Source organism: Sporosarcina sp. 6E9 (assembly GCF_017921835.1).
Classification (GTDB): Bacteria; Bacillota; Bacilli; order Bacillales_A; family Planococcaceae; genus Sporosarcina.
In genome coordinates this window covers 170,698-228,368 of record NZ_JAGEMN010000001.1, presented here as the reverse complement: position 1 = coordinate 228,368, position 57,671 = coordinate 170,698, and the positions used below count along the sequence as shown (strand labels likewise).

Sequence of the window (57,671 nt, the reverse complement as noted above, 5' to 3'; positions counted from 1 at the left end):
TCCTGTTGCCATTTTTGAGATAGCTGAACTTAAAATATCTGCTACTTGAGGCCATTCCTTTATTTTTGGTAGCGTTTTTGCACTCTCAAAACCTTCTGCACCAACAGAATAAAAATTATTTGATAAATTATTCAGTTCTTCATTTTGTAGGTTGTCTATTTGTGTAATTACAGTAGATGCTTCTTTGGAAGGAATTTCGTCTTTCCATGTTTTTGTTACAATATCAAGTTCTTCTTCTGGTTCTGAAATCCATTTTAATACTTCCCATGCAGCGTCTTTGTTTTTAGAACCTTTCATCATTGCAATTGGGAATGTACTAACATTAGACGAAGCTTCTTTTCCTTCCCAACCGGGAACTGGGGCATAATTAACATTTCCTGCAACTTCAGGTGCGGCCGACTCTTGATTATTAAACTCAGAATATACCCACCACCAACCAAGCCACATTGCGGCCTTACCTTGTTTGAAATAGGTTCTTGAGTCTTGTTCTCCAAATGTGACGGATCCACCAGGCGCAACTTTGTCCTTTATAAGAAGATCTAAATAACGCTGGGTAGCCTCTAATCCTTCCACACTATTAAATATTGGTTTCATGTCCTCATTAAAAATTTCACCGCCGTTGCTCCAAAGATATGATGTCCACATAAATAAGTTCTGTCCGTTATTTCCAGCACCGTAATAAGGGACAACTCCCGCCATATCTGTTTGTTCAGTAATTATCTTGCTGGCATTTTCAAATTCTTTCCAAGTCGTTGGCGCAGTTAAGTTAAGCTTGTCAAATATGTCCTGTCGGTAAAATAGCATTTGAACATGCGCTCGAACTGGAAGACTATATAATTTATCATCGAACGTTGAAAGTTCCAGTATAGATGATGGCCATCGGTCTATATTGAATTCATCCTTAGCTGCATAATCGTCAAGAGGCTCTAGAAATTGTGTTACAGATGAACCCATTGAATCTAGAAAGACTACTAAATCATAGGCTCCGCCATTCGCAATTCCATCAGAAGTAATATTTTCAAGTAAATTTTCATATGGCGTCTCAATAAACTCAACTTTAATTCCTGTTTCCTCTGAAAAAACGCTACTTCTGGCTTTCCAAGAATTAAACTGACCTACATCACCTGCAGATAACAGTACTTTAACTGTTTTTCCTTTTACATCCGCTTCTTCTTTTCCTACATTGCTACATCCAGCGATTATCAGAGATAAACTCAAGACCATTACTGTGAATAGACGAAAAATTTTGTTGTATTTCATCATTCAACAACCCCTTTTCAATTTTTGGATAGCCATTACATGATTGAGATTGAATATTTTTGTGAGAATATATTTCCTTATATAGATAGAAGGGAGAAATTATTTACGCTTCTTCCTTTATACTCAAAACAAAAATTGTCTATCAGCATACAAAGAATTTAAAGCATACTGTTCATAAGCATATCCAACATTAAGTAATTGATCTTCTCGATGATAATCTGCGATAATCTGTAAACCAAACGGTGTTCCCTCAATTTTGTCGGAAGTTGGTAATGATAATGCGGGATGTCCTGTAATATTAAAAATATTTGTAAAACGGACCATACAATCCCCTATTGATTCGTTTTCAAATACCTCTTCTTTTGCATCAGAATCTGGTGTGACAATAGGCATTGTCGGTGTAACTATTACATCTACTAGCGAAAATAATTCAGATACTTTATACGACCATTCAGATTTTCTCTGCAAAGCATTTAAATAATCAAATGACGAAATAGCGTGCCCCTTCTTGAAAGTCTTTATCATTTCCTCACTATATAGATGACTATTAGTAGAATAACTTTCTTGATGAACAATCCCCATTTCAGAAGTTCCAATTGTCCTAGAGACGCTAACTACATCCTCTAAAAAAGAAGTGTTAACTTCTACCAATGTAGCTCCTAGTTCAACCATTTGCTGGATTGCTTTTTCATACATTGTTTTTACTTTATTATCGATATTTTCATTAAAATAATCTGACGGTATACCTATTCGAACACCTACTAATTCAGGTGAAAAATCTTTAGAGTAATGTATTCCATAAAGCGTTTGAAGAATAATCGCTGTGTCTTCAATATTACTTGTGATTATTCCAGCATGATCCAGCGTCCACGACAAGGGCATCATCCCCTTCATACTCATGAGCTTTTTTGTTGGTTTTATTCCTATTACACCACAACAAGATGCTGGTACTCGAATTGATCCAGATGTATCAGTCCCGATAGATGCTAAACTTAAATTCGTAGCTATTGCCACCGCTGAACCACTACTTGAGCCACCGGCTGTCTTTTTGGGATTCCATGGGTTGACTATGTCACCAAAGTACGGATTTTTAGAATCAATTCCTGCTCCATACTCATACATATTATTTTTCCCTAGTAAAATGGTACCTTCTTGTTCTAGCACTGAAACAATATCAGCATTTTTATTTGGGACTCGTTTTGCATCAACTCTTGATCCGTTTGTAGTTAATATACCTTTTGTATCGATTGAATCTTTATATGAAATTGGAACCCCTAACAACCTTCCGACAATCCCGGCATTCATTTTAGCTTCTGCTTTTTTTGCCTGTTGAAGAGCTGTTTCTTCCGTTATTGTGATGTATGAGTGAATCTCCGAATCCAAATTTCTAATTCTCTTTAGATACCATTCTGTGATTTCAGTTGGAGAAAACAGTTTTTTTTCATACCCAAGCACCAAATTCTTGATCGAAGTGATCATTTGCCAATCCTCCTCAAATATATCTATTCTTTAGACGCATCTACCGATTTGATAAAAGTTGAAAAAGTATTGGCAATCATCGTTGTCCCAACCGCGACTACATATACTGAACCTGACTCAAACGCTTGTCGTGCCATGCTTTCATTTCCTGCAACTGTTCCTATGGGAACTTCTAGTTCTCTTGCTTTTTCATAAACAAGTGCAATGGCTTCTTGTACATCTTGATGTTGAGGACCATCTGGATAGCCCATGTTAACGGATAGATCTGTTGTACCTAAAAATGCGATATCAATACCTTCTACATTCATAATCTCTTCAAAGTTTTCAACTGCTTCTCTCGTTTCAACGTGCACAGCAACTAATACTTCATCATTTGATTGCTCTATAAATTTTTGTCCCGTATCTTTTCCATACCTCGCGGCGCGATGTGAATACGCAACCCCTCTATTTCCTAGAGGAGGAAATTTCGCCTTATTAACAACCTGGATTGCTTCTTCTTTTGTACTGACCATGGGAACTTGGATGCCTACAGCACCTCGATCTAAAGCTTTCTGTATACTCGCATCATCATAAGATACACGTACAACCGGTGCTAAATTTACTAATTCAGCAGTTCGGATCATATTTTCAAGTTCACTATAACTGAAAGCACCATGCTCATCGTCAATGACGATAAAATCAAAACCTGCATATCCGCACATTTCAACAATCGCAGGCGAATAGATTCCTATGAAAATCCCCGTAACTTTTTGACCATTTTGTATTTTTTCTTTTATTGTATTACACATATTAAATACCCCTTTTATAAAATGGTTTCTGATAGGAACCGAAGCAGTTTACTTGCAACATTTATGTGTAAATAATTATCAGCAGCGAGCTACTATGTCAGAAGCCACTCTCTTAAATATTTATTCACAATTTCAGGTTGCTCAAGCGTAATCAAATGACCTGCATTTTCAATAATTTTTATATTCGAACCTGGAATTGTGGTAGCCATATATACCGACATGTGTACCGGGCATATCTGATCTTCTTTTCCAACAATAATCGTTGTAGGACAAGAAATAGTAGGTAAAATAGAAGTTTGATCATTTCTATTCATCACGGCTTTTAACTGGTTGATGTAAGCCTCTTCTCCAACTGTTTCTGCCATTCGTAAAATGACGGAAACTAATTCCTTGTCGTTTTGTTGATCCGGATGGATTAAAACTGGTAACAGATGTTTTTTAGTAATATCCATAAATTGATTATTAGTGATCATTTCAAAATATCTATCCCATATCCTCCTTTGTTCAATCTTCGGAGGATATGGGTTTGTATCAAGAAGTGCCAACTTCGTAACTCTTTCGGGAGCTATTCGCATTATTTCTAGGGCAACTATTCCTCCTAGGGACAAACCTGCAAGTGCAAATTCCTGAGGTGCTTCTGACAAAACATCCATTGCTAAAGCTTTGATTGAATCTTTCCGAGAAATATTCCCTACAGTAATATCAGCAATACCTTCCAATGATTCCATCTGATACTGCCATAGCCTTGCATCACATAATGTCCCTGGCAAGAATATTAGTGGTATTCTTTTCGACATTTATTTCTCTCCCATTTTCAACTTATCAGCTATTTCCTTTTCTAAATCTTTAAAGTTATCAGGTTTGATCATTTTCCCAAATTCATCTGCCTTGAAGCCATGTTTTGCCGCTTCTTTGATTACTTTAGGTGACCAATAAGGATCTTTCCCTTCAAATACTTCATGCTGTTCCAATACAGCAAATATCCAAGAATCTTCATCACTAATATTTTCAAATCCTCTCCATAAACCAGGTGGTAATGATATCAAATCCCAAGCTTCAATTATTGTTTCCCCTTCGATCTCATCTGGACTATTTCCCCAGTAGAAGCGCCATCTTCCTGATAGTGGAAGAAATGATTCAATATAATCATGCGTATGATAAGCTGGACCATTTCCTTTTGGCGCTTTAACCATCCCTAATTGAAAACCGTGTGGCTCCGTTATTTCGGGTGTAAAATCATCATTTTCACTTGCCGTATCTCCAATTAATGTATAATTAATCCGTTGATGACCTGGTATAATACTATCTATAAATGTCAAAGGAATTCCTTTAGACTTTAATTTGTCAAAACGCACAATCCAATTATTTTCCATCTCTTCATTTGTTACTAATTTTTTTTCTTTCTGCTCATTCGTCATTTTATATTCTCCTTTTAAATTTCGTGTTTTTTGTTGTTATAGTGTGAATATAGCTAGTTTTAAGTCAGACATTTCTTCAATCGAATACTTAATACCCTCTCGACCTGTGCCACTGTTTTTTATACCACCATAAGGCATTTGATCAACTCTAAAGGTTGGAATATCATTGATAATAACACCACCGACTTCTAATTTTTCGACAGCATCAAAGGCTTTATCAACATTTGTCGTATAGACACCAGCTTGAAGTCCATATTGAGAATCATTTACCTGATTTATTGCTTCATCCCAATCTGAGTAGGGGTTCACTGTAACAATCGGAGCAAATGCCTCATGACATGAAATTGAGAGACTTGAATCTACATCGGTGATAACAGTTGGTTCTAAAACTGCACCTTGTCGTTTACCTCCACAGATAATGTTTGCGCCGAACCTTCTTGCATCCTCTAACCATTCCTCTACTCGTATAGCCTCTTTCTCGTGAATCAATGCGGAAAGATCCGTTTCAATTTCTTTGGGATCACCAATTTTCAATTCACCCGTCAGTTCTATGAAACTTTTCATAAAGTCATCTAGCAAAGTTTCATGGATAAAAATACGTTGTATTGAAATACAAACCTGTCCTGAATACGAGAAAGCTCCTTCAACACAGCGTTTCGCAACATCCACAATGTTATCTGCGCTATCTATAACAACCGCTGAGTTAGAACCGAGTTCAAGAATAACTTTTTTCAATCCAGCTAACTGTTTTATTTTTAAACCTACCTCGAAACTACCAGTAAAAGTAACCAATTTCACATCAGGGTGAGTAACTAGCAGATCACCAATCTCGCCTCCTTTTCCAATGACTAGATTTAATGCTCCTGGTGGAAGTCCCGCCTTTTCAAATATTTCTGCAGTCAATATAGCGCTAAGTGGCGTCTGCGAAGCAGGTTTAAGTACAACTGTATTTCCAGCGGCAAATGCAGGTCCCAACTTATGAGCAACTAGGTTAAATGGAAAATTAAATGGAGTGATAGCAGCTATGACACCTACGGGTTCTCTTTTAGTAAAACCAAAACGACCCTTACCACCCTTTGCCGCATCCAATGGTACGGTCTCTCCTCCAATTCGTTTCGCTTCTTCAGCAGCAAATTTATACGTTTCGATTGTTCTTTGGACTTCTGCTCTTGCATATTTTATCGGCTTAGCATTTTCTTTCACCAAAACTTGTGCACATTCTTCGAACCTTTTTTCAAATTCCAGTGCCACTCCTTCTAAAATTTCCGAACGTTCTAAAGCTGACAATCGTCTCATTTGTAGTTTCGCCGCATTAGCACTGTCAATCGCTTTATAAACATCGTTTTTATCCGCCATTGGGATTCGTCCCAGTACTTCCCCATTAAATGGAGATTTTAAATCATAAAAATTCTTGCCGCTTTGCCAAACACCATTGATAAATAATTTTTTTTCAAAAGTCATGATTCAAATTCACCTACGTTCCCGTTATAAGCATTTTTATAGATTGCCAAGATTTTTTCTTGTGACAGCCGATATGGCGTATTTGCAAGAAGTCGATTCACTTTTGACGCTTGTTCTGCTAATAATGGCAGCGATTCTTCGGTAACATCCAATTCTTTAAGAGATGTAGGTAAATTGAGTTCTTCAAGTAAGCCAAATAGGTAATCAACAACGGTATCTAATGCTTGATATCGATTACTACTAAAATCTCCTAACTGTAAAAATGATGCAACGTTTACCATTTCATTTACACATGTCTTTCCAATAACCTTAAATACAAATGGCATTAACAACGCATTTGCTACTCCGTGTTCAATGCTATATGTTCCTCCCAATGGATACGCGAGTGCATGAACCGCTCCAACTCCTGCGTTCGCAAGTGTTACTCCCGCAAGGACACTGACCCAACTCATACCACTTCGTGCCTCAATATCTACTCCATTATGAACCGCTTTTGTAATATAAATTGGAAATAGTTTCATAGCCTTTTCAGCGTAAATCTTTGTCAACGGAGTCGCATTTACTGATATATACGATTCAAGCGCGTGTGTAAAAGCATCTATACCGGATGCAGCTGTGACTGTTGGCGGGCAGGAAATTGTTAATTCCGGATCAATAATTGCTATATCAGGTAACAGAGCAGGACTGACAATACCTCTCTTCACCCCTTGTTCTTTATCGCCAAAAATAGCATTCATTGTTACCTCCGAGCCCGTGCCAGATGTTGTCGGTAATAAGATACAATGTATATTACGACCCTCTATCGTTTGAGCTCCGCTTAAATAAGGTATTAATTCCTCTTTATCCCCTAATGCAGCAGCTACTTTGGCAACATCTAAAGCGCTCCCACCACCAATTCCTATAACTAAATCGCATTGTTTTTCTTTTACCATCTTGGATGCTTGCTCAACCAGCTGAAAAGAAGGCTCGCCTTCTAATTCAGTAAATGTAGTAATAGTAATTCCAATCGGATCTAGAAGATTAATAACTTTTTGGACTAGCCCTACTCTTTCAAGTCCTTTGTCACTAATAATACAAACTTTTTTCACCTTTAACTTTTCAATTTCTTCTTTAATAGATGATATTGCTCCATTTCCAAAGCGAAGCACACCTGGACTTCTAAAATCTTGAAAGTTATATTCCTTATCGTTTCCTAGCTTTACATCAGTATGTATCTTAACCATTTCATTTCCCCCCTTTTTTTGAATGCGCATTCAAAATGCGTTAAAATTAATCACCAAACAGTCCAACCTCCATCAACAATTAAAGTTTGACCAGTAACCATATCTGATGCATTTGAAGCCAAATAAATAATGGCTCCGAAAAGATCTTCTGTTTTAGCTAGTCTTCCAAGAGGAATTCTATTTAACACTTCATCTTTAAACGCTTGATCTTCAAACATTGCTTTTGTCATTGGTGTTTCAATAAAAGTCGGTGCTAATGCATTCACATTGATATTGTTGGGAGCCCACTCGATTGCAAGCGCTTTCGTTAGTTGGGTAATTCCACCTTTACTTGTTGAATAGGCACTTCTATTGTAATAACCGACAAACGCCATCTGAGAAGACATATTAATTATTTTTCCTCTGTCGCGCTCTTTCATATACTTACCTACGGCTTTAGTAGTAAAGAAAACGCTTTTTAAATTGATATTCATAATTAAATCCCAGTTTTCAATAGTAACTTCTTCAGCCGGCTCGGGAATATTTATTCCTGCATTGTTAATTAATATATCAATTCTCCCAAAATGTTTGTAAATACGATTTATCACTTCTTCGATTTCATTCGTATTTGTTAAATCAAGTGTTATTGGCAAAGACTTTCTTCCTAACTTTTCAATCTCGCGAGAAACATCTTCTAATTCTTCTTTATTCCTTGCTATTAAAGCAATGTTTGCACCGCAATCTGCCAATAATAGGGCGATTTCTCTTCCAATTCCTTTGCTTGCACCTGTTACAATCGCTGTCTGATCAGTTAAATCGAAGTAGGATTGTATATTAAATCTACCCATGGTTAAACTTCCTCCTTACTCACCTTTACTAACTGAACCTAGTAAAAACATTTCATTATCTATTATTCCTAATTTGAGTATTCATTCCTGTTGATTTTCGAATTAGTAGTTCTGGCTCTAAGGTAATTTGTATTAATTGATCACTCTTCTTATCAATTATCGCTATTAGTTCTTTTAATACTAATGACGCCATCTTTTTCTTTTGTTGAGAAATTGTACTTAGACCAATATAGGGACTACTTGCTATATCTATGTTGTCGAATCCGATAATCGATATGTCGTACGGTATATGAAGGCCATTCTGTGCAGCGGCATCCATTACTGCTAGTGCGATATGGTCCGTAGAAGCAAAAAAACTTGTAGGTCGATTTTGATTCCGCATTAAATCCAGTGAAAACTGAAATACCTTATCAAAAGAAAGTTCGTTTTGATAGACCAAGCGTTTATCATAATCGATTCCATTTTCTTTTAGAGCAGACTGGTAACCAAGAAACCGATCATTAAAAGTAGAATATGTACAAGGGCCCGAAATGTAAGCAATTCTTTGATGATTTAGCTGGATTAAATGATTCACAGCCATTTTAGCTCCCTGTTTATTGTCTACTACAACAAAGTTTGTATTCCTATCGTCATCAACTTTTCGATTGTAACAAATTATCGGGAAATTCAACTTAAATAACTCACTAATCTTTTTATTATCTTTTCTCACAGATGCAACAATAATTCCATCAACACGTTTTCCAATTAATGTTTGGATTGATCGGTCAAAACTACTTTCATCTGAATCAGTATCCACAATGATTACATCATAATCATAATCTCTTGCTTCTCTTAAGATAATATGCGCAGTTTCAGCGTAAAAGGGGTTTGAAATATTTCCTACGATTAAACCTATTGTCCGCGTTTTATTATTCGCTAAACTTCTTGCAATTTCGTCCGGTGTGAAACCTAGTTCATCTACCGCAGCAAGAACCCTTTCTCTCGTTGACTTTTTCACATGCGAATAATTATTCAATACTCTGGAAACAGTTGATTGGGAAACCCCTGCCCGTTTTGCCACATCATATGCATTTACTCTTTCTTTCATTTTGTATGACCCCATCTTAATATTTAATTTTTGAATGCGGATTCAAAAACGATATTGTTAATTAATTTAACACACCGCACAATGTGTTACAAGTCAGAATTTATTATTTACTCTAATATATCTAAAAATAGGGCTTTCGTATGGGTGCATTTCAATAATTCCCACTACTCTTATTACGGCGTCTCCAATTAATAATTAAACTTTTCTCAAATACACCTCGACCTCTATTCATTGTTTTATCATTTTATAAAAACACCTAAATTAAACCCCCATAAACGTTAGACTCCTACTAACATTTACGGGTTTGTTTTGTCGAAATATACAATTGACTCATCTATTTCTGTGCGTTACAAATGGCTGCTCCGTTTAATCTAGAGAATTGCTGATAAAGTAAATTAAATAGTTCCCTAGCTATTGGAAAATCAGGATCATCAAATTGTATGACCTATTGAAAATAATTGATAGCCATAATCCGATAAACGAATAGCAATAATTCATTTCTATGTTAAAAAACCTTCATTTTTCGATAATATATCGAATCTGTAGATGTTTAGCTAACCATTAAATCGCAGCGTGACCACCAAATACACTCGTTTTTAAGATACGTCTTCTTTCAGTAACTACTGCAGTTAAACGGTCAATTTCTGCTTGCAACGATTCAATTTCCGCCAACTCTTCCTGTATTTCTGCCCTAGAGATACTGTCACCAAGTTCGTAATAAGCGATTTCTTTCTCTACTTGTGAAATCTTTTGATGCCTTAACATCGCACCCGCAACTCCAGTTGCCTCTCGACCTTTTAATCGTTCACGTTCCGCATATAACTGTTGTAATTTTTTCATTAAAAACCCTCCAGAAATTTTTTCTAAATAAAAAACTCTTCCCAGTAGAGAGAAGAGTTTGCATACAAAAATTTCTCCTCATCATTCAGGTTCCCCTGTTGGATTTAGCACCTTACCACCTGGCAGGTTGCTGAGACTTCGTCGGGCCAATTCCCTCCATCTCTCTCAATAAGTTAAGAGTTTATTATTTAGTTCCTTGGAGTATACCACAACCGGAGTTTTCTGTCAATTGGGATTTAACGTTTCCCCGCGTAAAACTGACGGTGGAGTTCGCGAACTTCCTCCGCGAGTTCAGGAACCGGCCCATCTACTCTAGTATCACGAATAACATCTTCAATCGCCAGATTACGAACGCGCGATTGCGCTACGTCAACCCCCATTTCGCTCAACCACTGGACCAGTTGTTTGGACGAGCTGACATATACAATTCGACCTAAACCGACCCAACCGTGGGCCGCAGCACACATTGGGCAATGTTCACCCGAAGTGTACACTGTCGCCTGCTCTCGATCTTCCATCGTCATATTCTCGGCTGCCCAGCGTGCCAAAGCAAATTCTGGGTGTTGTGTGTGATCACCACTTCCAACGTGGTTATGATCTTCTGCAAGCACATCCCCGTTAGCTGACACCAGTACCGAACCAAATGGCTCGTCACCTTTTTCTAGCGCTACGTTCGCTAGTTCGATGCAACGTCGTAGATGCTTCAAGTCTGTATCATTTATCATAAATAATCCTCCTAGTAGTGTTTTTTTGATTGCCACAAATTAGCAGGAGCGAATCACCATGTAAATTCAAGTATAACATTAGATATTTTTGAAGTGCCAAGTATAACGTATTGAAAATTGCAACTCTATTTCACTTGCAAATTCACAAGATTACATGTAGAGTCGTAGTAATTAAACATACTCTTATTTCAAACTTGAAATAAGGATAGAGGCGCAAAAACCATTAGTACACAACTTGAGGATAATAGGATCCAGTGAAGGTTGTGAAAAGGGGAATTTGCCGAAGTGGAGAGAACCTTATTGTCTCGAAGCTGGTTCTGGGTTGAATAAGTCCAGGATTGTCATATAGGAAACTATATGGAGGGCTATCTCATGCAATGAAATAAATGATTATTTCAGAGCAACAACGAGCCCTCGTTGTTGCTTTTTTGCATTCATTTGCAAAATGCCCTTCTCCCTCTGTTTGATCAACAAAATAATTGATAGGATGTGGAGAAAGAATGAATTTCGGACAAATTGCAACAGCTATGGTGACGCCTTTTGACAGGCAAGGAGAAATCGATTTAGAAGCCACAAGAAACTTAATAGAACATTTAATTGAGAATGGAACGGATAGTTTAGTCGTGTCAGGTACGACTGGAGAATCTCCAACTTTAACGACCGAGGAAAAAGTAAAATTATTCAAATTCACAGTAGAAACAGTGAATGGCAGAGTGCCGGTTATTGCCGGAACCGGTTCGAATGACACAAGAGCATCCGTACAATTAACAAGATTAGCGGATGAAACGGGTGTCGATGCGGTAATGCTTGTGACGCCTTACTATAACAAGCCATGTCAAGAAGGACTTTTCCAACATTTTAAAACAATTGCATCAACCACTACTTTACCAATTATGCTTTATAACGTACCTGGGCGATCGGCTGCCAGCATCGATGTCGATACAGTCGTTCGTCTATCGGAAATTCCAAATATTGTAGCTATCAAAGATGCAAGCGGCGATTTAGATGCGATGTCTGAAATAATTGAGCGGACACCGAGAACTTTTTCTTTATACAGCGGTGACGACAGCTTAACAATTCCAGTACTAGCCATCGGCGGAGCAGGCGTAGTATCGGTCGCATCTCATATATTAGGAAATGAAATGCAAACAATGATTCAGCATTTTAATAGAGGCTATATTGAACAAGCAGCTAGGGATCATAGAAAACTCGTGCCGGCAATGAACGCACTCTTTGCTGCCCCAAGCCCATCACCTGTAAAAGCAGCTCTAAATTTAAAAGGGATCCCAGTTGGCAGTACGCGCTTACCAATGATTCCGTTGAATGAAGAACAATTGCTTTCACTGAAACACGCTATAAACTGCTTTGAAGAAGCGACAATCTGATAAAACTCAAAGTATTTTTATTATAAATAAAATGCCAGTCACACAGCATTTCATGTTTGAGTGACTGGTACTACTGAACTGTATAAGAGGAAAAACCTCAGAATGCCAAATGAGGTATGAATCTAAATTACATATATTCTACGGAACCCAAAAACTTAAATTTACTGTTATTAATTATGGTTTCTTTATTATTTCCTTCATATTTAAAGTCATATAATAGAATAACCACATTGTATTTTTCTTGTAATCTGTCATTACAGACTATCAAAAACTTAGGTATTATAACTTCATCATAAGAAAACCCCTCTAAAAGCCGACTAAGTAGGTTATCTCCCACATCGTGAAATTCAGCTTCTCTAATAGCATCGTCATACCTCTTAATACCAAAACTTTGTGCAAACTTTGATGGAATAAAATCGCCTTTCTCTGTATAAAATATTTCTAGTAATTTTTCCAATTCCACTGAAGAATTGGCTTTCCCTCCCCATAATGAGACAAACCCTTCCTTTTGCATAAGCTACCTCCACCCTCTAGTGCTACATCAGAACCGCAGGATTCCCCCACACCTATTTACCAATACCCTTACAACTACTTTTTGCACTTGCTTTAGTCGTTCATTGCCATAACTATCTTGGGGATCTCACTTAACCAAGGTACAAAACCGAGAATTAGTGAATAAATATAATGTATCTAGTTCTTTTTTGCTCCCTACTACATTCCAATTATAGCTCTTTAATGTTTGGAGTAAAAAACATGACACGATTGGTCATTTCCTCGGATCATACAAATTAAAAAGGAGATATATTTATGAAGATTACTGAAGTCAATGTGTACAAAATGACAATGAACATGCGACATCCATTTACCACAAGCTTTGGTACGCAGCAACTGAGAGAGTTTGCATTAGTTGAAGTGAAAAGCGACAATGGGATTACCGGCTGGGGCGAATGCGTGACAATGAAAGAACCCCTATACATTGAAGAATTCACAGATGCTAGTCTACTCATGTTGGAAAAATTTCTTATCCCAATCGTTCTTAATAACGACATTGAACATCCGGACGACTTAGAAAAACTCTTTAAACCATTTAAACGCAATCATCTAGCCAAATCATCCATAGAAGGCGCGATATGGGACTTATACGCGAAAGAAAATAATCTGTCACTCGCCCAAGTATTGGGTGGCAAAAAATCTTCAATTGAAGTTGGGATAAGTCTAGGGATTGAAAAGAATATAAATGATTTACTCACGAATATTCAAGAAAGAGTCGATGAAAATTATCGACGAATTAAAGTGAAAATAGCCCCCGGCAAAGACATTCAAATTGTAGATAGCATTAGGCAAAAGTTTCCCGATATCTCTTTAATGGTAGATGCGAATTCTGCCTATACATTAAAAGACGTGGAAACATTAAAAAAACTTGATCAATTCAACTTGATGATGATTGAGCAGCCATTAACAGCTGGGGATTTAATCGATCATGCAAAATTACAAAAAGAAATCGATACCCCCTTCTGTCTTGACGAAAGTATCTATTCTTATGATGACGCTAGACAAGCGATCGAACTGGGAAGCTGTAAAATAATAAATATAAAGATTGGAAGAGTCGGAGGCTTAACGCAAGCGAAGAAAATTCATGATTTATGCCAGGAAAATAATATCCCATTATGGTGCGGCGGAATGCTTGAGTCAGGCGTTGGACGTGCACATAATATTGCGATTACATCTTTAGATAATTTCATATTACCAGGAGACACGGCAGCTTCCTCAAGGTATTGGCATAAAGACATTATAAAACCTGAGGTAGTTGTTGAAAACGGCAGACTTAAAGTACCAGAAGGCTTAGGAATTGGTTATGAAGTAGATATGGAAGAGGTGTTAAAACATACAACTGAAAAACTCACCTTTAAATACAATGCTTAATTTTGAAGTGTGGCGCTAATCTCCCCTACTCGAAATGGGCGCAGATCTTTACAAAGGAATCGCGCCCGATTGCGACACAGTGAAACTTGGTCTTTGAGTCATTAAGAATGCATTATTAACAAATCTTCTGGCAAGTTGCCCTTCATCTGAATTAATTTCAACTCTGTTGGCATATCTCTTCCGTACTCCTTGCACAATTCTTCAATTTTTTCGATATCATCATTTATGATATTTAATACCGTAAACTGTCGTTCTGTAGACACATCAAGTCGTTCGTTTCCATTCCCCACCGCATCATTCACTTTATGAGACTCTACACATTTATTATTTATTAAATAAAAGAAACTGCTCGATATCATACCTTCTTCACATGATCCATATAGATATACTTTATATCTGCTTGCAACCCACTAAATATGCAAGGGTAAACACATTCCCTATCTCACCCTCTGGTTCTATATCATGAATCCAAAAATATATCTTATCCTCTTAAAAGACAAATTGCCAATCAAGGTTTCAAGATCTAGTAATTCAGTTAGAAGTATGACTAAAAATCAAAAATTTGGTAAGTAACTGACCCTTTATTGCCGTCTACTAATGCACCACCAGGTTCGTATTCACCGATTGATATCATGACTAAGTAATCGCCATAACTAATTTGACCAAATGCAGAATAAAGGCCGGTATCCTCATCCACTTCTTCCGCTAAAATCCCATCAGGATCAATAGCTGCGATTTCTTTATTAAAGCGGGCAACCATTGCCGGAATATCAGCCTCCGACGCCTCCAAAACGACAGACCGCATTGCTCCTCCGTCCATATCCAGAATCACTATAAATTCGCTTGGTCGCGGCAACCATTCAGGAAAATCTTGAACTTCTGTTTCTCGCTCCACAAGTCCCTCAAAATCCACTTCATCACTTTTTTCTTGAGTATCTACAGGTACTTTCTTGTCAGGTTCATGAACTTTTTCTACTATTTCTTGCGGAACAAACGTTTTCATGCAACCTGACAGAAGCAACCAGACCATCGATAATGCTCCAAACATGTAAAATGTTCGTTTCAACATAATTTGACCTCCTACCCATTTTCTATTAGTTTATGAGCCGAAGGTTAAGATAGGGTTAAATCGCTGACGCAAGAATTACTAAACCATCATACCTTGCTCGCTTTCCTTGATTAAAAAACAAAAAACAGACGATCGCTAAAAGTTAGCGAACACCTGTTTAATCGAAAACGCTCCTAATCGTGTTCAAAGTTGCTCAGATTGCGAGTGAACATATTCAAATAGTAAAGGCACATTGCTATATTGTTCTAAGGAAGCCACACTTTGTGAAATCATCCCCCAACTTTCAAAATATGGATCGCCTCCAGTTACTGGCGGCATCAATTCGCGTAAAAATTCTTCAATCGGCATTTGTAACTGTTCAGCAAACTGTTCTACTTCGGGATACTTCGCGCCTTTTTCTGGATTCGCGTCGTTAAATAAAACATGTTCTAAATTTCTTGAAAAATAGAACATCCGGTAATTGATTTCATCAGAAAGGATTGTGTCTAATGCTTTCATCGCATTGATATTCTTGCCCCTTTCAAGATTTCTGGCCGCAATCTGCTTTTTTTGTTTGTCATGCGGAACTGTAATTTTATCCTGATGGTAAACCGTTAATTCTTTCTGGGTTTCATCAATGACAATTGCCTCTTCTGGAATAAAACATCCATCCATATCAATAATATGTAGCACACAAAATACATCTTCCGGACGAAATTTACTTTTCATCATAAATTCTTTTATCGTTTTCCCAATGACAGACTTGATGGGTTCGTCTGGTTTACTCAAATCGTATAAAATGTCCCCATGATGTATATGAAAACGAATATGATACTGATTAAATTGGTCACGTAACCGATTGTTTAACAAGACCTCCTCGCAGCTGCCTTCGACAATTAACAACACGACTTTCTTTCTATTCATTGTCATGTGCAATCCCCGCTTTTCTGAACGCTGTTTTAATATCATACAAGTTTGTCTCCGCATAGATTGCTTCTTCTTGACCGCCTAATTGCACGGCGCGTAAATAAACGTCGCGTGCATTGCTTAACCTCTCAACGCCTTTTAATTGGTGATATCTATCGTTTTCGTTAAGCGTCGTAAACCATAAGTTTTGAATTGGCAGCACCTCTACGATACGTAAATTATGTGAAGTGAAAAATAGCTGCCCCATCGCATTTTCATTTAAAACTTCCAGTATTTCGCCGAGTAAATACTCAAAAATACCCGCGTCAAGCTCATCAATGACAACACATGCATTCGGATTGTTGTAGACAGCAATGAGCGTGCTTAAAATAGAAATAATCTTCAACGTACCTTCCGATTCACTCCGTAGCGGCAGTTCGATTTCTCCTTTTCTTGAAAGAAACTCGAAACGAACGCCTTCATTTCCATCACTTAACGTTTGCTTATTGATCTGCCTAATCTTTATTTGAAGACCTGGAATAATGGTCTGCAACACAATATTCGTTTGACTTACCACTTGGTCAAGCGTTTCAAACAAATCCAACGGTAGCACCATCATGTCTTGCATCTCATAGGGGATAGATCCGCGCTTCTTTTCCAAATGAACGCTGAAAGGCATCACTAGATTCGCAATGAGCAAACCATATTGAACTGTGTCAATGACGTGTAAATCTCTATTAAAATCAATCGAAAGATTTTTCACCAGCTCAATTTCATACGCTTCCAATAAACCTTCAAATACTTCCCTTAATTCTTCCCGGAACACAAATGAGGTGGCGTTACTAACAGCCATTCGTTTCGCGACCATCACTGAGATTCGTTCTGCTTCATTCATTTCCTCAACTTTTTTATTTCGAATCAAAATCCCATTTTCATTCTTTGAAATTAGAGATTTAAAAGACGTATCTTCCTTATTTTCTCGGTATGCGACTTCTTCTTCTATGACTTGGTATTTTGTTCTCCCAGGCGATAAAGTAACGCGATAGTCAACAAAGAATTCACCAAATCGATTTTCTACAATGAATCGGAACACCAACCCAATGGCTTTTTCATTAAAATAAAGTAAGTTAGATCTAAGTTTTGGAAGTGAGGCATCATGACGAGCTGACAATAAAACCTGTAACAAATTAAACGCTTCCACAGCCGCTGTTTTTCCAGAACCGTTTTGTCCATAAAACCCAATGACGTCTGCTTTCTCCAACAGACCGAAATGTGAATTTGTATGAAACACACCTTTTCTTACATTTTTCAGATTCGTAATTTCTACATGGATGACTCTGATGATACTTGTCATGCCGAACACTCCTCTAATAGGTAGGGAATTTGAACTTTTACTAGTTAATATGGCTCGAAGGCGATAAGTTATTCATATCCCCTTCTCATTTTATGCCATGTTAGTAAATAGACTGAATAACTTCTCCCGCGGGTAACTAACACTTAGAATTCAACTTTTTATTGTCACATTAATCTGTTCCAATGGCTTCCGTTCCATCCCGGAATATGATTAAATGAGAGTATACTAAGTCTTCAATTTTTTCACCATTGTATCGACCTTACTCGAAGCAGAAATGATGCTCAATTATCTTTCAATCGGGATTGAAAAGGAGATAGGGAAAATGAATGATTATAAAAACATTCTAGTCGCCGTAGATGGTTCAAAAGAAGCTGAAAATGCTTTTAGAAAATCAATCGAGATTGCAAAACTTAACCACGGGTCAATGTTACATATCGCCTATGTCATCAATTCATATTTGATTCTAGAAAATGATTTCCCAGCTTTTGAACGAGAAAAGCAACTGTCAGAAAACCTACTAAATCGTTATCAATCAATTGCTTTGGATGAAGGTATTACAAACATTGAAGTGCTAATCAAACACGGTTCTCCTAAAAAGTTGATCGCCGAAGAGCTTGCTTCCTTAGTAAATGCTGATTTAATCGTGTGCGGTGTAACTAGCATAAAAGATGCCGAACATTTCTTCCTCGGCTCTGTATCGCAGTATGTCGTTCAAACAGCTGCATGTGATGTTATGATTGCCCGTACTGATTGATCTATGTAAAGTGCTGTGTGCTTTTTATATCTCCAGTTAAAAAGGGTATCGACAAAGTGTTATACAGTCGATATCCCTTTTGCGCTTTATGCAAGTAAAGCCATCTCTAAACATTGGTGGTTGGATGGCTGCTATTAGACATAAGATTCTTCAACCGCCCTCCCTAATTGGCTTTTCTTATAAACCCGATTCCATTTACCTTCTTAGTCACCGTTTCTGGATTTCCACTGTAATTTATCCCCCCTATTCCTTCTACCGTTGCATCTAAACTATTGGAAGCATATACACTACTAATCCCAGCTCCTTCTAGTTTAATTGTCATATCCTTTACCTCCATTTCCTTTCCATGAAGTATAGAAGAGCCTTTTACAAGGATATTAGCGAATTCTGCATTTCCCGATAATGTTATATTGCCCGCACCTAAAAGATCTAAATTGAATTCCCCTACACCTTCACTTCTAATTTCACCACTGATTGCCGATTCAAATACCCCCTTAAACTTCTCGATAGAATCAACAACAATTTCCAAATTAAAATTACCTTGATCGACATAAATTGAATCTATTGGAACCCCCAATTTAATAACCAGATTGCCGCCTGTATTTAGATTCCTTTTATCACTGGTTATCTTAATCGTTTTTTCACCTTCATCTACTGAGACTGAAATAAATTTAGCATCAGTTCCAGTTACTTTGTACATTTCACCAAGATCTTTATCAAATACGATATCTCCTACTGGTTTGGACTTCTTATTTTTCACCTTGTTTATTGAAACAGAGTAACTCCCCATACCTACCTTAGGATTAGCATCAGCCTTAGAACATGCTGTTAACAAAACAGTAATAATAACCATCATAATTAAGAGTCTGTTTTTATATTTTTTCATGGTTTTACACCTTAGCAAGTTCATCACTTAATTTACATAGTGACAAAACTCTCCCTTTCGTCGTAATAATTCATCTATACTCCCCTTTTACAAACCTTTCCGTCTTTCCCACTTTCAATACGACTAATCTTTTCATACATCCCCCTCACTCCCATAACTTTCAGAATTGCTAGACACGTCATCACTCTTAATACGCTTTAACAAACGATTAGTTTCATTAATTAGAAATAAAAAGCACCTGACCTTTTTTATGAATAATTACCTAAACAATTTCGAATCTATTTAGTTTTACTTCATAAACTCTTCAAATATTTTACGAAATGACATTCTATCCGTTATAGTAGACTTATGATCATTGATTCAGGGAAGGTGATATTCTATGGGGAAAATTTCATTAGCGGAAGCTGTAAAATTAAAGAGTGTTTTAACCAAACGAATTCATGAACTTGAAGAAGAAGTTAGACGGGTTGCTTTTACAACGATTGAAAAAGGGGCATCTCCTGAATTAGGACCACGGACACTTTCTATTGTAGAGACTGAGCTAGAAACAGTACGTTTGGATGCAAGAATATTGGATCGTCTGATGTACCGCGCTAATATTGACCATACAATAGAATTTAAAGGTGAGGAAATTGCGATTGTAGAAGCGATTGAACTTGCAACTCAACTTCGTGCAAAGGCACGTTTATACAAAGAGTTATCATTTTCACCTAAAGAGGAAATCCAGTTCAGTTATGCAGAAACAACGCCTGTTTATCGGGTGGCCTTGTTTAACCCTGAAGATTATCGTTTAAAAGCATTACAAGCTGAAAAAGACGCACATAAATTATCAAATTTAATCAATGCCAAAAACTATGCGATTCAAGTAAACTTTAATGATGAAAATTATTTCTAACCTTGAATGAGTGAGACTCTTATTCAAGGTACAGAAGGAAACTTTACAATTTAAATGCAGGCCAAACCCATCACCTTTAACCATTTACCTTGTAACCAATGACCCATCACTAACTAAGGCAATGGCAATTCCACCGTTAGTATTATGTTTCATCTGGTTTCCTTCTGTAGAAGCGGTGTTGCCCAGAGAGTCATCTTATCGACTTTCGGGCAACACTTTTTTAATCGGACCATATTTCCTTGACATAAATTTCTAAAGACTATACATTGAATACAAATCTAATATATTCACTAGGGGTGTTTTTTTAACTGAGATGAGTATTAACTCAAACCCTTTGAACCTGAACTAGTTCATACTAGCGTAGGAAAGTGTAAACTCTAATACATAATTAAAGGGTGATTATGCCTAATTTTCATGTATAGTCATTTGTTTTTACGCAACTTTCCTATGGGAAGGTTGCGTATTTTTTATTTTAAACTAAAAACATAGGAGTGGTTAGAATGACTAGAACAGTTTTAGTAACAGGGAGCAGTAGAGGTTTAGGCGCATCGATTGTAAAGACATTGGCAAAACAAGGCTTTCAAGTGGTTATCAATTACTATCAAAGTGAAGATGCCGCTGAGAAGCTCGTTTCTGAGATTGGTGAAGCGCATGCGATTGCAATTCGAGCTGATGTAACAAATCGTAGTGAAGTAGATGAAATGATAAATAAAGCAACGGAATATTTTGGTCAAATAGATGTTGTCGTCAACAATGCATTAGTAGACTTCAAATTTGATCCAAACAAACAGAAACCGTTCACCGAACTCACTTGGGATGATTATCAAAAACAACTGGATGGTACTTTGAAAGCAGCATTTAATATAGTTCAAAGCGTCATACCTCAATTTATCGAACGACAAAATGGAAGCATTATAAGCATAGGGACTAATTTATATCAAAATCCGGTCGTCCCCTACCACGAATATACAACGGCTAAAGCTGGATTAATAGGTTTTACACGTAATATCGCTTCCGAGTTAGGAACACATGGGATAAAAGCAAATGTAGTTTCAGGCGGATTATTAAAAACGACCAACGCAAGTGCTGTTACAACACCAGAAGTATTCGATTTAATTGCCCAATCAACGCCATTGAAGAAGGTGACGACACCTCAAGATGTAGCCAATATGGTCGCCTATTTATCTTCGGAATATGCGGACGGTATTACAGGTCAAAATTTCACAGTAGATGGTGGTTTGACAATGAACTAGTCGCATAAATTGATAGTCTTTCAAAAACGGAGTATGCAAGACGCTTAAAAATGATGATTTTGGGGTGCAACTAATGACGAAAACTAAAGATAAACAACTACACTTAGGTGTTTTGCTGTATGGATGTGGACATCATCAAGCTGCTTGGTTAATGCCTGACTCTAGCGTTGAACGTATTGGAGACATTTCTTATTATCAATCTTTAGCACAGTTAGCGGAAAAGGGTTATTTTGACGCAGTCTTCTTTGCTGACAATCAATCTTTTCCAGCTAAAGATGCTAGTGATATGCCCGCATTTTGGTTTGATCCAATCGTCAATTTAACAGCTATTTCTCAAGTGACAAATCATGTGGGATTGGTTTCAACAATTTCAAGTACTTTTTCTAATCCTTTCACAGCTTCACGACAACTATTAAGTTTAGACCATATTACAAAAGGACGTGTTGGTTGGAATCTTGTTACGTCAATGACTGATTTAGAGGCGTTAAATCATAGTATGGAAGAACTGCCTGCTCATGACAAACGCTATGAGAAGGCAGATGAATTCGCTGCTTTAATGAATAAATTATTTCTTTCATGGGACAGCCATGAGTTTCTGCATCATCGAGAAGACAAAAAATTGATAAATCCATCAAACATTCAACCTGTTCATCACGATGGACCCTATTTTAAAGTAAATGGCCCCTCCACCACGCCAAAAAGTCCGCAAGGCAAACCAGTAGCCATGCAAGCAGGGGCTTCTAAACAAGGCATTGCATTAGCCGCAAAATATGCCGATGCAGTCTATTCCGTGTCATGGAACTTGAAGCAAGCAAAAAAGTTTCGTGAAAAGTTAGATGAACAAATTAAACAAAGCGAAGACAGCAATAGACATATTAAAGTTTTTCCAGGTTTAGTCACATATGTAGGTCATACTCATGAAGAAGCATTAGCCAAAAAAGCAGCATTAGATGAGCTATTGCCTCTTGAAACAGCTTTAAAACAGTTGAGTTTCTTTATCCAACAAGACAGTTCTCATTGGGAAATTGATAAAGAAGTACCTCAATTACCCCCAGTAGAAGAATTTACTGGTCCAGTTGGACGTTACGAAACGATACTAGAAATTATTCATGATACACAACCTACAGTAAGAGAATTATTAGGCTATTTGAATGCAGGCGGTGGACACCTCACACTGATAGGAACGCCCGCCGAAATTGTGGATCAGATGGAAATTTGGTTTGAAGCTGGTGTGGCTGACGGATTTAATCTTATGCCACCTACATTACCAGGTAGTTTAGAAGACTTTGTTGAACTAATCGTTCCTGAAATGCAAAAAAGAGGTATTTTCAGAAAGGCATACGACGGTCATACCTTCCGTGAACATTTAGGATTAACATAATAAATTATTATAAAATAATTGTCGATTGCCTGCTCAGTTATATGATCCTGATACGCATTTTTCGAATAAACAGCATAATGAAATCCCGCCAAATTTCATAAAGTTAGTTATGTAAGTGTTTTCAAATGACTTTTTTCTGTGACTAATCTCCCAAATCCCAAATATAAGGTTGACAATTTCCTCTTTTCTGTCTATGCTAATTCTCAATCAATTGAATTTACAAATTACTTTTACAACTGAATATACTCTTATTACGAGCGGCGGAGGGAATAGGCCCGATGAAGCCCGGCAACCAGCAGATGAATTTATCTGAAAAGGTGCTACATCCTACAGGTTTTCTAAACCTGGAAAATAAGAGGAGGAATTTTTCGGCCCTCTTCTTATGAAGGGGGCTTTTCTTTATCTTATGAATGCGTGGACCCTCATGTTGCAGAAGGATACGGAGACAAAGTTGCGCTGTTTGAATCATAAAGGAGTTGATTTGACTTTCAAGTTTATGTATTTAAGAATTTGATTTGCATAGGTGTCACACTAAAAAACTAGGAGGAATTATCATGAGTAAAGAAGTATTAGTTGCAAACAAAGAAGCATTGTATCAAAAATCATATTTTAATCGCATCGGTGAATTAAGCGAATTGGCGCCAGATGCTTTCAAAGCATTTGTACAGTTTGACAAGGCTGCGTTAGCTGAAGGAAAGTTATCGGTAAAGCTGAAAGAATTAATCGCCATCGCTGTCGCGCATACAACAGGTTGTCCTTATTGCATTGAAGTTCACGTGAAAGCAGGAAAATCAGAAGATGTGACAAAAGAAGAGTTGGCTGAAGCCATCCTAGTTGCCACTGCACTAAAAGCTGGTTCTGCACTCGCGCATGGCGTGAACGCATTAAATGCATACGATGAAACTGATGAAGAGGAGTTATATAAAGCGTCTTATTTCAATCGATTAAAAGAGTTTTCAGCACTCAACGGAGATGCATTCAAAGCGTTTGTCGATTTTGACGGACAATCATTGAAAGAAAGCGTGTTAAGCGTAAAGGAGAAGGAACTAATCGCAGTTGCTGTCGCGCACACAACGGGGTGCCCTTATTGCATCGACATTCATACGAAGGCTGCAAAGAAGGCCGGTGTCACTAAAGAAGAGCTTGCGGAGTCAATTTTGGTTGCCACTGCATTAAAAGCTGGTTCAGCTTTGGCACACAGTGTGAATGCGTTGAATGCATATGATTCTTGAGTTGTGATCAATAAGATTTAAATAGCCCTTGAAATACCCCTTCCCTGCTAAACTTTGCGGGACTGGGGTATTTTTCATCTTTTAAATTAGTCGTCTGTACTTGACGGAACATATATCATTTCCATTAATCATATCTCGTCAGTACGAGTTAGTTAGCGCTTTATTACACTGGGACCCCCCCTCTTTAAAATATGGTTTTAGGTAAACTTCATCGGATATTACTTTTTATCTCTTCAAACCACTTTAGAACGTCATTTGTGTGTACTAAATTATACTTGTATTCAGCTTGAAACCCGCCACTCTTAGCATCATATATTAATTTCAACTCTGTTGGCATATGTATTTTCTAATAATTAATAGAATCTACTTTTTGAAATGCCCCTCTAGTTGTCTCATCCATTGGATAAAATGGGTTTAACTTTCCTTTATAAGAATGTAGTGGAGCTCTTTTAGCATTACTGATATTATGTTACCTAGTTGAAGCTTCATATAATGGTCCAACACCTTTTTGTTGTGAATGATGCAATGTTGCAACACTACCTGCATCATCAAGAATAGGAGCAAGTCCGTATTTCTCAGATTCTTCCTTATTCGACAGAATCCAAGTATGTCCTTTCTATTCCTCTATTCCTTGTTTTTTTAATGCCTTTACAAATAGATAAATTACAAAAAAATCCAACCAGCTATTAATTTGGTTGGATTCTTTGTTTTTATATGGCAATATAGAAGCGATTTCTCTTGTAAGCTTTAACATTTATCATTTCTAAGTTATCCCAAGACAATGCAGCGCTAATAAAAAATCTCCCGGATGGTCACTTTTATATGGAGACCGAGGCCCATGAAACCTACTATTTTTCAAGAATAGATAAAGATTTGCAAGACAACATACTATCCAAGCAGAAAGATGCTGTGGCACTTTCAATTCAAATGGGATTTGTAAACGATTCAAACGATAAGCAACATTGTCTTGCGTTTGTTACATCGACTGATTCCAAGTTGATTGAATCAGTTGAAAAAGGTGAAATTTCATTAGATTGTTCATTAGAAAGGACGGAATAGTGAAAAGTGCCTGTGCAAGATTGAATCATGATAATTCACGACTTTAAATAAAAATTTAAGGGTATATCTACAAAGTTTTTCATCATGTTTCTTCTCCTCTATTACGAATGAACCCTAACCTTTATCACCTTAGTAATCTTCCCGCTCGCGTCACTCACTGTGATACTCGTAACGCCAGGTTCCAAGGCTTCCAAAGATATCATTGAGTCATCATCCTGCTCTGTGATTGCCACTACATGCGACTGTTCAACTTCCCATTTATAGCCCTTATCATAACCATTCAGCTTCGCCTGTGCCTGAATAGTCGTCACTTCACCAACTTTTAATGTGACATATTCCTCACTGACTACAATTCTGGTCAACTCATGCGCTTGTGGACGTTCCCGCCATGTCGAATGCAACTCAAAGAAGTCCAATTGCACGACATCTACACTGCCGCCCTTTGTATATAATTCAATCGCATTATTCGTCGGCTTTGTATAAATCAATTTGGTAAACGCGAATTCACCTTCATTGACAAATAACTCAATGGAAGATTCGTCTACAAGACCCCTTATCTTTATCTGTTTTCGCTCCATTGGGTAATCCGTTTCGTGGCGGTTACCAAACTGATACATATTTCCGTTACGATCCGTCAATTGTTCCAGTCCAGCATTTGAGCGATCTAAATAGATTTTATTGGCCGCTGTATCAACGCCAAATACAGCCTTTTCCTCTTCGGATTGGCGAAGACGAATACCGAACTCCTCTACATCATCCCATTCCACAATCATTTCAAATTCGAATGTTGTACTCGCAAATGCATCAATCGGATGGTCGCCTTCTAATCGGAATGCCTCCACATGATGTGTATTTGCCCGCAAATTTTCTATTTCCTGAATAGGTCCTTGGAACAGTCGAATACCACCATCTTCAATTGTCCGAAGTGATAACTCACGCGGAATCGACATGGAGCCCATCCATGGATCTGTTGGGGATTGGTATGGATAGCGCCAATTCGCCATCCAGCCTAGCCAAATTCTTCTGCCATCCTCATCAGGAATACCCGAAAATGACTGTGCCGCATAAAAGTCTTGGCCGAAATCAGTCGTTAGCACTGTTTCTGGAGAATTGTCATTAACAAACGTTGTTCCATCAAACTCTCCTATGAAATATTGAGCTGTAGAACCATTCGTTGCATCATTATCTCCAACACTCACATGCAGAACCCACTTCTTATTTCCCTGATCCCCATTGACAGGTAGCTCGAATAAATCCGGACACTCCCACACAGCAACATGCGAGCCTTCATCTTCTCCAAATTGACTTTGAAACGTCCAGTCTATCAAGTTATCAGAGTTGTAAAACGTAACACTTTGATTCGTAGAAATTACCATTACCCACTTATTTGTATCCTCATGCCAGAACACTTTTGGATCGCGGAAGTCTTTGATACCGGGATTTTCAATGATCGGGTTACCTTCATAGCGCTCCCATGTTCTCCCTTTATCTTTACTATACGCCATACCCTGTGCTTCACCGCCCTCGGTACTGGTGTAAAAGGCAACTAAACCAGCCTTCCTACCAAATAAGCCACTGGAATCATTCCAGTCTACAACCGCACTACCCGATAATGCTTGGCCAAGTAAATCATGCTCCAAAGCGACGGGAAGGTGTTCCCAATGGAGCATATCTGTACTAATGGCATGCGCCCAGTTGCCATTCTTTTGATGAAATAAATGATATTCTCCTTCAAAATAAATAAGTCCGTTTGGATCCGCTAAATTCCCTGACGGCGTTGAAAAATGAAACTGTGGCCGATACATTTCCGTATAGTAATCAGCATTTGCTGCCTGCTTTTTACTTAGACCTTCCGCTTTCAAATCATTCTCTCCTTTCTTGTCTTGTTCAACTTCACTGCATCCAACTAATAAGATTAATATCCCTATTAGCGTAACAATAAGTCTCTTAGTTTTCAAAATATACCCACTCCTTATTTAAGCAATATTTAAGACCAAACCAATCGTTAAATACAATCGGTTTGGTCTCTCATTTCTTTATGGAGTTTCCTATTCCAACTCAGCTTTCGCCAAATAAAATGCGCCTTTAATGGCTGAAAACCCTTCAATGCCCGGTGTGACAATATAGTCAGCAATCTGATCTTCTAGCTGTGGAAAAGCTAAATAATGATTATTCATCGCCTGCAGGTGTTTGTAAATTACAGGCAACACTTGTCTTTGCTTCATAACTCCACCGCCTAGAATAATTCTTTCTGGTGATAGCGTTAGAACATACGTCATTAACGCTTGCGCGATATAGTAACCTTCAATTTCCCATACTTCCGCCCGTTCTGACAGCAACACAGCTTTTTCATTCCATCTTTTTTCAATCGCTGGTCCAGAGGCTAGTCCCTCCAAGCAATCGCCATGGAATGGACAACCGCCCTCAAAATGGTCGTCTGGATGTCTTCGAACCGTGATGTGCCCCATTTCAGGGTGACTGATTCCTTGTAGCATCTTGCCGTCATTCACCGCACCTACGCCGATTCCCGTTCCAATTGTGATATAGATACAGCTATTTACGTCCTGGGCCGCTCCAAACTTTGCCTCTCCCAATGCCGCAATGTTAACATCCGTATCGAACACCATCGGGACATCCAAGTGCTCTTTTAATGATGATAGGATATTAAAATGTTGCCATGCTACTTTAGGCGTCGTTGTGATGCAGCCATAATTTGTAGAGTTTGGATTAATATCTGCCGGACCGAATGATCCTACGCCTAATGCTTTAATCTTAAATTGTTGAAAGAATTCTTGTACTTTCTTCATCGTCTCTGCAGGAGTTGTCGTTGGAATTTCAATTAGCTCAACCACATTAAAATCCATATCCCCCACAGCACAGACAAACTTTGTTCCACCTGCTTCAATTGCACCTAGCATGAAATATTCTCCTCTCCATACTTGTCATGAGTGAGATGCTGAAATATAGCTGTTTTTTACCTGGATAGCTCCACCCAATGAGAATAGGGTAATCTCTTCACAAACCTTATCCGGATAAATCAAGCTCGTCACAGCATAAGCACCTTCATTGAAGAATACTTCAATTGAAGAAGAATCTACAATAATACGCAACTCCACTTTATTCGTAGCTTGTAGGTTAAACTCTTGGTGATTTGAAAAGTTTTCTGAGAATTCGATTTGTCCTGAATCTTTTCGATCCAACGTGACTCGATTCGTCTCTGCCTCTATTACAAGCTCCGTTTTTTGGCTTGCCGTATGGGACAACACGACCCCAAATTGCTTTGCGTCATGATTATCAATCTCTAAAACAATCTCCACACTCGACTTATCCACCGCAAACGTTTTTGTCTCTTCACTGTTGATTAACACATCGTCAAATTCAACAACTTTCGTAAAGTATGAATCTAGTTCCTCGACAGGATTTTGAACGACCAGTAACTGATCTCCAACATGTCTTAATGCCAAAGTTCTTGGCAGTGTCATCTGGCTTCTCCAACCCTCAGTCGGTACTTGGTTAGCATAGCGCCAATTACTCATCCAGCCCATATAAATTCTTCGACCATCCTCCGTAGGGATATCTGAAAAACTCACACCAGCGTAATTGTCTTTACCAAAGTCTAGCCACTGAATCTCTTTGTTATCTGCTGTAAAAGTCGAGCCATCAAAAGAACCTACAAAGTATTGCGTTCTTGAGCCAGTATCAAATTGAGGGTCGTCCCCAATACTGACCAATAATACCCACTTCTTCTCTTCACTATTGTCTACAGCCAATTCAAATAAATCAGGACATTCCCAAACGCCATCATGGGAACCAATATTATCCCCAAACTCACTTTCAAACTGCCAGTCTATTAAGTTCGGCGAAGAGTAAAAAGTGACCGTTTGTCCTGTCGCTAACGTCATTACCCACTTTGCGGTTTCCGCATGCCAAAACACTTTTGGATCCCTAAAATCTACTTTTGTTGGGTGCCCGAGAACTGGATTCCCTTCGTACTTCGTCCATGTTCGACCTTTGTCATGACTATAAGCGAGACTTTGGGTTTGAACAGCCGGCGTCCCATCATCCTTATCCAAATGATGCGTAAAAATCGCTACGATTCCTGGCTCATCCGGGAAAAAACCTGATGTATTATGCCAATCAACTACAGCACTTCCTGAAAAAATTGTCCCCAATTCATCCGGATAGAGAGCAATCGGCAACTCCTGCCAGTCAATCATATCTTTACTGACAGCATGACCCCAATGCATGGGACCCCATACGCTATCATTTGGATTATGCTGGAAGAACAAATGATATTCACCTTTATAATAAACCATCCCATTCGGATCATTCATCCAATTCTTTTTTGGTGCAAAATGCAAATCTGGTCTATACTTCTCAAGATTATATGTCTTCAATCACTATTTCCTCCTCTATTAGTTTGAATTTCGGTCATAGCCATCTTGTTTAATTTGTAGCCATGTAGGGAGTTTCAATCTATCTAGCTCCGCTAAATACTCGTCCCACTCTTCTTCTGCTTTTCCAGTTTTAATCCACTCTGCTCGTTTTCTATGCACATAAGCGAATAGATCCGTTTCGATACTTGAGAGTTCTTTTAATTCATCCAATGAGAAAAATACTTTCGGATAAATATTGTCGGCATACATATGCGGTGACATAACTTCCTTCATTAAATTCAATCTGCCTACTGCATCTTCCGGCTTTGTCGTAACTGTGCCATAGTATTCATCCAAAATCGCTAATGGGCCACCAATATTTGTTTTTTGTCTTAGCTCAGCAGGTGCAGTTCCATCTAGTTCAAGGTGTTTTAACATATTTGCATTTTCGTCAAATTCAAAAATATTTTGTTGTTCTGTATCCCCATAAGTTCCCCAGTTATTTTGCACAGATTGTACAGGATCATAAAGCTGGTCAATCCATTTGGCTGTTAACTCCAAGTTTTCATTGGCACTTGTAATAACCATTTTTCCTCGGTCAAAGCCCATACCATTTGTACGTGCAACATGGATATTTCCTTCAGCATCCGCAAGTGGGGGCATTAGCTCATATTTATCGTTATCGCCACTAATATTAGCTTTATCCCAAGTGAAATATAGACCGTACTTCTCGTCTTTCCCTTTAGCCACATACGTATTGAAATCTTGTTCGAAAGCTTCTTCGTCAATTAAATTGTTTTTATACAGATCGGCAAAATACATCATTGCATCACGATAACCTTCATCTGCTGCAGTAAAGATGACTTCACCATCATTGGAAACAACCGTGTGATCCCAGTTGTCACCCAAGCCAAATGGATTGAACAAAAATGCAAAGTCTTCCCCGCCGTGGTTAATAATAAAAGATAACGGAATTTCATCAGCTTGACCATTACCGTTTGGATCGTCATTTTTGAAGGCTAATAACACTTCTTTTAGCTCTTCTACATTGGTTGGTATATCCAATCCTAAATTGTTCAGCCACTCTACATTAATCCAAGGGAATGTATCAATGGAGTGAATATTCTCTTTCCCCGCACCTAATTCCTCAATCCAAGGGAATGCGTAAATATGTCCATCTTTTGCCGTAATCATGGACCTGTATTCCGGTCTGGCTTCTAATACTTTTTTAAAGTTCGGCATATATTGGTCGATTAGATCTTCCACTGGAATTATTGTCCCATCTTTCCCTAACTTTTGAAGATCATAGTCACTATAGGTAGCATCTAAAATAGCATCTGGCAAATCACCACTGGCAATCGTCAAGTTTCTTTTTTCAATAAATGAATCATTCGTAAAGTTTTTCCATTCAATATTGACACCCGTTTTTTCTGCTAGTCGTTTGTAAATTAGCTTGTCATTCGGATCTGTCGGTGCTAAAGGTGAGCTTTGTGTCATGAACTTTAAGCTCACCGATTCTTCCAATGGAAATGTGATATCTTTCAGCTCATAAGCTTCAGATGACGTGCCGCTATCTTTGCTACATCCTGCAAATAATAGCCCTGTAACGAGTAAAGCGGCTAGTGCTTTGTTGCTTTTCTTCATACTAAAACCCCCATTTTTTTTATTTTATTGAACCAACCATTACGCCTTTTTCAAAGTACTTCTGGAAGAAAGGATACATAATGATCAGAGGTAAACTAGAAAGAATAATAGACGAATATTTAATCATTTCTGACAACTTTTTTAATTCTGCCACGGCTAGTTGATCGCCAATCATGCCAGGCTGCACTTCATTTTGGATAAGAATCGAACGTAACACCAATTGCAATGGATGCAATTTAGAATCCTCCAAGTAAATCATCGCGTCAAAATAAGAATTCCACTGGCCTACAAAGGCATAGAGCGCCAGCACAAAAATAATCGGTTTTGATAAAGGTAAAATAATCTTAAAGAATATAACTAAATCTGAGGCTCCATCAATTTTCGCCGCTTCCTGAAGCTCCTTAGGAATGGCTTTGAAATATGTTCTGGCTAAAATAATATTCCAGACACTAATGGCCCCTGGCAAAATAATGGCCCATATGCTGTTTAACATCCCTAAATCCTTGACCACTAAATACGTAGGGATTAAACCACCACTGAAAAACATTGTGATGAGGAAGAATATCATAATAGCCTTCGTTCCCCTAAACCCCTCAACGGATAGTGGATATGCAGCAAATATGGAAACAACGACTGTCACTACAGCAAATCCAACTGAGTACAGGATTGAGTAAAGGAACCCTCTAATAATCGCTTCATTTTGCAAAATTTTTACATAGCCTTGTAAACTCCAATCATCCGGATTTAAAGATATACCTTTGCTCAGCAAGACGTTAGGATCTAAAAATGAGGCTAACAACACATAGAGCAATGGCAACAGAATGAGCAAAGTAGCTATTATTAAAACGAATTTATTTATCGTTAGTAGCAATTGATCTCGTTTTGAATAGTTCATATTCCTATCTCACCTCTACTTTTAATAAAGACCTTCACCTTCATTAAGTTTTTTAACTACATAGTTGACAAAAATAAGTAAAATCACATTGATAATAGAGTTAAATAATCCAACTGCCGAGGAGTATGCATAGTCCCCAGCTTGCAGCCCCACTTTATAGACATAGGTTGCAATAATTTCAGACGTCGGTATATTCATAGCGGTTTGCATCAAATAGGCTTTTTCAAACCCAATACCCATGATCCCTCCAGCCGCAAGAATAAATAGTACAGCCATCATAGGTTTTAATGTTGGTAAATCGATATGTCGTACTCTTTGCAATAGCGATGCCCCGTCAATAGTCGCTGCATCATGCAGCTGAGGATCGACATTTGAAAGCGCTGCCACGTAAATGATGGAAGCCCAACCTGCCCCTTGCCAAATACCCGAAAGAATATAGATGGATACAAATGCATCTGGATCAGACATAAACGAAATCGGCTTATCCATGAAAAACGATAAAATCGCGTTAATGGGTCCCATTGGTGATAGAAAGATGAATAACATCCCCGTAATGACAACGACCGAGATAAAATTCGGTGCATACAGGATCAATTGAATATTTTTCTTAATGGATGCTCGTTTCACTTGATTTAACATTAACGCGAGAATAATAGGTACTGGAAAACCTAACACTAAGCCGTAGACACTTAGTTTAAGTGTGTTCATAAAAATGTCTCCAAAGTTGGGGGACGTTAAAAACTTTGTGAAATTCTCAAAGCCTACCCAATCACTTCCCCATATTCCTCTCATAGGACTAAAATCTTTAAAGGCAATAATAGACCCATACATCGGAATGTACTTAAAAATAATTGTCAAAATTATCGCCGGGGCTAAAAATAAATACAGCGTGTAGTTTTGAATCATATACCGTAATAAACTTTGTTTCTTGTGAGGTACATTTGTTTTTGTATCAGTGGTCATTTCTATGCATAGCCCCCTTAAAAACGTTTTTTGATTTGTGAGTTAATCATATGTCAACCGCTTTCATATGTCAACCGCTTGACATAAAATATATTTAAAAAACCTAATCTTAAGAAAATTAGGTTGTCTCGTTGATTAATAGCTGAACAGGTAATGTTGTTTCATATGGACCTGAAAGTTCGGAGTTGTCAATCATATCAACTAACTTTTTCACAGCTGTTTTAGCGATTTCCTCAATCGGTTGCTTAATCGTCGTGAGCTGAGGTAATAAGCTCCTCGTCGTTTTCGTTCCATCATAACCAATGACCTTTAATTGCTCGGGTACTTGAATGTTCAATTCTCTTGCAACTTGCAAACAGGCAGCTGCCATTAAATCATCACTCGCGAATATGCCATCTGTTTCAGGACGTTCCAATAAAATTTTTCTGATTGATAATACAATATCCTCTTCATCAAATTCCAGTTCATATGTAGTGGGATTATCGACCAGATCCTCATAGGCTTTTCTTCTATATTGAGCTGGTGTTTCTAATTCAAGAGGTCCATTAATGTGAATGATCGATTTACAACCTCGATCTAATAAATGCTGGACAGCCAATTTTCCTCCCATGTAATTATCAGAACCCACTACAGGTATTGTCGGTGCCAAGTAATGGTCAATCGCAACAATTGGAAGCTTCGGATACTTATAGGTATCGATTCCCCGGTTATACGAACAAACTATAATACCATCTACTTGATGTCGAATCAGCATCGTCGAGTAGGCTTTCTCTTTTTCAAGTTGCCCCGCACTATTACAGAGAATAATCTTATAGCCTAAGGCAGAAAAGATATTTTCAATGTACAACGATAATTCGCCAAAAAAAGGATTACTAACCGTCGGGACGATTAATCCAATATAATTCGTTCTCTTTTTGAACAGAGACCTTGCAACATCATTGGGGTAATAATTCAATTCCTTAATAGCCCTCTCCACTTTTTCTCTTGTCTGCTCACTAATATAACCTCTATTATTCAACACCCGAGATACAGTAGTCGGAGATACTCCCGCTAGTTTTGCAACATCTTCTAATTTAACTTTCATAAATTGTGTCTCCTTAATAAAGTATATTTATTCCCAGTATCCATTACATCTTAGCATATACTACTAGCTAATGACTTGCTAAGGATGCATCTATACCTATTGACTTATTTGTATAGAAAAGTTTACTACTTGTAAGCCAATAAGCAGTAACTTATCATCATTTCATTTTTTAGATGCATTAATTAGAAATGCACTTAACTGATCACTAATATTTAAATTAACATTTTCTAAACTATTTACTTCGCCATATATTCTTTTAAAGTTCATTATAAAACTTTGGAAAGAGTCAGATGCTAAGTATATATTATCTCCCTCCTTTTCGTGAAACCAAATATAAATTTTATTTTGTGTGTCATCATTTATTCCAATGCAAACTAAATCTCCTCCTCTCTATAAAATAAAAAATGCTATACTCCAAATTGAAGTAAAGCACTTTTTAGCCCAAAACCGTAAATCTAATGCAATCTTTTAGTTTTCGTTGAACAATGGGACCTGTGTGACAATTAACCATGATTGCTTGGCCCTTCACAATAACGCTGCGCAACGAACCATTTAAAATTTTTTGTTGCACAGTTACATGAATTCACTCTTTAAACATATGCTTCTTATGCCACTTCAGATATGGCTTGTTCTTCTCAGTTCTATTCACGTTCATCTTCATTTGAAGTCCATACTTATCGTAATCTTCTTCAGGAATCCTAGATGATATATGGATTTGACCAGTTCCGTCAAATGCAATCAGGCCGTGACGGTAAAGCGCATCATGGTTACGACAAAGAAGAAGACCATTGTTTGGATCGATGCGTTCATTGTTCGTACTGTCTTTCCATGGTTTTGCGTAGCTTGCTTGAAGCAGTTCTGGCAGCTCAATCTCGCAAAGTGCGCATTGACCGTGCCATAGTGGCAGGAGTGCATGTCTGAACCTTTGATGTCCTAGTCGTAATTTAGCTTTCGTTTCTGATTCAGTTTCAGCGAGAAGCGGGATGAAGAAATCATGTTCCGTCTTCTGCACGGTGCCCATCACGAATTCCAATTGTTCTTCATCGATTTCATAGATGTTCAAGCCCGCAATCAACTCTACTAGTTTAATGGTCAGTTCTTCATTGCATGGATATAGATAGCCTTGATTCCCATTGGCATTCTCTTGAAATGCGGAATACTTTATAGGCAAAAGCGGAAGAATTTCATCAAAATAATTTTCTATCGTTAACGGCTTATCGAGTTCATAATAGTCGACCTCCACTGAGTACCCCTTTGCATTTTCGATACCTGGAAGCGAAATTTCGGAAGGCTTATATGCTTCTTTATAGCCTGATTTTGCTACACTAATTGCGATAATATCTCCTCGAACATAATGAAAGATGCGATCGCCTTCCATTACTTCTTTCATGCGCTCCCAGGAATGTTGGACATTGCCCACACTATCTCGTTGTAACGACCAAAGAACACCTAATTCTTTCTCATCATGGTAGGTGCGTCCTTGCATAACGATGTAACTTTCCATGGTTCTTCACTCCTTTAAAAACTGTTGCACTTCTCCTCTCTTAATTATATAGGATCTTGATGCACTTATACGAATACAAGACAATAATCATGTCATAATACAAGTAAAAGTGCCTTTACAAGGAGGCTTTTTCAATATTTTCCGTGCTGGTATCACTTCTTGAATAGCTGCAATTCCAACTTAACTCAGAATAACAACTCAACAAAAGAACTTCCATTGTATGTAAATTAATCAATTAAGCAACGTTGTCACATTATCCTTTGTAAAAAAATTCTTTATTCCCCTTAACGCCAACCTTCGCTTTAAAAATACCACCTGCTAGTGGCTCCTCTTTCAATTCTTTTTCACTAGGATTCAATCTGGCTGTCGTGATATATAATTCATCCAAATCCTTTCCACCAAATGTGCACGAGGTTACTTTGCTGCAAGGAACGAGTACTTCACCTATTATCTGACCAGTTTTGGGATTACATCGTATAACCTTGGATCCTCCCCAAAGTGCTATCCACAGCATGCCTTCACGATCGATTGTCATCCCATCTGGTGCACCTAAATCCTTAGATATATTCACCGCTACTTTTCGATTACTAATTGCACCCGTTTCAATTTCGTAATCAAAAACAAAAACTTTATTTAATGGCGTGTCGATAAAATACATTTTATTTTTAGATGTATCCCAAGCTAACCCATTAGAAATGGTTACATCCGCTATCACTTTTTCTACTAAATGATTCGTATCCAAACAATAAAGGCTTCCTTCGTTTTGCACGGCCTCTAATGACATCGTTCCTGCCCAAAATCTCCCGGCAGGATCGCATTTCCCATCATTAAAACGATTACTTTCCATATTGCTTTCTGGATCGTCAATTTTGATAAGTTGACCGTTATCCAAATTTAAAAAATGAAAGCCATTTTGCAAAGCTACTACCAAACCGCCCTTTTCTCTTATTGCAGCTGCACCTATCAATTGTCCAACATCGATAGATAGATTTATTTCTGTAACAGGATTGAATACATTTACTTTTTTACCGAGAATATCTACCCAATATAAAAGGTTCTTTTCATAATCCCAGCAAGGGCCTTCTGCCAATATGGCTTGTTCATTAAGGACAAGTTCTGCATGATAAATCATTACCACCACTCCCCTTGAATAATATTTCTTAATAATACCTGTCATTCCCTCTATTTTCAGAATAGTTAACATCTACTATACCATAGGAATAGAATGCCATTGTGATTTGAATGGCAAAATGGGGACTGTTGAATGAGAGATCGATGCTTAGGAACCCTAATTAATTAAAAAAATAACTGTCTCGGAAATCTTTCCGAGACAGCCTTTATGATGATTTAATCAGTTATTTACTTCCATTCATTTGTTGTTGGGCTTGACGAATTAATCGCTTGGTAATTTCTCCGCCTACGGATCCGTTGGCACGTGATGTTGAATCGGGTCCCAATTGAACGCCGAACTCTGATGCGATTTCGTTCTTCATCTGATCAAGTGCCTGCCTAACTCCTGGAACTAGAAGTTGGTTCGAGTTACCACTGTTGTTTGGCATGATTAACACCTCCTCGTAGTGTAGAATGCACGAGAACGCAAAAATCATACACTTTGTCATGGGGTCCAGCCAGTTGGGAATCCATTTATTCCAGCGTAGGCATAAAGCTTCTCGACCGTGCTTTTCTTATACTCCGCAAACTCTTCACGGATAGTTTGATCAGTCACTTTTGTTATCCGATCATTTCGTTGGAACAATTTATTGATATATTCATTTGATGGGAGTTTGCTATCTTTCCTGCTATTTAACGAAGGGGTCGTCAAAACAAAATTCCAGAGGTTATCACCATGTACAAAACTCCACGAAATAAAATGATCCACGACTTTCTTGCTCTTCCCCTTTACCAATGTGGCATTCGTATAAAAACAACGTGATTCTGAATAAGTCAGTAATAGCTCCCGGTACTCTGTTAATGATTTCCGTTTTGTGATGTTTTCTATGTGATTGATGATCACTTCATTGGAATAGGATTCATTTCGTGATTGCCTAAAAATAACTTCTTGAAATTTAAGTAAAAACTTATACGCCGATGGATTGAATTGTAGAGTTTTATCCTTTTTATTGAATCCATATAATAATCCTTCTGTATCCTTATATAATGCGCCTAGTACATACCTGTTAATTGTCTTACTTTGTATCGCTGTGTTTATTTCGTTTTTGATCAAATCCGATAAACTGTCATAATGTATTTCGTAAATCTAGTGGCATTATATGGATTCTACATATACGAGAGTTACTTATGCATATTCTCGATTTTTATGATTGTTTGCATTACAATTTCAATTATAGCGTTGGACAAGAAAGGAGGTATTAACTAAATTTTGATTTTGAAATGGCTTATTGCTAGTTTATTTATTTTGATTGGATCTTTTTTATTGTTTCTAACCATTGATAATATGGGGAATATAGGTCATATGATTAAGATATTTACGGGAATTGGATGCTTTTTTATTGCTGGTAGTATTGTCAATGGAAAGAAAAAGAAAAAAATAAGAGGGGGGGATTGAATTAAGGGGAGAAATACGGGGATTTTGTGTAACTCTGCTTTATTCAATTGTAGTTAATAAACTGAATAATTTCTTGCACAGACGCGTAACAATTTTTTACATCTGTTTTCATGTATTCTGTGTGTTTCACCTATATTACAACTTCACTACACGAATACTATGAGAATGGAGGTGTCAATTTTCTATGGATAGAAATTATTTACGTTGGTCAAAGCTCCCTTACGCGGGTGAAATGAAACCACCAACTGATTCAATTACACCATTAGCAGGCTCATGGTCATTCATTTATTTAGATAGAAATGAAAAAGGAGATTATTTAGAACCTAATGGCAGCGTTATGAATCTACCTATAACAGATCCAAATAATATTAATTTTGATAGAGAATTAAAAGTTGTACAAAACACATTAAAAAACATTACAAAAAACGAAGAAAATCTAGCTATATATTATGGAACTGGAGTGCCAGCCAAACAATGGACACCAGTGATTGACCGTTTAATTGATACGTATGGTGTTCCTCCTACAACTTCAGGACGAATATTATCCGCAGTACATGGTGCTATCAACGATGCGTTTGTCATCGTCTGGGACTTAAAATACGGTTTTGATGTTGCCAGACCCAATCAATACGATCATACAATGAAAACATTGTTATGTACCCCTCGTTTCCCTACTTACCCTTCTGGTCACGCCACAGTATCTGGATGCGCAGCAACTGTGCTTAGCTATTTCTTTCCGAGAGAAGAAAGAAATCTACAAAGAATTGCTAATGATAACGCTTCGAGTCGACTTTATGCTGGCGTTCACTTTCATATTGATAATGAGGAAGGGCTCAATCTAGGAAGATACATCGGAAATATTATTGTAAATCACCTTAAAACACAAGAAAATTATGATTCAGATCCTATTGATAGGCCTTATAGTAAGTACAAAAATGCTGATTTATACCCCGTAAACTACGAACAATTTATACCGTTCGATTTTAATGATTCGTGCAGTTCGTTATTGCTGGATGCTGATGAACCTTCTATTAATAAAAATAAGAAAACTGCTACTTCAAAGCCTAAATTGTTTTTATAAAAAAATAAGTGCCTGTCGAAAAGAGCAAAAATCAATGCTCCTTAAACAGACACTTTTTTTATTCAAATTGATTTTAATAATTGGATATCGTATTCGATAATTGAAACGACTCTACTTCAAAATTATGATGATAAAACAGCATTTTGCTATCGCTGTCGCAAAACTAAAGCCCTTGCAGTAAATGTTTAAAGGTCTGGTTTGAATTGTAAAATGGGGCTGTCGAAAGAAAGAGCGCAAAGAGGATTGAGTATACTAACAACGAGTTCTCTAGTAAGCGCTTTGTCAATTTCCAATTGTAAGGCTTTAACTTCTTAAGCAAAATCCAGAATTAAGTCATGGGGTCCAGCCAGTTTGGAATCCATTTATTTCAGCGTAGCCATACAGCTTCTCAACCGTGCTTTCTTTATACTTCGCAAACTCTTCACGTACGTTTTGATCCTTCACGTTTGTTAACAACTCGTTTCGTTGGAACAATTTATTGATATATTCATTTGATGGGAGTTTGCTGCCTTTCCTGCTATTTAAAGAAGGTGTCGTCAAAACAAAATTCCAGAGGTTACCACTATGTACAAAACTCCATGGAATAAAATGATCCACGACTACCTTGCTCTTTCCCTCTACCAATGTGGCATTCGTATAAAAACAACGAGGCTCTGAATACGTCAATAATAGCTCGCGGTACTCTATTAATGATTCTCGTTTTGTGATGTTTTCTATGTGATTGATAATCACTTCATCGGAATGGGATTCATTTCGTGATTGGATGAATTTTGTCAACTCGTAGTTATTCAATCTAAAAAGCACTTCTTGAAATTTAAGTAAAAACTTATACGCCGAAGGATTGAATTGAAGTATTTAACCAGCTATTTGAAGCACATACCGATATGTTTTTCGTCAGATTCGTTATTAATTATAATTCAAACACAGGTCTGATGTCGCTGGTTTAACGGTAAACGTCAAATAACCCCCATCATACAAACCAGATGAGAGTTTTTGATTATAACGATGTGTCTGTGCACGATATCCACCATGCCACCCGGCAAATCAGAAAAAAATTTATAGAATTATATTAGTTTCCCACGATGTCTAAACACCAAGTGAAGTTTTCCCAAGCGGAATTCCAACCAACGAAAAGCTCTGTCGAATCATCCCAACGAACTTCGAATTTCTTCTGACCGTTTACATCGACTAAATACAATGCTAAGGTATTATCCTCCTTAGACACCGCTAACTTCATGCCGGTTTGAAGTTCTTCCTCGGTGAACGCTACATTTGAAACCGAACGTAGCTGTGCTTGTTCAAATACTTGTTTGTTAAAAATTCTATAATTCATAATAAACCTCCAATATAACATTTAATCATTATGCTAGTTCATACTTCTTCTGCAAATATTAGTACTACAATAGTATATATTATATGTATTTAACGATGAAATCAAAGATGAATTGATTTGTTCTATTCATTTAATTTATGGGATGTCGACTATACCAGTATTCTTCGATTGATGAATTGTCATGAATGATATGAACGTCGGGGTAGATTTTAATCATGGGCGTATGTTGGAAATCATTGAAACGAAAAAGTACTGTTTTGTCGATATCCCATTGCTCGTTTCATGCAATAGTAGTGAATTAATTGAATACTTTCTTGAACAGGTACCAAACACTAAACTTGAGTAATGTCACAAGGCAATAAGATAAAGTGGTTGTGAACAAAACAATTAAAACGTATGATAACAATATAGATTGAATAGAATAAAAAGGTCGCCCGATGTTAGTGCATCGAACGACTAAGTTTAATAGCGGTTCCCCAAAAGGGGATCGGCAATCAGATTAGGCATAACCCATCCGAGCCATTAACTCAAGGATGGGTTATTTTTATGGTTAAATGACAATATTGAGGCCCGCAGGAAGCGCGTTATGCAGTCGTTGCGACAGGACGTCGCGCACTTAGACTGCAATCCTTTGATGCCGCGAAAGTTACTGCGAACATTAATGTTTCAAATACTGATATTGGCTTCACCCCCTTTAAAAGAGGAGTGAGCCGACCACCCTTGAGTTACCTACTCCATTACTCTTCCATCATGCCACACATACGTTCTAAAAGTCATTTACATATCTAGCATTTCGATTTTTTAAGTGAAAGGTACCTGTGCCAAGTACAATCAAGAATAGTCATCATTTTCGGATAATTGTTAAAGGTTTGTCGTTTACCTTCCAATAGTCAATTGTTATCCACCATCAAAACATTTGGGCAATTACCGTAAAATATATCCCTAGTTTAAAGAAAACTCCTGGATGAATACTTATCGTTGCAATTGCCCTTAAATTGTATCAATTACATATTCCAAAAGTTGATTAGGAAAAGAAATACATATTATTATACCATTTGTAGCATATATTTTTAGAACGCCCTCATCCAATGTAATTTTGCAATAATCAGTGTCATAAGACTTATACAACAACTTTTTATATGGTTGACTCCGGGGTATATATTCATCCCAGTCAGTGCCTATGCTGTACCAATCACATTTGGCTCGACTATTCGAATAATTTGTATTACGTACAAAATTAACATCCATATTTGACAAGCCAAAATTTCCTTTATTTTTCTTCATGAGCATAACATCACATTCAAAAGTTTTATTCCTTAAGAGTTCCCCTGTTTTTCTTTCATATTTAATCCTAATATCATCTAAAAAAACGAAATTTCTCCATGCTTCATCATAATTAAGAGGTTGATAGTTCACTTTATATCACGTCCTTATTTATTGTTTATGCTTTATGGTTTATTATATATTGGTAATAAGGTTTAACATAGAAGATTCCCCTAGAAAAGAGGTTTCAACAACTGGAAATGCTATGTTTGATTCAGTTAAAAGTAAATAGTAATCATTGACTAGCCCTATAGAATAGAATATAGAGCTGAAGCCGCCTAGAATTATTTTATTATTTCCACTGTCTACTTGACAGGGGGCAGTTAATTATATAGTAGATCCCCCATTTTATGCCATTGTAGTTCAGAAACTGAAACTGAATAGTCTCTCACACAGGTACCTAAAAATTAAATCATTTCACTGTTTCAATACACCAATCACTTTACCGTTAATCATCACATCTTCTGAATTCATTTGGATTGGCTCGTAACTTTTATTTTTAGAAATTAGTAAAACCGTTCCGCCCATTAACATGAATTCTTTCATAGTTGCTTCCTGATCAATAACCGCGATGACAATATCGCCATTATCTGCCGCTTCTTGTTTATGCACAATAACGATATCTCCCTTGTCAATATCCGCATCTATCATACTATCGCCAGTTACGCGAAGTGCATATGTATGATTGGGGTCTATCATCCATTCTCTTGGAAGTAGAATAGAATCCTCAAAATCTTGAATGGCTGTTGTCGGAATACCAGCTGCTACATTGCCAATTAACGGTACCGCATGATCAACATCACAACCTATGGTTAACCCTGTCATTGAATCGATAATATCAATATCCTTTTCATAATCCACTTCTTGAACATATTGATATGCGTTGCGGTTACGTAGGTTTTTATAGATTCGGGTATGTTTAGTACTTGGTAAAAATTGTGGCTGACAAGCAGGGATATCCGTTATTTCCTCGCCATTACGATTAATGATTTTGATTTCTACGCCATCTGTCACAACACCGTAGTGGACATCTTGATTTGCAGACATATAAGATTGTAGCTGGTCAAATCCTATTTCAATCCCACTAGCAAATGCTTTTACTTCTATAAAACAATATGGAACTCTTTTGTCATTTGATTCAATCGAAATGGCGATATCGACGTAACCCCGTTTGGAAAACTGTTGTACTGGATATTCAAGTGTTATTAAATCGAGTGGATAGCCGTATGTATCTACTAACTCCCGAAGCATCCATTGACGTACCTTTTCTTCTCTTGCATTTAAATCTACAATTTGATTCGTTAACTGATAATCTGGTATAGGAATTGATTGATAGGCGTGTAATGCTAGATCTTTTCCAAAACGCATATATGTTGGATTGATTTCATTCATAAAGTATGAAGGTTTGCCAACTGATGACATGTAAAGTAGCTCATTCGCCCTTGTCATTCCGACATACAATAATTGTCTTTCCTCCGTATCAGTTGTATCATCATCTTCCATGCCAAACATCTGATTTGGAATTACTTGATTGTCCAAGTGAATCAGAAAAATCACCTTAAACTCTAGTCCTTTAATAGAATGCATCGTCGTTAACTTCACTGAGTCTCCAGCAAAGTTTGGATTACTTTCCGCCAGTCTGTCACAAGTTTGTGCTTGTTCAAATTGACCTTTTACATTGTCTATCAAATTATGACGTGTCGCGATGATACAAATATCACGAAGCTGATAATCATTTTGCAGTTTTTTTATTTGATCTATAATAAATTCAGCTTGTTTCTTTTGATTTGGAAATATGCGATAAATTGGTGGATGTCCATGTCGATCGATTAAAGAAGGTTGTACAAAATCCACATTTCCTTTAATGTGTACATCATTTTCGATTAAGTTATAGGCCACTTTGGAAATTTCTGTTGTTGTTCGGTAATTCTTTGATAAAGTTCGTGCTTTTCCACTCATATCATAACCAATCGTTGTGTAAGGTCGTCCTTTTCCTAGCCACGACTGGGAATAAATACTTTGTGTGTTATCCGCTACAAACATAATTGATGCATAAGATTTATCAGCATGAAGTAACGTTAAAAATTTCAATTGTACTTTAGACAAATCCTGACTTTCATCAATGAGTATATGTGTGTAGGGGCGAAACACTTTCTTTTCCGCTTCTTGTAAAGCTAGCTTATTCATCGTTTTGAAGTCTACAAACCCTTTATGCAGCAAATACTTGTCATAAGTTTCCATTAAACGATAAATGGCTTCCCTTGTTTTAGAGTTCTTAGATAGTTTTTGCGGATTTCCTTCCCCACCATTGGCACGGCCAATTCGGTCTATTTCCTGATAGGTTTCTAAATCAGGAATATTACACGCTTTTATCCAGTCAAGTTCATCCATCAAAAAATTACTATTCTTAAGAGACAATAATTTAACATTCCCGTAGTATGGTTTCACCTTTAAAATTGATTGTTGCAAAACTTTTCTCGCTTCCGGAGCACTTACAATCTTATAGGTAACATTATGTCGTTTTTGATAACTAATAAAATAACGGTACATGAGTTGATCTACTGTCCTAATATCTGCTTGAATATTATGGCGTAACAAACCTTGTTGATGATTCATCTCATGATTTTCTAACTCTTCATATTGATGTTGAATATACTTGATTAATGTCTTATTGAAAGTAACTAGTAATATATTATCATCTTCTTCTGGACAATAATTGTCACGTAAAAATTGAATGCGGCGAATCGCTACACTCGTTTTTCCCGATCCAGCTACGCCCTTTACCAACATATGCCCTGTAGGCTCTACTTCTACAATTCTTTGTTGTTCAACGTTCAATCTCATCTGCCTATTCACCTCAATCAATACCTAGTAAGATGTATATCCCCTTACCTGCGAATAAATCTTCCGTATCTTCTAAAAAGTGGAATCTACTACAATATTACGAAGATGGTAAATTATACTACCATTTTACCATACTCCTGCAACTAAAGGTAGAAGGTTGGCGGAAATTGAAGGAATTTTAGTTGAATACATTTCCTCTTATGGCACTGCGTTTCATTAATCTCTTACCTTTCTGTTCATCTTGTACTTCTATACCAGTGGGGAACTAAATTATTTTGTTCCAATTAATAAGCCCAATAAGATGATGGAGAAATTACTATCATTGTTTTGGATGAAGTGACCAAGCCAGAAAAACCAGGAGATGGTGATGTGGCAGAACCAACTGAGCCAACTAATCCAGAAGAACCGGGTGTATTTGTTCCAGGCTTAAAAAAAACAGTTTATATTCGCGCGGAATTGGATCTTCCATATATTGTAGGTAGTAGTGGTCCAATTGTTTAAATGTTTCCCAAGTCCTTGCCGGGCCTGATGTAGAATTAACGCCTTCCCATCAAATTAGTAATCCTTCAGCCTGGATTGGTGCGATAAAGGTTGATTATGCGGATACAGCAGACTTTCAAACTGTACGAGTGGAGATTACATCGAATGAAATCGCATCTTTAAAACTACCGAAGGATGAATTGTTTAAAGGTATGAACCAAGCTTACCAGTTACTAATTATGGTGTAGATAATGGTGTTGTTTATTTCCATTATGATATTGGCAGCGGGGTAGATGGTATATTCCTAATTGGCGAATTAATCTTCGCTTACAAGTAAATGCCATTTGATAAGAAGCCTCAGGAACCTGTTGAGCCTATATATATATATATCCCATTGAACCGGTTGATCCAGAAAAAACGACAGATCCGAAAAAAACTGACGTTGTTGTGAAAAAGACAGGGGATGATGAAAAAAATTAATCGTTTTAACCGATACGAAGAAAACAACTGGCGGATCAACAAAACTGCCTAAAACAGCAACATCTTTTTATTCGATCTTGCTTATTGGATTTATGCTTACACTTATCGGTATTGCAACATTATCTTTAGGTAAAAGAAAAAAAGCAGCATAAACTAACCTTTCACTAAGGTGTATTTTGAGTATAAAAAACCGTCAAACCCTTCTGGGGTAACGGTTTTTTCTTCTTTCAATCATTAAATAATGGAAGATACCTCAATTTCAGAGGTAACCAAATATTCTTAAAGCTAAAAACTTGATTAGTTGGCAATCTAGCTTCCTACTTTTTATTCAAAAACATCTTATAAATCGGGTCCAGTGTTGCTGAAGTCAGCTCGATGTTATTTTCATGAGCATACCTAACTGCATAGCCCAGTGCGAGTGTCATTCCACCTGCAACACTTGCGCCCGCAACCGTCCCAGCCCCGGGTACAAACTTTACAATTTGTCGGAAAATAGTTTTCCCTACATTCCCAGTAATTGTTGCGAGAATTAACTCTTTCGCATTATCTTTGGAAATAGGCTTACCATACAATGTGGACAAGCGTAACATAAGGCCAACTTGCAATGCGGTTAACGGAACAAAATCAGCTCCTGGTATTGGTATTGCGCCAATCGAAGCCGCCGACCCTCCCGCCGCCAAAATCCACTTATTAGCTGTGCGGGATTTATCCGCCATATGCTTTCCCATTTGGATATCTTTTCCTACAATCTCCAATAATTTTAAAACTTCATCTTGCAACATCCCAAAGTTTTCACCGGTTTTGGATGATATGGGCGCCACTGGGTAATCGTAATTCGTATGATCTTGTATATACTTCACTAAACCCTCAATATCCTCTGCTGCATCAATTTTATTCAAAACAAAGATGATTGATTTATTGTTTTTAGCAATTTTCTTGAAAGAAGCTAACTCCGTTTCAGATAAAACCGTTCCGGCTGCATTTAAGAAAAATAAAACAATATCTGCTTTTTTATAAAACTCCATGGTCTCCGCTGAGTGCTCACTTTGAATATCATCCAATCCCGGTGTATCGACAAATACAATTTGATCTTTATAAATATATTTCTTGACGTCCTTTGTTTCTCCAGGCTTTGCGCCGACTAGGGCAACCTCCTTGCCCATCAAGCGGTTAATTGTAGATGATTTCCCCGCATTTACATCACCAATCATGGCTATTAAAATTTCACGCTCTAATTGCTCATTAATTTCTTCTGTCTGCTCATCAAAAACCCGATCGAACTCTTCATCTGAAATAAAGTCACGTTTTTCCATTTACACACGCTCCCTCAAGTGCTGTTCTTCTTCGATTATCACAAGGATCCATACTTTGCTCTCGTCTGCAAAGCTGAGGTGCCTAGAAGTACAAATCTAAAAATCCATCCCTGATACGCCCACTAAAACCTATCATCAAATATAATACCGTTCCCCTATATATGACACTTACACTGTTAAAAATATTTCTATGTAAGCAAAATACCCCGCTATTGCAGTGATTATCGATGATAATATATTCTTGATTTCTTTGGGCACCCTTATAAAACTTAACAGTAAGTAAGCAATAATATAAGCACCACCAATGATTAAAGCCAGACTAATAAACTGCGTTGCTGCATTATTTAGTCCTTCAGTTAATGCTTCTGTAATTGTATCCACACAACCACCCCCATATGACATAATTCGGCATAAATGGAGTAAATCCTCTAATTTATATCATCAAATTATAAGAGGTAAATAATTTCTGGTGGTGACATACATGCGCCCTGAAATTAAATCATGGATTCCAACCAGTTTGGAATCCATTTATTTCAGCGTAGCCATACAGCTTCTCAACCGTGCTTTCTTTATACTTCGCAAACTCTTCACGTACGTTTTGATCCTTCACGTTTGTTAACAACTCGTTTCGTTGGAACAATTTATTGATATATTCATTTGATGGGAGTTTGCTGCCTTTCCTGCTATTTAAAGAAGGTGTCGTCAAAACGAAATTCCAGAGGTTGTCACTATGAACAAAACTCCACGGAATAAAATGATCCACGACTATCCTTCCCTTTCCCTCTACTAACTTGGCATTCGTATAAAAACAACGAGGTTCTGAATATGTCAGTAATAGCTCGCGGTACTCTATTAATGGTTCTCGTTTTGTGATGTTTTCTATGTGATTGATAATCACTTCACTGGAATGGAATTCATTTCGTGATTGAATGAATTTTGTTAACTCGTAGTTATTCAGCCTAAAAACACTTCTTGAAATTTAAGTAAAAACTTATACGCCGAAGGATTGAATTGTAGTATTTTATCCCTTTTATTGAACCCATATATTAAACCGTCTGTATCTTTATATAATGCGCCTAGTACATACTTATTAATAATCGCATTTTGTATCTCTGAGTGAACTTGGTTTTTGATCAAATCTGATAAGCTATCATAGGGTATTTCGCTTGGCAACTGATGTTGAAGTTGGATATCCGATAAAATTGTGTGAATTCGTGCATTTTTCCCCTGTGTATACTGATGTTTTATTATTAAATTCCAATAAAGCTTGGAGAATGATGTAGCTATTATTTCAAATGAAATTCTTAAATTCATATCGACTTGGTATAGTGATTCTAATAGCGCACGAATTAAAGCATATTTATAAGAAGTTGTTTTTTAGATTGGCTAGAAAACGTTCTATTCATCACTGTCAAACTGATTTTCTGAAACATTCCCGTAAGTTGTTGAACCTTCTTTTAATTCCCAACCGGCCTTCTCTCGCAATGTATATCCCCCTAAGAAAAAAAGTATTTCTCATTTATAAGTCAGATGAACGAAGTGCTAATTAAATAATAAATTCGTTACCTGCTCGCCCTACTTCACAATATGGTGTTAAATCTACATTTTGAACGGTTACTGTTCTCACTGTATAAGAGCGCACTAATACCAAAACCAGCATTAAGTAAAAAACAATGTTTGAATATATTTTATTCTGTCTCTTTATTATACAATCATGCCAATGAACCATAACTCCATTCATTTTATTTGGAAACGATTTACTTTCTAATTCTTTAAGCACATAGTCTTTCCTACTGAATATATACTTAATAGTCTAACGAATCGACATAAATCATGCTACAATCAGTAAGAAGGTTCCAAAAGTGAAAGAAGACTATGCCTATCCCAAAATCAATTAATACTTAATCACAGGCCAATAAAAAATGCACGAGCGAATAGACGAGTATGAGACTGATACTTCTAACGAATATGCACTTCAAGAACTAACCGTGGTTTTAAAACTTGTTCAATGGCGCTTCAATTATAATCACGCTGGGTGTTGTAAGGATACGCAAAAATGGAATTTAATGATATTAAAAATAAATCTTCTAAAGGGGATTATAAATATGAATGATGAAGTACCTGAAACGTTTAACGTTATTAAAAGAAAAGTACTGGAATTGATTAATCTAAGAAGAAATAATCACGTTAATAACTTTACAAAAAATAAAAAATCAGGAGTATATCTTCTTTATGTAGATAATTTCACTTCATCTTCCGTGCTGCCTATCTATATTGGTAGAACTAATAACTTTCAAAAAAGATGGAAAGAACATAAAAAAGAAATATTGGCACTTAATCGCCTCTCCTATAATGAGTACTACAGATATTTTTTCAGGAACACGATTCCTTTTTATGAAGGTTCCTATAAATCATGTAAAATATTCAAATACATGGTAGATAATAACTGTCAATTATCTGACTTAAAAATGGTAATAATTAAAAATACAGATCAAGATGAGTCCATTAGTCTTGAAAGACAGCTTATTCAAGAGTTTTTGAGTAGTTTTTTCGGCTTTAATCAATTACTATCTCTCACTGATACTAAGGATGGTTATAACAAAACAAATGGGGATTCGGTAAAATTAAAAATTTGGGAGTTCAACAATTTGAAAAATCTTACCGACTTCGGATACTCCCGATTCAACTTTTTAAAGTCATTTTTAATTTCTGAATCAGAAGAGATTAGTCCTAACATCTTAAGTGAATATGAATCATTAAAAATTGAATTAGAATTTCCCTCAGAGAGATATGATCAAGACTATAAAAGAATAAATGACTTATACACCGAATACTCTAACCAAATAAGTAACCTGGAAGAAGCAATTATATCATCACTTTCTAAGACTAGTGTCGGTGAAAATAAACTGCTTCTTGGTAGAATGAAAAAGGTTATTTTTGAAAATGACATTCCAGCAAAAAAGTATCTAGCTACTTATTTTAAAAATAAAAACTATGAGTTTGATTATTTAAACTTTTGTATAACTGAAATCAAAGAAATCGAACGCATTAAAGAGAAGATGAATAGTTTAGAAGCAGAATACGAATCATTATATTTTACAAAAAAGTCATTTAATAAGCACGGATTAATTTATCCATTCAGAAAATATGACTCTTTCCCACTAAAAGATGAGATTTTGAAAATAGATGAGCCTATAACGGAAAATGAATTACAACTTTTTTTCGATCTATCGAATTCAGGTAAAAGCTATCAATCCTATTATTACAACTCTGAAATAATTCGATTAACAGTCAGATGGAAAATTAACAATCAGATTAATTGTCAGGTTTATTATATTAGTAATGGTATTTCGGATGCCGAATATATAGAAGAGGATTTCTATCCTGATTTGCGATATTTAAACGGTAGTTTGTATCGCAGAAAATTTAACCCCATCAAAGCTGATGATTATTTTGATCGCAGATATATCACTTTAGAAGCAGAATATAAAACCGGGTTAAATGACTATAGCCATAAAAAACAGGAACATATTTCTTTAGTAGATGCTCTTACTGATATTAGAAGTAATATATTACTAGATGATATGAGTGTCACTGCATATTATAGCGAATCAAAAAAGTGCTTTGAGCTTACCTTAAATTCCAAAGAAGAGAATCATGATATTATTAAAAGAATTATTAAAAGCAAATAAACATAAAAAATTTAGATGAAGTACCAATGATAAAAAATATATCCATTAAGTGACGGGTTAAGCTGTTGTAAACATTGAATTCAAAGCGCACCAAAAGACGATTTCTTTAAATGATAGAAATCGTCTTTTGAATAGAAGTATATTATTGTAACCCACTGTCATTCACTCACTTTACACGAAATCATAAATTCCTTCCGATCGATAATTTCATCTAAAAAACTAGTTCCTTCTGCAGTCATGGGCAATCCATAAAAGTCACACAATGTCGCGCCGATGTCTGACATTGTGTTGCGTAAACCAATATTCGCTTTTTTCACCTTTTCACCGACAATCAGAATTGGGACGTATTCTCTCGTATGGTTGGAGTGTCCTATGGTAGGATCATTACCGTGGTCAGCCATGATAATGAGTAGATCATCTGCTACCATCGTTGGGATAAAATCCGTCAACCAACTATCGACTTCGTTCAGTAAAGCGGCATACCAATCAACATCTTCGGAATGACCTGCTAAGTCCGTTTCTTGAACATTAATTAAAAATGCAGCATCATTTTTTTCTTGATGGTATGCTTCGGCTACTCGCTTTAATAACTGGGTCGTATCGACAATCGGCTCTGCAACGCCCTTACCGTGCAGAACATCAGCTGTTTTGCCGAGACGATAGACAGGTAGTCCATGTTTTGCCGCTATCATTGGGAATTGTTTTTCTACTTCTACTCCATAACCCATATGGTAGACCTCGTAGCCTTTTCCATAGACACCTGCTTTTGGGGTGTCTACGCCCCATTGGTTTTGATCGGTCTCCTCAACACAAGAAAGTATTTTTTCAATCGACGTGTGAGGGCCACCAAAAGCGATTACTCTAGACGTATCTACGTTTTTACGGACGACATTTCCTAGTTTTTTCAGTTCTCTGAAAGGCATCTTTTTAAAATCAGCTGTTATATTAATTATATTTCCAACAGCTGATTCTAAATTATCTGCGACAACAGCGGCTTCATTCACTAAAAGGATTGGACTCCCTTCAATTGGATAGCGTACTTCATAACCGCTTTCTTCTAATGCTTGTTTCATGTCTTGATGGATATCCTTCATCAATCGTTTAGTTGAGTTTTTCGGACAGCTCCCGGCAATCTCCTGATGTCCTAAATACGTATCAGCGCCGTGATGGGCTAATTTTGAATACCCAAAAGCATTCCCTGGCTCAGATTTGCCATCGACAAGTGCACCAAGTCCGAGAGAATACATCGTTGGGATATGGAGTTTTTCTTTTTTAATCTCTCGAATATGTTGATAAGTCATCGCCTGACAGTCTGTCGCTACATAATCTTTACAATCATCCATTGCACCAATCCCAAAACTGTCGATCACGAGTAACATCATTTTAGCCATGATGTCACCACTTCCTTTCAAAATGTATCAATTTAGGTTGACCTTTTTGGATTCCCTCGACTAAAGCAACATGAGCCCGGGTGACAAAGATTTGTGTGCGAAAGGCAAATATCGCGGTGTCTCCAATCTCGATCGAAAAGTCATCCTGATGATTAATGAGTCCATAATAGTCGATGGAGTCGGGATTCAACTGTTCGGCCTTTGCATATTGATTGAAGATAGAATTTGGATCACTTCCGACTAAACAGCCCTCCATATTGGAGCGACCATAATAGCCACCCGCAATGACTTGATAGCTATCACGAACCTGATGCGACACTTCCGTTACATAAATAATCGCTGGTTTTTCCGGTAGATCTTTAAAGGCATGAAGTGGGGTTGTCCCTGTCAGCCCGTGACCCGGTTCACTATGCGTAATACCTTGCGCAGCTAAAAATGGAATCGTTTCACAACTTGTTCCGCTTGGCCCGTTGATTTGCTTAATTGCAATTCCTTTTTGAATCAAGACTTTTTTAGCTTCAAGTAACGTTGTTAAGTTATGGGTTGGTACCATTTCCGTCTTGGTAGCATTTAGTTGTAGATTAGGAAATGTTGTAAGCCCCACAATATCCACACCTGGAAGTTGCTGAATGCTATCGATTTCTTCAGCTAAATTTTGTAATAAGATACCGCCTTCTTGACCGGGATATAGCATATCTTGTTCATCATATACTTTCAGGATGATGTCTTGGCTAACGCCTAATCGTTCAGTTGCATTAGAAAGTTGTTTCGCTCGTTCATACGAAAAAATCGTGACCACTTCAGGTTTCCAGCTTAATACCTCTGCCCACTGATGTTTTCCAGGTTGAACTAAATGGCCAATATTCCCAATTGCTATTCCGTGATCAGCCAATATTTTTCCTTCATCAAAATCTACAGCCACAGCTTTTGTAATGCCTTCTTCCACAATGATTTTTGCTATCTCAGGAAAACGGCCTAATTGTTTTGACATTAAATATAATTCCATCATAGCTTGATCTGCAGTTTGAACTAATTTCCTTACATTTTCTCGCAAAATATCTACATCAATGATATAGGTGTTAGGCGGGATTTCCCCCGCCTGATGTAGCGTAACGCCCGTTTTAATTAATTCGGAATTTCTTCGTTTTGTAACGTCCAAAAACATGGAAGTAGCCTCCCGTACTCTATATTATGCGCGCGCTTCTTTTACTTGTTTAATGGCTTTATCTAGGATGTTTAATACGGTCGAAGCACCTGATTTCATCGGATTAATCCTAATTCCATATTCTTTCAACCTTGGTTGGGCCGCAAGAAATGTACCTGACACCCGATAAATCATTGGTAGGATTTCATATTTCGATTCCGCGCCAACGGGATGTGTCGCTGCACCTAATTCATTGCTTGCTTGAATCACCTGTTGCGCAATTGGCTCATCCAACTCAAGAATGACTACTTTTGACTGCGCATTGACCATATAGGCTGATTCGACACCAGCAATCTCGCCTTCATTTAATCGTTGGCAAACCTCTTGGACTTGTTCGTTTTGTATCGCAAGCATAACGGGTGCGAATGTCATCATCCGCAATAATTCCATCGCTTCGTAACCTTGAACTTGTCCACCACCAGAGTAATTTCGATGTTGTAATAATGAGATTGCTTCTTTTTTTCCTGCAATGACACCAATTCCCTCGGGTCCAAGCACCTTGAACCCAGAGAATGTAGAGTAATCCGCACCGTATTCGGCAGCAATTCCATATGCTTTCAAGGCGCAGTAATTGTCATCACTGACGATGGTGACATCCGGACGCACCATTTTGACTAAATGAATAACCACTTTAAGATCATACGTATCTGTCGGTTGTTGTCTCGCATGTTGAATGTAAAACACTTTACATGTCGTATCCTTTTTCAAGGTTTCTTCAACCGCAGCCAAATCATTGTAATCAACAGGCTTCGTTTCAATACCAAGTGAACGAAAGGTTTCTACCGTTGTTGAATAAACAGGTGCCTGATGAATAAACATCTTATCACCTGGTTCAACCAATGTACTTAAGATTGTACGGATGGCACCAGTACCTGCACCTCTCACTAAAGCCGCGCTTTCTGTACCAAAAAAGTCTGCTAAAGTTTCCTCAACTCGTTTTGTTTGCGCTGGTCGTTGTAATCCAGGAACGACGCCCAAATCACCAAGCGACAAAAATTGATCGCCGGTAAAATGCTTACGCATACAATCGACTAACTTAAATTGTAAATCCTGTGCCTCTTGAATACTCCTGGACGGAATAACTGATTCTGCATATTTTAACTTAGAGAAATCATAAGCCATATTACCGCTCCTTTATTGCTAATGCATTTGCTGGATTATGGATGAGAAAATCATCAATCATTTCATCTGTTACGCCATTTTGTTTTAATGCAGGTATAAAATCCCTTAAAACAAGGTCATAACCAGGTCCATCATGCTTTCGCCAATGAGATTTTCTCGTTAAATCTGCCGATAAGAGAATTTGCTGATGATATCCTCGTTCGATAAAGTCTAGTAAAAATGCAATGCGTTCTTCATCAGGTCTATAATTATTCTTTCCAATCGTGTCAAATCCGATATAAGCGCCGGATTGCAGCACCTCAAGCACTTCATCTTTATTGGCGTTTAAATCTTGGTGCCCAATAATAATTTGTTCTTTTGGGACACCTAGTTTAAACAACATATCGATTTGCTCAATTCCCATCGTTCCCAGGGTCGTATGGGTGGTCACAGTTACACCTGTTTTTAAAGCGGCCATGCCAGCACCGATGATTAATTCATTTTCTACCGGTTTAATTTCATTGTGACTTGTACCTACTTCACCAATGATTCCCGGAAAAATTCCCGTGTCCCCAATCCCATGTTCAATCTCACGGATGAAATGCGCGGCAAATTGATCACGGTCCCAACCTTGTGCAAATTCTGGGATAAATGGATCTTTATAAAAACCGGTACATGTGATGATATGAATGTTTGATTGTTCACTAAGACGTTTGAGCCGTTCAGTGTCACGACCCATACCTTCATTGGTTAACTCAATCATAGAGCGCCCACCAGCACGGTGAAAATGCGCTAATTCAGACGCCATGCCCGCTTCATCATCTAAAATTGTATCTGGATCATTTTTGATTCTTGATAAATCAATAGAAAGATGCTCATGAGCCGCACATATTCCTAAATCCTCTTTTTTAATTTTCCCTTGTACAGTTTGAATCATTATCATTCACTCCTAAGATGCGATTAAGACATAGACTGGTTTTATGATGGAATTGCCATAATGCCTAGCAACACTAAGATATTCGCGATAATTCCAACCGCAATCGCGCCAATTGGTCCAATTGCCATACGCACGATTGGACGTCCTGCTACTTCGTTCAATAGATAGAATCCTGCGATAAAGAAGAAACCAAATCCAGGTGCAATGAGGTTAGCTGCATTCGCACCACCGATTAATAAAGCAACTTCAAGAATTTTTGTCATCGCATTACGAATGTTATCACCAGAATTACGAACGCCAGGATATTTGTCTAGGAAACGTGCAATTGATCCTAACAGGATTACTTCTCCAAAGATAACGATGGCACCGACAATAACCGCAATCCATACATTTGGAGAGAAAAGACCCACAACAAAAATGAGTGTAAATCCAACTGGACTATAAACACCCGTTACAATGGCTGTACTTGCGATTAACGGGATAAAGCCAATGGCCCTAGCCGCTGCTGCAATCCCAGCATCATTCTTTTGCCCATCTGCAAGTAAGCTTAAAGATATCGGATCTCCTGCCATTAATAAGAGGTTCGTCGCACCCGCGATTAACGCACCAATGATCATGAAGAAAACAACATTTTTACGGATCGCTTTCACTTTATCACCAAAAACAGCTGCTAAATCAATTGTTGAACCATCAGTCGTTTTTTCTTTAATGGCATAAGTAAATAGGAAAATCATTCCAACAATTAACGCCATACCTTCTTGGTTTAACGTAATCGCATTGCCACCAATTGATAAAAAACCACCTGTATTCACAAACACAGCTAACTGACGAACAAGTGCCGCGACTACAAAGGTTAAAACACCTTTACGAATACTAAACTGCATCGCAACAGCAATTGCTGGAAAAGCCATAAATGTAACCACAACTGGGGTTCCAACTTCGCCCATGGCATCTAAGAAGTTAACAGGTAAGTGTTCAAATAATTTCACAAAGCCTTCCAACCCAGCTAACAAACCCCACCCGTACAGACCGCCGACAATGGCCGCAACTGTACTCCCCCACTTATTTTTTGGGGCAACTAAACCAATGATATCAGTACCTAGTAAAATACTATGCACTAAAATAATACTCGCCGTGATGGTAAAAGGAATCCCAAATCCAATTACCAATCCAAAACTCATAGCAAATGCAGTTAGACCTAAATCTCTCCGCTTTAAATTTCCTTGAACATGTTCAGAAACGATTGGACGTAACCCATCATTAAAGACAGCAATGTTTTGGTTAGCCAATACGGCTGCTACTGCACCTATTAAAACGATAAACAATGTTTCCATTTTTCCCACTCCCCCTGGTTGAATTTAGTTAGTTTTTGTTCTTAATGGCTCGTAAAATCATTGGAACAGCTTGATTTGCATGATCCCCTGTGAATCCAAATGCTTTTTTACCCTCATTAACTGCCTCGATCACTTTTTCTTCTACTGGCTGTTTTCCTGGCATCGATACGGTTTCACATTGATTTCGGCCAATGATGGCAATGGCCATCGCTAATGCACCGCCACCACCTGTATGACAAGCCCCTAAATAATAATCAACTTGTCCCGTTTTAAGTGCCATTGCAGCTTCGACATCAGATTTGATCGTCGTTTCAATCGATGGATCAAACTCCTTAATCATTCGTTCAATTTCTTTCTTTTCCATTTGTCCTCCAACAACAATTTTCATTCTGATTGCCTCCCTGGTTTATCGTAATGACATTTGTATAATGTAATAATAAAAAATCAATTTCTGCTTTTGGTATCGCTTCCTTCCAAACGCTCTCAATATAGTCAACTTGTTGTCTAGCGATTGGATAGTATTCGGATTGTTTAATTTCTACCAGCATTTCCGCTGACGGCCCTTCAACATCTTCACCTTGTGAAATTCTTGTGAGTGCTGTTGGTAAATGCGTAAACAACATTTCTGCTTGTGTCACATCGTCTACTTGTAGGCATTCGATTAGCTTATCAAAAGCCATGTTTGTTACTTCGTAAGCCCGTTCGTTAATGACATGTTGATCGCGTAATATTGTCAGTCTTGTTCGTAACTCATCTTTAGTCATAGCTGCCTCCCAAAAATTATGTCTTAATAATGCGGTATTTTTTCATGGTCAACAACCAACTGTTGAATCTGCTTTACTTCCTCTTTATCTAGTTGCGAAAAGTAATTGAAAACCTCTTCCCTTTGCTTTTCAATTAAGATAACCGATGTAGTCGCTTTCTTGGCAATCTCTCTTGCTT

56 protein-coding genes, 3 pseudogenes and 4 riboswitches (2 of these 63 only partly in view) are annotated in these 57,671 nt (G+C 37.4%); of the genes and pseudogenes, 14 read left to right on the top strand and 45 right to left on the bottom strand.

Annotated features, from left to right (window positions below):
* From J4G36_RS01345 to J4G36_RS01295, 11 genes are all read right to left on the bottom strand, one after another.
* On the bottom strand, nucleotides 1-1,263 hold the 5' portion of the coding sequence (locus J4G36_RS01345) for an ABC transporter substrate-binding protein (RefSeq protein WP_246880362.1). The gene continues 81 nt to the left of window position 1, outside the view; the window shows 1,263 of its 1,344 coding nt (coding positions 1-1,263); the start codon lies at nucleotides 1,261-1,263; its stop codon lies beyond the left edge, outside the window.
* Nucleotides 1,264-1,383: 120 nt separating this feature from the next.
* Nucleotides 1,384-2,739: an amidase gene (locus tag J4G36_RS01340; RefSeq protein WP_210468028.1), complete on the bottom strand. Its 1,356-nt coding sequence runs from the start codon at nucleotides 2,737-2,739 to the stop codon at nucleotides 1,384-1,386.
* Between the two features lie 23 nt (nucleotides 2,740-2,762).
* Entirely contained in the window at nucleotides 2,763-3,527 is a 765-nt protein-coding gene (locus J4G36_RS01335; RefSeq protein ID WP_210468027.1) for an HpcH/HpaI aldolase family protein, read from the bottom strand.
* 92 nt (nucleotides 3,528-3,619) lie between these two features.
* Nucleotides 3,620-4,324 (bottom strand): alpha/beta fold hydrolase, encoded by a 705-nt coding sequence (locus J4G36_RS01330; RefSeq protein WP_210468026.1) that lies wholly within the window; start codon nucleotides 4,322-4,324, stop codon nucleotides 3,620-3,622.
* A complete protein-coding gene (locus J4G36_RS01325; protein ID WP_210468025.1) occupies nucleotides 4,325-4,945 on the bottom strand; it encodes a cupin domain-containing protein in 621 nt (206 codons plus the stop codon). It lies immediately after the preceding gene.
* Nucleotides 4,946-4,981: 36 nt separating this feature from the next.
* Nucleotides 4,982-6,406: an aldehyde dehydrogenase family protein gene (locus tag J4G36_RS01320; RefSeq protein ID WP_210468024.1), complete on the bottom strand. Its 1,425-nt coding sequence runs from the start codon at nucleotides 6,404-6,406 to the stop codon at nucleotides 4,982-4,984.
* Nucleotides 6,403-7,629 carry an iron-containing alcohol dehydrogenase gene (locus J4G36_RS01315; RefSeq protein ID WP_210468023.1) on the bottom strand — a complete coding sequence of 409 codons (1,227 nt, stop codon included), beginning with the start codon at nucleotides 7,627-7,629 and terminating at the stop codon, nucleotides 6,403-6,405. The genes J4G36_RS01320 and J4G36_RS01315 overlap by 4 nt, the downstream gene beginning before the upstream one ends.
* A 50-nt stretch (nucleotides 7,630-7,679) precedes the next feature.
* Nucleotides 7,680-8,456: an SDR family NAD(P)-dependent oxidoreductase gene (locus tag J4G36_RS01310; protein ID WP_210468022.1), complete on the bottom strand. Its 777-nt coding sequence runs from the start codon at nucleotides 8,454-8,456 to the stop codon at nucleotides 7,680-7,682.
* Between the two features lie 55 nt (nucleotides 8,457-8,511).
* Nucleotides 8,512-9,543: a LacI family DNA-binding transcriptional regulator gene (locus J4G36_RS01305; protein WP_210468021.1), complete on the bottom strand. Its 1,032-nt coding sequence runs from the start codon at nucleotides 9,541-9,543 to the stop codon at nucleotides 8,512-8,514.
* 561 nt (nucleotides 9,544-10,104) lie between these two features.
* Complete coding sequence (locus J4G36_RS01300) at nucleotides 10,105-10,383, bottom strand: hypothetical protein (RefSeq protein WP_210468020.1); 279 nt, start codon at nucleotides 10,381-10,383, stop codon at nucleotides 10,105-10,107.
* Between the two features lie 75 nt (nucleotides 10,384-10,458).
* Nucleotides 10,459-10,558: riboswitch (SAM riboswitch) on the bottom strand.
* A 61-nt stretch (nucleotides 10,559-10,619) separates the two neighbouring features.
* Complete coding sequence (locus tag J4G36_RS01295) at nucleotides 10,620-11,108, bottom strand: nucleoside deaminase (protein ID WP_210468019.1); 489 nt, start codon at nucleotides 11,106-11,108, stop codon at nucleotides 10,620-10,622.
* 198 nt (nucleotides 11,109-11,306) lie between these two features.
* A riboswitch (Lysine riboswitch) is annotated at nucleotides 11,307-11,484 on the top strand.
* A 124-nt stretch (nucleotides 11,485-11,608) separates the two neighbouring features.
* On the opposite strand from J4G36_RS01295, the gene dapA reads away from it, so the two are divergent.
* Nucleotides 11,609-12,493, top strand: a complete 885-nt coding sequence (gene dapA / locus J4G36_RS01290) for a 4-hydroxy-tetrahydrodipicolinate synthase (protein WP_210468018.1) — start codon at nucleotides 11,609-11,611, stop codon at nucleotides 12,491-12,493.
* Between the two features lie 127 nt (nucleotides 12,494-12,620).
* On the opposite strand, the gene J4G36_RS01285 is transcribed toward dapA, so the two are convergent.
* On the bottom strand, nucleotides 12,621-13,007 hold the full coding sequence (locus J4G36_RS01285; protein ID WP_210468017.1) for an immunity 22 family protein: 387 nt from the start codon (nucleotides 13,005-13,007) through the stop codon (nucleotides 12,621-12,623).
* 293 nt (nucleotides 13,008-13,300) lie between these two features.
* On the opposite strand from J4G36_RS01285, the gene menC reads away from it, so the two are divergent.
* Nucleotides 13,301-14,416 (top strand): o-succinylbenzoate synthase, encoded by a 1,116-nt coding sequence (menC, locus tag J4G36_RS01280; RefSeq protein WP_210468016.1) that lies wholly within the window; start codon nucleotides 13,301-13,303, stop codon nucleotides 14,414-14,416.
* A 149-nt stretch (nucleotides 14,417-14,565) separates the two neighbouring features.
* Here menC and J4G36_RS01275 read toward each other — a convergent pair.
* The 4 genes and pseudogenes from J4G36_RS01275 to J4G36_RS01260 form a co-directional block, all read right to left on the bottom strand.
* Nucleotides 14,566-14,808 (bottom strand): annotated as a pseudogene (locus J4G36_RS01275) (DUF600 domain-containing protein); the annotation flags it as partial.
* A 155-nt stretch (nucleotides 14,809-14,963) separates the two neighbouring features.
* Nucleotides 14,964-15,485 (bottom strand): hypothetical protein, encoded by a 522-nt coding sequence (locus J4G36_RS01270; protein WP_210468015.1) that lies wholly within the window; start codon nucleotides 15,483-15,485, stop codon nucleotides 14,964-14,966.
* 183 nt (nucleotides 15,486-15,668) lie between these two features.
* The gene (locus tag J4G36_RS01265) at nucleotides 15,669-16,388 is read right to left on the bottom strand and encodes a hypothetical protein (RefSeq protein WP_210468014.1); all 720 of its coding nucleotides are present in this window, start codon (nucleotides 16,386-16,388) and stop codon (nucleotides 15,669-15,671) included.
* Nucleotides 16,381-17,724: an AAA family ATPase gene (locus J4G36_RS01260; protein ID WP_210468013.1), complete on the bottom strand. Its 1,344-nt coding sequence runs from the start codon at nucleotides 17,722-17,724 to the stop codon at nucleotides 16,381-16,383. The genes J4G36_RS01265 and J4G36_RS01260 overlap by 8 nt, the downstream gene beginning before the upstream one ends.
* Nucleotides 17,725-18,046: 322 nt before the next feature.
* Between J4G36_RS01260 and J4G36_RS01255 the strand changes: the two genes are divergently transcribed.
* Nucleotides 18,047-18,478, top strand: a complete 432-nt coding sequence (locus tag J4G36_RS01255) for a universal stress protein (protein ID WP_210468012.1) — start codon at nucleotides 18,047-18,049, stop codon at nucleotides 18,476-18,478.
* A gap of 163 nt (nucleotides 18,479-18,641) precedes the next feature.
* On the opposite strand, the gene J4G36_RS01250 is transcribed toward J4G36_RS01255, so the two are convergent.
* The gene (locus J4G36_RS01250) at nucleotides 18,642-19,364 is read right to left on the bottom strand and encodes a GIN domain-containing protein (RefSeq protein WP_210468011.1); all 723 of its coding nucleotides are present in this window, start codon (nucleotides 19,362-19,364) and stop codon (nucleotides 18,642-18,644) included.
* Between the two features lie 379 nt (nucleotides 19,365-19,743).
* Between J4G36_RS01250 and J4G36_RS01245 the strand changes: the two genes are divergently transcribed.
* The 4 genes from J4G36_RS01245 (at nucleotide 19,744) to J4G36_RS01230 (ending at nucleotide 24,125) form a co-directional block, all read left to right on the top strand.
* Nucleotides 19,744-20,259 (top strand): hypothetical protein, encoded by a 516-nt coding sequence (locus J4G36_RS01245; protein WP_210468010.1) that lies wholly within the window; start codon nucleotides 19,744-19,746, stop codon nucleotides 20,257-20,259.
* A 282-nt stretch (nucleotides 20,260-20,541) separates the two neighbouring features.
* Nucleotides 20,542-20,643: riboswitch (TPP riboswitch) on the top strand.
* A gap of 116 nt (nucleotides 20,644-20,759) precedes the next feature.
* Complete coding sequence (locus tag J4G36_RS01240) at nucleotides 20,760-21,512, top strand: 3-oxoacyl-ACP reductase (protein WP_210468009.1); 753 nt, start codon at nucleotides 20,760-20,762, stop codon at nucleotides 21,510-21,512.
* Between the two features lie 73 nt (nucleotides 21,513-21,585).
* Entirely contained in the window at nucleotides 21,586-22,893 is a 1,308-nt protein-coding gene (locus J4G36_RS01235; protein ID WP_210468008.1) for an LLM class flavin-dependent oxidoreductase, read from the top strand.
* Nucleotides 22,894-23,138: 245 nt separating this feature from the next.
* Nucleotides 23,139-23,251, top strand: a riboswitch (SAM riboswitch).
* 196 nt (nucleotides 23,252-23,447) lie between these two features.
* Nucleotides 23,448-24,125, top strand: coding sequence for a carboxymuconolactone decarboxylase family protein (locus J4G36_RS01230; protein WP_210468007.1), 678 nt, complete (start codon nucleotides 23,448-23,450; stop codon nucleotides 24,123-24,125).
* 208 nt (nucleotides 24,126-24,333) lie between these two features.
* Here J4G36_RS01230 and J4G36_RS18425 read toward each other — a convergent pair.
* Nucleotides 24,334-24,462, bottom strand: a pseudogene (locus J4G36_RS18425) (DUF600 domain-containing protein); the annotation flags it as partial.
* Nucleotides 24,463-24,872: 410 nt separating this feature from the next.
* On the opposite strand from J4G36_RS18425, the pseudogene J4G36_RS18915 reads away from it, so the two are divergent.
* Nucleotides 24,873-25,172: pseudogene (locus J4G36_RS18915) on the top strand (ABC transporter permease); the annotation flags it as partial.
* A 113-nt stretch (nucleotides 25,173-25,285) separates the two neighbouring features.
* Here the strand turns inward: J4G36_RS18915 and J4G36_RS01225 are convergent.
* The 11 genes from J4G36_RS01225 to J4G36_RS01175 form a co-directional block, all read right to left on the bottom strand.
* A complete protein-coding gene (locus J4G36_RS01225) occupies nucleotides 25,286-27,142 on the bottom strand; it encodes a glycoside hydrolase family 32 protein (protein WP_246880361.1) in 1,857 nt (618 codons plus the stop codon).
* A 90-nt stretch (nucleotides 27,143-27,232) separates the two neighbouring features.
* Nucleotides 27,233-28,102, bottom strand: coding sequence for an ROK family protein (locus tag J4G36_RS01220; protein WP_210468006.1), 870 nt, complete (start codon nucleotides 28,100-28,102; stop codon nucleotides 27,233-27,235).
* A gap of 24 nt (nucleotides 28,103-28,126) precedes the next feature.
* Nucleotides 28,127-29,581, bottom strand: a complete 1,455-nt coding sequence (locus J4G36_RS01215) for a glycoside hydrolase family 32 protein (protein WP_210468005.1) — start codon at nucleotides 29,579-29,581, stop codon at nucleotides 28,127-28,129.
* An 18-nt stretch (nucleotides 29,582-29,599) separates the two neighbouring features.
* Complete coding sequence (locus J4G36_RS01210; RefSeq protein WP_210468004.1) at nucleotides 29,600-31,204, bottom strand: type 2 periplasmic-binding domain-containing protein; 1,605 nt, start codon at nucleotides 31,202-31,204, stop codon at nucleotides 29,600-29,602.
* A 19-nt stretch (nucleotides 31,205-31,223) separates the two neighbouring features.
* Nucleotides 31,224-32,099, bottom strand: coding sequence for a carbohydrate ABC transporter permease (locus J4G36_RS01205; protein ID WP_210468003.1), 876 nt, complete (start codon nucleotides 32,097-32,099; stop codon nucleotides 31,224-31,226).
* A 21-nt stretch (nucleotides 32,100-32,120) separates the two neighbouring features.
* Nucleotides 32,121-33,062, bottom strand: a complete 942-nt coding sequence (locus J4G36_RS01200; RefSeq protein ID WP_210468002.1) for an ABC transporter permease — start codon at nucleotides 33,060-33,062, stop codon at nucleotides 32,121-32,123.
* Between the two features lie 118 nt (nucleotides 33,063-33,180).
* A complete protein-coding gene (locus tag J4G36_RS01195) occupies nucleotides 33,181-34,146 on the bottom strand; it encodes a LacI family DNA-binding transcriptional regulator (RefSeq protein ID WP_210468001.1) in 966 nt (321 codons plus the stop codon).
* Nucleotides 34,147-34,729: 583 nt separating this feature from the next.
* The gene (locus J4G36_RS01190; RefSeq protein ID WP_210468000.1) at nucleotides 34,730-35,650 is read right to left on the bottom strand and encodes an HNH endonuclease; all 921 of its coding nucleotides are present in this window, start codon (nucleotides 35,648-35,650) and stop codon (nucleotides 34,730-34,732) included.
* A 253-nt stretch (nucleotides 35,651-35,903) separates the two neighbouring features.
* Complete coding sequence (locus J4G36_RS01185) at nucleotides 35,904-36,782, bottom strand: SMP-30/gluconolactonase/LRE family protein (RefSeq protein ID WP_210467999.1); 879 nt, start codon at nucleotides 36,780-36,782, stop codon at nucleotides 35,904-35,906.
* Nucleotides 36,783-37,005: 223 nt separating this feature from the next.
* Nucleotides 37,006-37,209: an alpha/beta-type small acid-soluble spore protein gene (locus tag J4G36_RS01180; RefSeq protein WP_210467998.1), complete on the bottom strand. Its 204-nt coding sequence runs from the start codon at nucleotides 37,207-37,209 to the stop codon at nucleotides 37,006-37,008.
* Nucleotides 37,210-37,265: 56 nt separating this feature from the next.
* Nucleotides 37,266-37,874 carry an HNH endonuclease domain-containing protein gene (locus J4G36_RS01175; protein ID WP_210467997.1) on the bottom strand — a complete coding sequence of 203 codons (609 nt, stop codon included), beginning with the start codon at nucleotides 37,872-37,874 and terminating at the stop codon, nucleotides 37,266-37,268.
* 162 nt (nucleotides 37,875-38,036) lie between these two features.
* Between J4G36_RS01175 and J4G36_RS01170 the strand changes: the two genes are divergently transcribed.
* Both J4G36_RS01170 and J4G36_RS01165 read left to right on the top strand, forming a co-directional pair.
* Nucleotides 38,037-38,216 (top strand): hypothetical protein, encoded by a 180-nt coding sequence (locus J4G36_RS01170; RefSeq protein WP_210467996.1) that lies wholly within the window; start codon nucleotides 38,037-38,039, stop codon nucleotides 38,214-38,216.
* Nucleotides 38,217-38,400: 184 nt separating this feature from the next.
* Nucleotides 38,401-39,297: a vanadium-dependent haloperoxidase gene (locus tag J4G36_RS01165; RefSeq protein WP_210467995.1), complete on the top strand. Its 897-nt coding sequence runs from the start codon at nucleotides 38,401-38,403 to the stop codon at nucleotides 39,295-39,297.
* Between the two features lie 333 nt (nucleotides 39,298-39,630).
* Here the strand turns inward: J4G36_RS01165 and J4G36_RS01160 are convergent, their stop codons facing one another.
* Nucleotides 39,631-40,089, bottom strand: a complete 459-nt coding sequence (locus J4G36_RS01160; protein WP_210467994.1) for an HNH endonuclease domain-containing protein — start codon at nucleotides 40,087-40,089, stop codon at nucleotides 39,631-39,633.
* A gap of 277 nt (nucleotides 40,090-40,366) precedes the next feature.
* The gene (locus J4G36_RS01155) at nucleotides 40,367-40,630 is read right to left on the bottom strand and encodes a hypothetical protein (RefSeq protein ID WP_210467993.1); all 264 of its coding nucleotides are present in this window, start codon (nucleotides 40,628-40,630) and stop codon (nucleotides 40,367-40,369) included.
* Between the two features lie 181 nt (nucleotides 40,631-40,811).
* Between J4G36_RS01155 and J4G36_RS01150 the strand changes: the two genes are divergently transcribed.
* Nucleotides 40,812-40,976 carry a hypothetical protein gene (locus tag J4G36_RS01150; protein ID WP_210467992.1) on the top strand — a complete coding sequence of 55 codons (165 nt, stop codon included), beginning with the start codon at nucleotides 40,812-40,814 and terminating at the stop codon, nucleotides 40,974-40,976.
* Between the two features lie 644 nt (nucleotides 40,977-41,620).
* On the opposite strand, the gene J4G36_RS01145 is transcribed toward J4G36_RS01150, so the two are convergent.
* The gene (locus J4G36_RS01145) at nucleotides 41,621-42,046 is read right to left on the bottom strand and encodes a hypothetical protein (RefSeq protein WP_210467991.1); all 426 of its coding nucleotides are present in this window, start codon (nucleotides 42,044-42,046) and stop codon (nucleotides 41,621-41,623) included.
* A 324-nt stretch (nucleotides 42,047-42,370) separates the two neighbouring features.
* On the bottom strand, nucleotides 42,371-44,797 hold the full coding sequence (gene lexA / locus J4G36_RS01140) for a transcriptional repressor LexA (RefSeq protein ID WP_210467990.1): 2,427 nt from the start codon (nucleotides 44,795-44,797) through the stop codon (nucleotides 42,371-42,373).
* 327 nt (nucleotides 44,798-45,124) lie between these two features.
* Between lexA and J4G36_RS01135 the strand changes: the two genes are divergently transcribed.
* Nucleotides 45,125-45,298 (top strand): hypothetical protein, encoded by a 174-nt coding sequence (locus tag J4G36_RS01135; protein ID WP_210467989.1) that lies wholly within the window; start codon nucleotides 45,125-45,127, stop codon nucleotides 45,296-45,298.
* A gap of 458 nt (nucleotides 45,299-45,756) precedes the next feature.
* Complete coding sequence (locus J4G36_RS18810) at nucleotides 45,757-45,909, top strand: LPXTG cell wall anchor domain-containing protein (RefSeq protein ID WP_210470371.1); 153 nt, start codon at nucleotides 45,757-45,759, stop codon at nucleotides 45,907-45,909.
* 165 nt (nucleotides 45,910-46,074) lie between these two features.
* On the opposite strand, the gene J4G36_RS01125 is transcribed toward J4G36_RS18810, so the two are convergent.
* The 4 genes from J4G36_RS01125 to J4G36_RS01110 form a co-directional block, all read right to left on the bottom strand.
* Nucleotides 46,075-47,070, bottom strand: coding sequence for a GTPase (locus J4G36_RS01125; protein ID WP_210467988.1), 996 nt, complete (start codon nucleotides 47,068-47,070; stop codon nucleotides 46,075-46,077).
* Nucleotides 47,071-47,238: 168 nt separating this feature from the next.
* On the bottom strand, nucleotides 47,239-47,451 hold the full coding sequence (locus tag J4G36_RS01120) for a hypothetical protein (protein WP_210467987.1): 213 nt from the start codon (nucleotides 47,449-47,451) through the stop codon (nucleotides 47,239-47,241).
* Nucleotides 47,452-47,569: 118 nt separating this feature from the next.
* Nucleotides 47,570-47,968 (bottom strand): HNH endonuclease domain-containing protein, encoded by a 399-nt coding sequence (locus tag J4G36_RS01115; protein WP_210467986.1) that lies wholly within the window; start codon nucleotides 47,966-47,968, stop codon nucleotides 47,570-47,572.
* Nucleotides 47,969-48,024: 56 nt separating this feature from the next.
* The gene (locus J4G36_RS01110) at nucleotides 48,025-48,384 is read right to left on the bottom strand and encodes a hypothetical protein (protein ID WP_210467985.1); all 360 of its coding nucleotides are present in this window, start codon (nucleotides 48,382-48,384) and stop codon (nucleotides 48,025-48,027) included.
* A gap of 791 nt (nucleotides 48,385-49,175) precedes the next feature.
* Between J4G36_RS01110 and J4G36_RS01105 the strand changes: the two genes are divergently transcribed.
* Complete coding sequence (locus J4G36_RS01105) at nucleotides 49,176-50,762, top strand: GIY-YIG nuclease family protein (RefSeq protein ID WP_210467984.1); 1,587 nt, start codon at nucleotides 49,176-49,178, stop codon at nucleotides 50,760-50,762.
* A gap of 158 nt (nucleotides 50,763-50,920) precedes the next feature.
* Here J4G36_RS01105 and J4G36_RS01100 read toward each other — a convergent pair whose 3' ends face one another.
* The 8 genes in view from J4G36_RS01100 to yhfZ are tightly spaced (at most 41 nt apart) and all read right to left on the bottom strand, a layout consistent with a single transcriptional unit that may run on beyond the window.
* Complete coding sequence (locus J4G36_RS01100; protein ID WP_210467983.1) at nucleotides 50,921-52,153, bottom strand: phosphopentomutase; 1,233 nt, start codon at nucleotides 52,151-52,153, stop codon at nucleotides 50,921-50,923.
* A 4-nt stretch (nucleotides 52,154-52,157) separates the two neighbouring features.
* Nucleotides 52,158-53,318: an alanine racemase gene (locus tag J4G36_RS01095; RefSeq protein WP_210467982.1), complete on the bottom strand. Its 1,161-nt coding sequence runs from the start codon at nucleotides 53,316-53,318 to the stop codon at nucleotides 52,158-52,160.
* Between the two features lie 24 nt (nucleotides 53,319-53,342).
* Nucleotides 53,343-54,479, bottom strand: coding sequence for an aminotransferase class V-fold PLP-dependent enzyme (locus J4G36_RS01090; protein WP_210467981.1), 1,137 nt, complete (start codon nucleotides 54,477-54,479; stop codon nucleotides 53,343-53,345).
* 1 nt (nucleotide 54,480) lies between these two features.
* Nucleotides 54,481-55,395: a phosphotriesterase family protein gene (locus tag J4G36_RS01085; RefSeq protein ID WP_210467980.1), complete on the bottom strand. Its 915-nt coding sequence runs from the start codon at nucleotides 55,393-55,395 to the stop codon at nucleotides 54,481-54,483.
* Nucleotides 55,396-55,436: 41 nt separating this feature from the next.
* Entirely contained in the window at nucleotides 55,437-56,729 is a 1,293-nt protein-coding gene (locus J4G36_RS01080; RefSeq protein ID WP_210467979.1) for a YhfT family protein, read from the bottom strand.
* Between the two features lie 28 nt (nucleotides 56,730-56,757).
* Nucleotides 56,758-57,117, bottom strand: coding sequence for a DUF2620 domain-containing protein (locus J4G36_RS01075; RefSeq protein ID WP_210467978.1), 360 nt, complete (start codon nucleotides 57,115-57,117; stop codon nucleotides 56,758-56,760).
* Complete coding sequence (locus J4G36_RS01070; protein ID WP_210467977.1) at nucleotides 57,074-57,493, bottom strand: PRD domain-containing protein; 420 nt, start codon at nucleotides 57,491-57,493, stop codon at nucleotides 57,074-57,076. The genes J4G36_RS01075 and J4G36_RS01070 overlap by 44 nt, the downstream gene beginning before the upstream one ends.
* Nucleotides 57,494-57,516: 23 nt before the next feature.
* On the bottom strand, nucleotides 57,517-57,671 hold the end of the coding sequence (yhfZ, locus tag J4G36_RS01065) for a GntR family transcriptional regulator YhfZ (RefSeq protein ID WP_210467976.1). It continues 778 nt past the right edge of the window; only the last 155 of its 933 coding nucleotides appear in the window; the start codon falls outside the window, past its right edge; its stop codon occupies nucleotides 57,517-57,519.

What these genes read in the sequence shown, in the direction of transcription:
- lexA (WP_210467990.1), bottom strand. Translation starts at nt 44,797, where the DNA reads ATGAGATTGAACGTTGAACAACAAAGAATTGTAGAAGTAGAGCCTACA.
- J4G36_RS01335 (WP_210468027.1), bottom strand. Translation starts at nt 3,527, where the DNA reads ATGTGTAATACAATAAAAGAAAAAATACAAAATGGTCAAAAAGTTACG.
- J4G36_RS01125 (WP_210467988.1), bottom strand. Translation starts at nt 47,070, where the DNA reads ATGGAAAAACGTGACTTTATTTCAGATGAAGAGTTCGATCGGGTTTTT.
- J4G36_RS01220 (WP_210468006.1), bottom strand. Translation starts at nt 28,102, where the DNA reads ATGCTAGGTGCAATTGAAGCAGGTGGAACAAAGTTTGTCTGTGCTGTG.
- J4G36_RS01165 (WP_210467995.1), top strand. Translation starts at nt 38,401, where the DNA reads ATGGATAGAAATTATTTACGTTGGTCAAAGCTCCCTTACGCGGGTGAA.
- dapA (WP_210468018.1), top strand. Translation starts at nt 11,609, where the DNA reads ATGAATTTCGGACAAATTGCAACAGCTATGGTGACGCCTTTTGACAGG.
- J4G36_RS01300 (WP_210468020.1), bottom strand. Translation starts at nt 10,383, where the DNA reads ATGAAAAAATTACAACAGTTATATGCGGAACGTGAACGATTAAAAGGT.
- J4G36_RS01230 (WP_210468007.1), top strand. Translation starts at nt 23,448, where the DNA reads ATGAGTAAAGAAGTATTAGTTGCAAACAAAGAAGCATTGTATCAAAAA.
- J4G36_RS01315 (WP_210468023.1), bottom strand. Translation starts at nt 7,629, where the DNA reads ATGGTTAAGATACATACTGATGTAAAGCTAGGAAACGATAAGGAATAT.
- J4G36_RS01095 (WP_210467982.1), bottom strand. Translation starts at nt 53,318, where the DNA reads ATGTTTTTGGACGTTACAAAACGAAGAAATTCCGAATTAATTAAAACG.
- J4G36_RS01070 (WP_210467977.1), bottom strand. Translation starts at nt 57,493, where the DNA reads ATGACTAAAGATGAGTTACGAACAAGACTGACAATATTACGCGATCAA.
- J4G36_RS01110 (WP_210467985.1), bottom strand. Translation starts at nt 48,384, where the DNA reads ATGAATTTAAGAATTTCATTTGAAATAATAGCTACATCATTCTCCAAG.
- J4G36_RS01255 (WP_210468012.1), top strand. Translation starts at nt 18,047, where the DNA reads ATGAATGATTATAAAAACATTCTAGTCGCCGTAGATGGTTCAAAAGAA.
- J4G36_RS01105 (WP_210467984.1), top strand. Translation starts at nt 49,176, where the DNA reads ATGAATGATGAAGTACCTGAAACGTTTAACGTTATTAAAAGAAAAGTA.
- J4G36_RS01330 (WP_210468026.1), bottom strand. Translation starts at nt 4,324, where the DNA reads ATGTCGAAAAGAATACCACTAATATTCTTGCCAGGGACATTATGTGAT.
- J4G36_RS01100 (WP_210467983.1), bottom strand. Translation starts at nt 52,153, where the DNA reads ATGGCTAAAATGATGTTACTCGTGATCGACAGTTTTGGGATTGGTGCA.
- J4G36_RS01155 (WP_210467993.1), bottom strand. Translation starts at nt 40,630, where the DNA reads ATGAATTATAGAATTTTTAACAAACAAGTATTTGAACAAGCACAGCTA.
- J4G36_RS01305 (WP_210468021.1), bottom strand. Translation starts at nt 9,543, where the DNA reads ATGAAAGAAAGAGTAAATGCATATGATGTGGCAAAACGGGCAGGGGTT.
- J4G36_RS01210 (WP_210468004.1), bottom strand. Translation starts at nt 31,204, where the DNA reads ATGAAGAAAAGCAACAAAGCACTAGCCGCTTTACTCGTTACAGGGCTA.
- J4G36_RS01180 (WP_210467998.1), bottom strand. Translation starts at nt 37,209, where the DNA reads ATGCCAAACAACAGTGGTAACTCGAACCAACTTCTAGTTCCAGGAGTT.
- J4G36_RS01195 (WP_210468001.1), bottom strand. Translation starts at nt 34,146, where the DNA reads ATGAAAGTTAAATTAGAAGATGTTGCAAAACTAGCGGGAGTATCTCCG.
- J4G36_RS01325 (WP_210468025.1), bottom strand. Translation starts at nt 4,945, where the DNA reads ATGACGAATGAGCAGAAAGAAAAAAAATTAGTAACAAATGAAGAGATG.
- J4G36_RS01090 (WP_210467981.1), bottom strand. Translation starts at nt 54,479, where the DNA reads ATGGCTTATGATTTCTCTAAGTTAAAATATGCAGAATCAGTTATTCCG.
- J4G36_RS01080 (WP_210467979.1), bottom strand. Translation starts at nt 56,729, where the DNA reads ATGGAAACATTGTTTATCGTTTTAATAGGTGCAGTAGCAGCCGTATTG.
- J4G36_RS01270 (WP_210468015.1), bottom strand. Translation starts at nt 15,485, where the DNA reads ATGTTGAAACGAACATTTTACATGTTTGGAGCATTATCGATGGTCTGG.
- J4G36_RS01310 (WP_210468022.1), bottom strand. Translation starts at nt 8,456, where the DNA reads ATGGGTAGATTTAATATACAATCCTACTTCGATTTAACTGATCAGACA.
- J4G36_RS01200 (WP_210468002.1), bottom strand. Translation starts at nt 33,062, where the DNA reads ATGACCACTGATACAAAAACAAATGTACCTCACAAGAAACAAAGTTTA.
- J4G36_RS01085 (WP_210467980.1), bottom strand. Translation starts at nt 55,395, where the DNA reads ATGATTCAAACTGTACAAGGGAAAATTAAAAAAGAGGATTTAGGAATA.
- J4G36_RS01190 (WP_210468000.1), bottom strand. Translation starts at nt 35,650, where the DNA reads ATGGAAAGTTACATCGTTATGCAAGGACGCACCTACCATGATGAGAAA.
- menC (WP_210468016.1), top strand. Translation starts at nt 13,301, where the DNA reads ATGAAGATTACTGAAGTCAATGTGTACAAAATGACAATGAACATGCGA.
- J4G36_RS01185 (WP_210467999.1), bottom strand. Translation starts at nt 36,782, where the DNA reads ATGATTTATCATGCAGAACTTGTCCTTAATGAACAAGCCATATTGGCA.
- J4G36_RS01295 (WP_210468019.1), bottom strand. Translation starts at nt 11,108, where the DNA reads ATGATAAATGATACAGACTTGAAGCATCTACGACGTTGCATCGAACTA.
- J4G36_RS01285 (WP_210468017.1), bottom strand. Translation starts at nt 13,007, where the DNA reads ATGCAAAAGGAAGGGTTTGTCTCATTATGGGGAGGGAAAGCCAATTCT.
- J4G36_RS01205 (WP_210468003.1), bottom strand. Translation starts at nt 32,099, where the DNA reads ATGAACTATTCAAAACGAGATCAATTGCTACTAACGATAAATAAATTC.
- J4G36_RS01260 (WP_210468013.1), bottom strand. Translation starts at nt 17,724, where the DNA reads ATGACAAGTATCATCAGAGTCATCCATGTAGAAATTACGAATCTGAAA.
- J4G36_RS01235 (WP_210468008.1), top strand. Translation starts at nt 21,586, where the DNA reads ATGACGAAAACTAAAGATAAACAACTACACTTAGGTGTTTTGCTGTAT.
- J4G36_RS01250 (WP_210468011.1), bottom strand. Translation starts at nt 19,364, where the DNA reads ATGAAAAAATATAAAAACAGACTCTTAATTATGATGGTTATTATTACT.
- J4G36_RS01240 (WP_210468009.1), top strand. Translation starts at nt 20,760, where the DNA reads ATGACTAGAACAGTTTTAGTAACAGGGAGCAGTAGAGGTTTAGGCGCA.
- J4G36_RS01320 (WP_210468024.1), bottom strand. Translation starts at nt 6,406, where the DNA reads ATGACTTTTGAAAAAAAATTATTTATCAATGGTGTTTGGCAAAGCGGC.
- J4G36_RS01245 (WP_210468010.1), top strand. Translation starts at nt 19,744, where the DNA reads ATGGGGAAAATTTCATTAGCGGAAGCTGTAAAATTAAAGAGTGTTTTA.
- J4G36_RS01150 (WP_210467992.1), top strand. Translation starts at nt 40,812, where the DNA reads ATGAATGATATGAACGTCGGGGTAGATTTTAATCATGGGCGTATGTTG.
- J4G36_RS01340 (WP_210468028.1), bottom strand. Translation starts at nt 2,739, where the DNA reads ATGATCACTTCGATCAAGAATTTGGTGCTTGGGTATGAAAAAAAACTG.
- J4G36_RS01075 (WP_210467978.1), bottom strand. Translation starts at nt 57,117, where the DNA reads ATGAAAATTGTTGTTGGAGGACAAATGGAAAAGAAAGAAATTGAACGA.
- J4G36_RS01265 (WP_210468014.1), bottom strand. Translation starts at nt 16,388, where the DNA reads ATGAATAGAAAGAAAGTCGTGTTGTTAATTGTCGAAGGCAGCTGCGAG.